At 34.9% G+C, this 57671-nt stretch carries 64 protein-coding genes (2 of these 64 cut by a window edge); 33 read left to right on the top strand and 31 right to left on the bottom strand.

What is annotated here, in order from left to right:
- The 5 genes from BUR19_RS06060 to BUR19_RS06040 form a co-directional block, all read right to left on the bottom strand.
- A protein-coding gene (locus tag BUR19_RS06060) for a PD-(D/E)XK nuclease family protein (protein ID WP_074233980.1) crosses the window boundary here: on the bottom strand, positions 1-368 show its start. Its footprint begins 2326 nt before the window's first position; the window shows 368 of its 2694 coding nt (coding positions 1-368); its start codon is at positions 366-368; its stop codon lies beyond the left edge, outside the window.
- A gap of 329 nt (positions 369-697) precedes the next feature.
- Positions 698-1117: a hypothetical protein gene (locus BUR19_RS06055; protein ID WP_074233979.1), complete on the bottom strand. Its 420-nt coding sequence runs from the start codon at positions 1115-1117 to the stop codon at positions 698-700.
- Between the two features lie 14 nt (positions 1118-1131).
- Positions 1132-1767 (bottom strand): 16S rRNA (guanine(527)-N(7))-methyltransferase RsmG, encoded by a 636-nt coding sequence (gene rsmG / locus BUR19_RS06050; protein ID WP_074233978.1) that lies wholly within the window; start codon positions 1765-1767, stop codon positions 1132-1134.
- A gap of 96 nt (positions 1768-1863) precedes the next feature.
- Positions 1864-5700: an Ig-like domain-containing protein gene (locus BUR19_RS06045; RefSeq protein ID WP_074233977.1), complete on the bottom strand. Its 3837-nt coding sequence runs from the start codon at positions 5698-5700 to the stop codon at positions 1864-1866.
- Positions 5701-6028: 328 nt separating this feature from the next.
- A complete protein-coding gene (locus tag BUR19_RS06040; protein ID WP_139297273.1) occupies positions 6029-7273 on the bottom strand; it encodes a LuxR C-terminal-related transcriptional regulator in 1245 nt (414 codons plus the stop codon).
- A gap of 287 nt (positions 7274-7560) precedes the next feature.
- Between BUR19_RS06040 and BUR19_RS06035 the strand changes: the two genes are divergently transcribed.
- Positions 7561-8751: a pyridoxal phosphate-dependent aminotransferase gene (locus BUR19_RS06035; RefSeq protein ID WP_074233975.1), complete on the top strand. Its 1191-nt coding sequence runs from the start codon at positions 7561-7563 to the stop codon at positions 8749-8751.
- Positions 8752-8807: 56 nt separating this feature from the next.
- Here BUR19_RS06035 and BUR19_RS06030 read toward each other — a convergent pair whose 3' ends face one another.
- Together BUR19_RS06030 and BUR19_RS06025 are read right to left on the bottom strand one after the other, a co-directional pair.
- Positions 8808-9668 carry a hypothetical protein gene (locus BUR19_RS06030; RefSeq protein WP_074233974.1) on the bottom strand — a complete coding sequence of 287 codons (861 nt, stop codon included), beginning with the start codon at positions 9666-9668 and terminating at the stop codon, positions 8808-8810.
- Between the two features lie 11 nt (positions 9669-9679).
- Positions 9680-11134 carry an MBOAT family O-acyltransferase gene (locus tag BUR19_RS06025; RefSeq protein ID WP_074233973.1) on the bottom strand — a complete coding sequence of 485 codons (1455 nt, stop codon included), beginning with the start codon at positions 11132-11134 and terminating at the stop codon, positions 9680-9682.
- Between the two features lie 360 nt (positions 11135-11494).
- Here BUR19_RS06025 and BUR19_RS06020 point away from each other — a divergent pair, with 360 nt between their 5' ends.
- From BUR19_RS06020 to BUR19_RS06010, 3 genes are all read left to right on the top strand, one after another.
- Positions 11495-12127, top strand: coding sequence for a peroxiredoxin (locus BUR19_RS06020; RefSeq protein WP_074233972.1), 633 nt, complete (start codon positions 11495-11497; stop codon positions 12125-12127).
- 89 nt (positions 12128-12216) lie between these two features.
- A complete protein-coding gene (locus BUR19_RS06015) occupies positions 12217-12528 on the top strand; it encodes a thioredoxin family protein (protein ID WP_074233971.1) in 312 nt (103 codons plus the stop codon).
- Positions 12529-12582: 54 nt separating this feature from the next.
- Positions 12583-12831: a DUF6952 family protein gene (locus BUR19_RS06010; RefSeq protein ID WP_074233970.1), complete on the top strand. Its 249-nt coding sequence runs from the start codon at positions 12583-12585 to the stop codon at positions 12829-12831.
- A 157-nt stretch (positions 12832-12988) separates the two neighbouring features.
- On the opposite strand, the gene BUR19_RS06005 is transcribed toward BUR19_RS06010, so the two are convergent.
- From BUR19_RS06005 to BUR19_RS05980, 7 genes are all read right to left on the bottom strand, one after another.
- Positions 12989-14734 carry a CocE/NonD family hydrolase gene (locus tag BUR19_RS06005; RefSeq protein WP_074233969.1) on the bottom strand — a complete coding sequence of 582 codons (1746 nt, stop codon included), beginning with the start codon at positions 14732-14734 and terminating at the stop codon, positions 12989-12991.
- A 161-nt stretch (positions 14735-14895) separates the two neighbouring features.
- A complete protein-coding gene (locus tag BUR19_RS06000) occupies positions 14896-15393 on the bottom strand; it encodes a hypothetical protein (protein WP_074233968.1) in 498 nt (165 codons plus the stop codon).
- Positions 15394-15513: 120 nt separating this feature from the next.
- Positions 15514-15933, bottom strand: coding sequence for a CPBP family intramembrane glutamic endopeptidase (locus BUR19_RS05995; protein ID WP_175565873.1), 420 nt, complete (start codon positions 15931-15933; stop codon positions 15514-15516).
- Between the two features lie 66 nt (positions 15934-15999).
- Positions 16000-16221, bottom strand: coding sequence for a hypothetical protein (locus BUR19_RS05990; protein WP_074233966.1), 222 nt, complete (start codon positions 16219-16221; stop codon positions 16000-16002).
- A 68-nt stretch (positions 16222-16289) separates the two neighbouring features.
- Positions 16290-16634: a cyclic nucleotide-binding domain-containing protein gene (locus BUR19_RS19050; RefSeq protein WP_221407770.1), complete on the bottom strand. Its 345-nt coding sequence runs from the start codon at positions 16632-16634 to the stop codon at positions 16290-16292.
- Positions 16631-16870 (bottom strand): hypothetical protein, encoded by a 240-nt coding sequence (locus BUR19_RS19045; protein WP_221407769.1) that lies wholly within the window; start codon positions 16868-16870, stop codon positions 16631-16633. Before BUR19_RS19045 ends, BUR19_RS19050 begins: the two co-directional genes overlap by 4 nt.
- Before the next feature lie 126 nt (positions 16871-16996).
- A complete protein-coding gene (locus BUR19_RS05980; RefSeq protein WP_074233965.1) occupies positions 16997-17827 on the bottom strand; it encodes a GLPGLI family protein in 831 nt (276 codons plus the stop codon).
- A 162-nt stretch (positions 17828-17989) separates the two neighbouring features.
- Here BUR19_RS05980 and BUR19_RS05975 point away from each other — a divergent pair, with 162 nt between their 5' ends.
- From BUR19_RS05975 to BUR19_RS05950, 7 genes are all read left to right on the top strand, one after another.
- Complete coding sequence (locus BUR19_RS05975; protein ID WP_074233964.1) at positions 17990-18586, top strand: TetR/AcrR family transcriptional regulator; 597 nt, start codon at positions 17990-17992, stop codon at positions 18584-18586.
- A gap of 65 nt (positions 18587-18651) precedes the next feature.
- Complete coding sequence (lpdA, locus tag BUR19_RS05970; protein ID WP_074233963.1) at positions 18652-20055, top strand: dihydrolipoyl dehydrogenase; 1404 nt, start codon at positions 18652-18654, stop codon at positions 20053-20055.
- Between the two features lie 29 nt (positions 20056-20084).
- Positions 20085-20519, top strand: coding sequence for a GNAT family N-acetyltransferase (locus BUR19_RS05965; RefSeq protein WP_074233962.1), 435 nt, complete (start codon positions 20085-20087; stop codon positions 20517-20519).
- Between the two features lie 51 nt (positions 20520-20570).
- Complete coding sequence (locus BUR19_RS05960) at positions 20571-20888, top strand: VOC family protein (RefSeq protein ID WP_245799029.1); 318 nt, start codon at positions 20571-20573, stop codon at positions 20886-20888.
- On the top strand, positions 20889-21026 hold the full coding sequence (locus tag BUR19_RS19120) for a hypothetical protein (protein WP_245799028.1): 138 nt from the start codon (positions 20889-20891) through the stop codon (positions 21024-21026).
- Positions 21027-21035: 9 nt separating this feature from the next.
- Positions 21036-21857 (top strand): class I SAM-dependent methyltransferase, encoded by an 822-nt coding sequence (locus BUR19_RS05955; RefSeq protein WP_074233961.1) that lies wholly within the window; start codon positions 21036-21038, stop codon positions 21855-21857.
- Between the two features lie 40 nt (positions 21858-21897).
- Positions 21898-22545: a hypothetical protein gene (locus BUR19_RS05950; RefSeq protein WP_074233960.1), complete on the top strand. Its 648-nt coding sequence runs from the start codon at positions 21898-21900 to the stop codon at positions 22543-22545.
- Positions 22546-22555: 10 nt separating this feature from the next.
- On the opposite strand, the gene BUR19_RS05945 is transcribed toward BUR19_RS05950, so the two are convergent.
- The 3 genes from BUR19_RS05945 to BUR19_RS05935 all read right to left on the bottom strand — a co-directional run bounded on the left by BUR19_RS05945 (position 22556) and on the right by BUR19_RS05935 (position 25101).
- Positions 22556-23719, bottom strand: coding sequence for a serine hydrolase domain-containing protein (locus BUR19_RS05945; RefSeq protein WP_074233959.1), 1164 nt, complete (start codon positions 23717-23719; stop codon positions 22556-22558).
- 105 nt (positions 23720-23824) lie between these two features.
- A complete protein-coding gene (locus BUR19_RS05940) occupies positions 23825-24376 on the bottom strand; it encodes a helix-turn-helix domain-containing protein (protein ID WP_074233958.1) in 552 nt (183 codons plus the stop codon).
- Positions 24377-24618: 242 nt separating this feature from the next.
- A complete protein-coding gene (locus tag BUR19_RS05935) occupies positions 24619-25101 on the bottom strand; it encodes a winged helix-turn-helix transcriptional regulator (protein WP_245799027.1) in 483 nt (160 codons plus the stop codon).
- A gap of 27 nt (positions 25102-25128) precedes the next feature.
- Between BUR19_RS05935 and BUR19_RS05930 the strand changes: the two genes are divergently transcribed.
- Together BUR19_RS05930 and BUR19_RS05925 are read left to right on the top strand one after the other, a co-directional pair.
- Positions 25129-25920 (top strand): SDR family oxidoreductase, encoded by a 792-nt coding sequence (locus BUR19_RS05930; RefSeq protein WP_074233957.1) that lies wholly within the window; start codon positions 25129-25131, stop codon positions 25918-25920.
- A gap of 23 nt (positions 25921-25943) precedes the next feature.
- Positions 25944-26261, top strand: a complete 318-nt coding sequence (locus BUR19_RS05925) for a hypothetical protein (protein ID WP_074233956.1) — start codon at positions 25944-25946, stop codon at positions 26259-26261.
- Positions 26262-26875: 614 nt separating this feature from the next.
- Here the strand turns inward: BUR19_RS05925 and BUR19_RS05915 are convergent.
- The 9 genes from BUR19_RS05915 to BUR19_RS05875 all read right to left on the bottom strand — a co-directional run bounded on the left by BUR19_RS05915 (position 26876) and on the right by BUR19_RS05875 (position 33001).
- A complete protein-coding gene (locus tag BUR19_RS05915) occupies positions 26876-27208 on the bottom strand; it encodes a GNAT family N-acetyltransferase (RefSeq protein WP_074233954.1) in 333 nt (110 codons plus the stop codon).
- A gap of 473 nt (positions 27209-27681) precedes the next feature.
- Positions 27682-28578, bottom strand: coding sequence for a pirin family protein (locus BUR19_RS05910; protein WP_245799026.1), 897 nt, complete (start codon positions 28576-28578; stop codon positions 27682-27684).
- 116 nt (positions 28579-28694) lie between these two features.
- Positions 28695-29279 (bottom strand): Crp/Fnr family transcriptional regulator, encoded by a 585-nt coding sequence (locus BUR19_RS05905; protein WP_074233953.1) that lies wholly within the window; start codon positions 29277-29279, stop codon positions 28695-28697.
- Between the two features lie 9 nt (positions 29280-29288).
- Positions 29289-29600 carry a hypothetical protein gene (locus tag BUR19_RS05900; protein WP_074233952.1) on the bottom strand — a complete coding sequence of 104 codons (312 nt, stop codon included), beginning with the start codon at positions 29598-29600 and terminating at the stop codon, positions 29289-29291.
- A gap of 9 nt (positions 29601-29609) precedes the next feature.
- The gene (locus BUR19_RS05895; RefSeq protein WP_074233951.1) at positions 29610-29957 is read right to left on the bottom strand and encodes a cupin domain-containing protein; all 348 of its coding nucleotides are present in this window, start codon (positions 29955-29957) and stop codon (positions 29610-29612) included.
- 127 nt (positions 29958-30084) lie between these two features.
- A complete protein-coding gene (locus BUR19_RS05890; protein ID WP_074233950.1) occupies positions 30085-30705 on the bottom strand; it encodes an alpha/beta hydrolase in 621 nt (206 codons plus the stop codon).
- A gap of 2 nt (positions 30706-30707) precedes the next feature.
- Positions 30708-31661 (bottom strand): VOC family protein, encoded by a 954-nt coding sequence (locus BUR19_RS05885; protein ID WP_074233949.1) that lies wholly within the window; start codon positions 31659-31661, stop codon positions 30708-30710.
- 55 nt (positions 31662-31716) lie between these two features.
- Positions 31717-32013, bottom strand: coding sequence for a GNAT family N-acetyltransferase (locus tag BUR19_RS05880; protein ID WP_074233948.1), 297 nt, complete (start codon positions 32011-32013; stop codon positions 31717-31719).
- Positions 32014-32068: 55 nt separating this feature from the next.
- Positions 32069-33001, bottom strand: coding sequence for a ring-cleaving dioxygenase (locus tag BUR19_RS05875; RefSeq protein WP_074233947.1), 933 nt, complete (start codon positions 32999-33001; stop codon positions 32069-32071).
- Positions 33002-33221: 220 nt separating this feature from the next.
- On the opposite strand from BUR19_RS05875, the gene BUR19_RS05870 reads away from it, so the two are divergent.
- The 13 genes from BUR19_RS05870 (at position 33222) to BUR19_RS05810 (ending at position 44890) form a co-directional block, all read left to right on the top strand.
- On the top strand, positions 33222-33695 hold the full coding sequence (locus tag BUR19_RS05870) for a Dps family protein (protein ID WP_074233946.1): 474 nt from the start codon (positions 33222-33224) through the stop codon (positions 33693-33695).
- 153 nt (positions 33696-33848) lie between these two features.
- On the top strand, positions 33849-34544 hold the full coding sequence (locus BUR19_RS05865; RefSeq protein ID WP_074233945.1) for a LytR/AlgR family response regulator transcription factor: 696 nt from the start codon (positions 33849-33851) through the stop codon (positions 34542-34544).
- A 358-nt stretch (positions 34545-34902) separates the two neighbouring features.
- Positions 34903-37116, top strand: coding sequence for a hybrid sensor histidine kinase/response regulator (locus tag BUR19_RS05860; RefSeq protein WP_074233944.1), 2214 nt, complete (start codon positions 34903-34905; stop codon positions 37114-37116).
- A gap of 22 nt (positions 37117-37138) precedes the next feature.
- A complete protein-coding gene (locus BUR19_RS05855) occupies positions 37139-37687 on the top strand; it encodes an antibiotic biosynthesis monooxygenase (protein WP_074233943.1) in 549 nt (182 codons plus the stop codon).
- Positions 37688-37996: 309 nt separating this feature from the next.
- Positions 37997-38554, top strand: a complete 558-nt coding sequence (locus BUR19_RS05850; RefSeq protein ID WP_074233942.1) for a hypothetical protein — start codon at positions 37997-37999, stop codon at positions 38552-38554.
- A 52-nt stretch (positions 38555-38606) separates the two neighbouring features.
- Entirely contained in the window at positions 38607-39050 is a 444-nt protein-coding gene (locus BUR19_RS05845) for a lipocalin-like domain-containing protein (protein ID WP_074233941.1), read from the top strand.
- A gap of 28 nt (positions 39051-39078) precedes the next feature.
- Positions 39079-40047 carry an NAD(P)H-quinone oxidoreductase gene (locus BUR19_RS05840; protein WP_074233940.1) on the top strand — a complete coding sequence of 323 codons (969 nt, stop codon included), beginning with the start codon at positions 39079-39081 and terminating at the stop codon, positions 40045-40047.
- A gap of 266 nt (positions 40048-40313) precedes the next feature.
- Positions 40314-41360, top strand: coding sequence for a cupin domain-containing protein (locus BUR19_RS05835; protein WP_074233939.1), 1047 nt, complete (start codon positions 40314-40316; stop codon positions 41358-41360).
- A 26-nt stretch (positions 41361-41386) separates the two neighbouring features.
- Positions 41387-42121, top strand: coding sequence for a M17 family peptidase N-terminal domain-containing protein (locus BUR19_RS05830; RefSeq protein ID WP_074233938.1), 735 nt, complete (start codon positions 41387-41389; stop codon positions 42119-42121).
- 25 nt (positions 42122-42146) lie between these two features.
- On the top strand, positions 42147-42851 hold the full coding sequence (locus tag BUR19_RS05825) for a YoaK family protein (protein WP_074233937.1): 705 nt from the start codon (positions 42147-42149) through the stop codon (positions 42849-42851).
- 4 nt (positions 42852-42855) lie between these two features.
- Entirely contained in the window at positions 42856-43317 is a 462-nt protein-coding gene (locus BUR19_RS05820; protein ID WP_074233936.1) for a redoxin domain-containing protein, read from the top strand.
- Between the two features lie 3 nt (positions 43318-43320).
- A complete protein-coding gene (locus BUR19_RS05815) occupies positions 43321-43836 on the top strand; it encodes a DsbA family protein (protein ID WP_074233935.1) in 516 nt (171 codons plus the stop codon).
- 232 nt (positions 43837-44068) lie between these two features.
- A complete protein-coding gene (locus tag BUR19_RS05810) occupies positions 44069-44890 on the top strand; it encodes an alpha/beta fold hydrolase (protein WP_074233934.1) in 822 nt (273 codons plus the stop codon).
- A 351-nt stretch (positions 44891-45241) separates the two neighbouring features.
- On the opposite strand, the gene BUR19_RS05805 is transcribed toward BUR19_RS05810, so the two are convergent.
- Together BUR19_RS05805 and BUR19_RS05800 are read right to left on the bottom strand one after the other, a co-directional pair.
- Complete coding sequence (locus BUR19_RS05805) at positions 45242-45631, bottom strand: hypothetical protein (protein WP_074233933.1); 390 nt, start codon at positions 45629-45631, stop codon at positions 45242-45244.
- 84 nt (positions 45632-45715) lie between these two features.
- Positions 45716-46519 (bottom strand): Cof-type HAD-IIB family hydrolase, encoded by an 804-nt coding sequence (locus BUR19_RS05800; RefSeq protein ID WP_074233932.1) that lies wholly within the window; start codon positions 46517-46519, stop codon positions 45716-45718.
- 328 nt (positions 46520-46847) lie between these two features.
- On the opposite strand from BUR19_RS05800, the gene BUR19_RS05795 reads away from it, so the two are divergent.
- From BUR19_RS05795 to BUR19_RS05780, 4 genes are all read left to right on the top strand, one after another.
- The gene (locus BUR19_RS05795) at positions 46848-47198 is read left to right on the top strand and encodes a hypothetical protein (RefSeq protein ID WP_074233931.1); all 351 of its coding nucleotides are present in this window, start codon (positions 46848-46850) and stop codon (positions 47196-47198) included.
- A 395-nt stretch (positions 47199-47593) separates the two neighbouring features.
- Positions 47594-49135 carry a sensor histidine kinase gene (locus BUR19_RS05790; protein ID WP_074235569.1) on the top strand — a complete coding sequence of 514 codons (1542 nt, stop codon included), beginning with the start codon at positions 47594-47596 and terminating at the stop codon, positions 49133-49135.
- Positions 49125-49487 (top strand): response regulator, encoded by a 363-nt coding sequence (locus BUR19_RS05785; protein WP_175565871.1) that lies wholly within the window; start codon positions 49125-49127, stop codon positions 49485-49487. Before BUR19_RS05790 ends, BUR19_RS05785 begins: the two co-directional genes overlap by 11 nt.
- Before the next feature lie 21 nt (positions 49488-49508).
- Entirely contained in the window at positions 49509-50936 is a 1428-nt protein-coding gene (locus tag BUR19_RS05780) for an SDR family oxidoreductase (protein WP_074233929.1), read from the top strand.
- A 206-nt stretch (positions 50937-51142) separates the two neighbouring features.
- Here BUR19_RS05780 and BUR19_RS05775 read toward each other — a convergent pair whose 3' ends face one another.
- The gene (locus tag BUR19_RS05775; protein WP_074233928.1) at positions 51143-51640 is read right to left on the bottom strand and encodes an SRPBCC family protein; all 498 of its coding nucleotides are present in this window, start codon (positions 51638-51640) and stop codon (positions 51143-51145) included.
- 239 nt (positions 51641-51879) lie between these two features.
- Here BUR19_RS05775 and BUR19_RS05770 point away from each other — a divergent pair, with 239 nt between their 5' ends.
- The 3 genes from BUR19_RS05770 to BUR19_RS05760 all read left to right on the top strand — a co-directional run bounded on the left by BUR19_RS05770 (position 51880) and on the right by BUR19_RS05760 (position 55175).
- Complete coding sequence (locus BUR19_RS05770) at positions 51880-53004, top strand: helix-turn-helix domain-containing protein (RefSeq protein WP_074233927.1); 1125 nt, start codon at positions 51880-51882, stop codon at positions 53002-53004.
- A gap of 159 nt (positions 53005-53163) precedes the next feature.
- Entirely contained in the window at positions 53164-54099 is a 936-nt protein-coding gene (locus BUR19_RS05765; RefSeq protein WP_083600648.1) for an alpha/beta fold hydrolase, read from the top strand.
- 29 nt (positions 54100-54128) lie between these two features.
- Positions 54129-55175, top strand: coding sequence for a serine hydrolase domain-containing protein (locus tag BUR19_RS05760; protein WP_074233925.1), 1047 nt, complete (start codon positions 54129-54131; stop codon positions 55173-55175).
- A gap of 218 nt (positions 55176-55393) precedes the next feature.
- Here the strand turns inward: BUR19_RS05760 and BUR19_RS05755 are convergent, their stop codons facing one another.
- Both BUR19_RS05755 and BUR19_RS05750 read right to left on the bottom strand, forming a co-directional pair.
- On the bottom strand, positions 55394-57121 hold the full coding sequence (locus BUR19_RS05755) for an ATP-binding protein (protein ID WP_074233924.1): 1728 nt from the start codon (positions 57119-57121) through the stop codon (positions 55394-55396).
- Positions 57121-57671 carry the 3' portion of a histidine kinase gene (locus BUR19_RS05750; protein WP_074233923.1) on the bottom strand. Its footprint extends 571 nt past the window's final position, so only the last 551 of its 1122 coding nucleotides appear in the window; its start codon lies beyond the right edge, outside the window — the gene reads right to left on this strand; the stop codon is at positions 57121-57123. Before BUR19_RS05750 ends, BUR19_RS05755 begins: the two co-directional genes overlap by 1 nt.

Below are 57671 nucleotides of genomic sequence, written 5' to 3'. Positions count from 1 at the left end.
TCTTCGTCCAGCATCCAGAGCAGGATTTTTTGGTCGTCGTCTGAAAATTTCATCATATCATCCCAATCTTTCTGCAAAGTCGGAAACCATTTCAGAAAACCTGAAAAATCTTCTGAAGAATCAATTTTATTATAAATACGGAATGCAAATAACCAAAGTGCAATGCCTTTGATTTCTGCATTTTCTGAAAGTTCTGCGATAAGTTCGTCTATTGTAACGAAATTAGGTAAAAGTCCTTCGTATTGTTTTTGTTTCAGGATTCTTTTGATAAAAACCATTGGTCTTTTTCCAGGCAGAACAATGTCCAACTCGGAAATGTCCTGATGATTTTCTAATAATTCTGAAATGATCTTCTGAAGAAACTGCATAAAAAAGCCTTTAAAAACTTAAAGGCTCAATTTAATTATTTTTTTGATGAATACGTTGGATTTTAACGTAAAGTCCGCAAAGTTTTTTTTGAAATTATTGAAAATATTTTAAGGTTCACAAAGACGCTTCGCTCATCAAAGAATGATAAGATTTGTTGTTAATTTCTTTTTGATTTCAAAACTTTATTTGGGTGACAAATGCCTTAGCCCCGATTGCAACGGCATCCTTTTTTGTTATTGCGATGGCTGAATGATTCAACAGACTGCTTCACTTCGTTCGCAATGACAAAAAAGATATAGTGGAAAGCGGGATTAAGCTCCTGAAAAAATTACTCTACAACCACTTTTTTCTCAAGAAACGTGTTGGTTCCGGTGGTATCTTTTCCTGTCCAGAACTTGAACGTGTAAATTCCTGTTTTTACAGGTTTGAAGTTGATTCGGCTGCCATCTACATAGGTTCCGTCGCCACAAATCTCATTGGTTTTATAAGCAAAATTGGCGATTGTGCGGACAGAATCGTTGGTGTAATTGTAATCGTAACTGTAAATGCCTTCACACGTTTTTTTGAACGTAGAATATGCGAGAATCTCCTGTGTAACACCTAACGACATCGTATCCATCGGGATTTTCACACTGTCTATCTTGGTTGGGAAAACTTCTTCAATCTGGCTATAATCGTCATTGTCCTTGCAGGAAACTACCAATGCTGAAAACGCTGTTAAAACTGATAAAATAATGACTTTCTTCATAATCGTTTCTTATTTTAGTTATTGAAATTGCCTTTTGAGAGATAAACTACTTTTTTTGTATCAAAAAACTCGCCATCGAAATAATTTTTCAAATTGAAAATTTCGCATTTCAATCCTGCCAATTCTTCTGCCAATTCGCCACCTTTTAAATAGAGAACTCCGTTGTGTTTTGGATTGAATTGGTCTTTTTCAAATTTTCCTCTCAACCAAGTCAGGAAAACTGGCATTTGAGTCACTGCTCTGCTGACTACGAAATGGAATTTCTCTTTCAGCTGCTCTGCTCTCATATGATGAGCTGTAACATTTTTCAGACCAAGACTTTCCGCCACCCCTTTTACCACGGTAATTTTTTTTCCGATGCTATCTACTAAAGTGAATTGAACATTCGGGAACAAAATTGCCAATGGAATTCCTGGAAATCCACCACCAGTTCCGATATCCAGAACTTTGGTTCCATCTGCAAACTCCATCACTTTTGCAATTCCTAAAGAATGTAGAATATGTTTCTCATAAAGACTATCTGTGTCTTTTCTGGAAATGACGTTGATTTTCTCATTCCAATCTTTGTACAAAACTTCTAGTTCTGCAAATTGATTTTTTTGTTCGCTGGTAATATTGGGGAAATATTGTAAAATTAATTCTAAAGACATAAGGCGAAATTATGAAAAGATTTGTTAATATTAATTATAAATAAAAAACCATCAAAATTAATCTGATGGTTCTTTAAATTTCAAAGTTTTAAGTGTTTATTTTAAAACTTTTTTGGTCATCGTTGTATTTCTAGAATTCACTTTTATAATGTACATCCCTTCTGCAAGGTTTGTCTTATTAATTAAAACTTCTTTCTTTGCATTTTTTGTGTTATATAATAATCTTCCAACAGAATCGTAAAGACTTACTTCTTCTATATTATCATCCGACTTCACGATGAAATTCTGAGTATCTTTTGAAATGATGATTCCTTTTTTAGCTGTATTATCTGTTCCTAATGTTTCCAAAGATTTGTAGACCACTTCAAATCTATCTTCATATTGTCCAGCATTGGTATTGAAAACGTATCCGTTATCTGTAATGTTGATGACTTTATTCAGATATTTGTCTTTCAAATAAACTGCTTGATTTGAATTGAAAATCCCATCTCTGTCTGTTAATGCAATCGTATAATTTCCAGATACAGAGGCTTTGAAACCTATTTTTGCAACATCTTCTGTACTGAAGTTAGAATCTTTTGCCTGGATTGCTAACTTGTGGCTGTCTAATACACTCCAGAAAGAATCATTTCCGATTGCTAAAAGATCTGCATCATAATCGCTGTCAAAACCATTGGTTGCATTATTGATATATCCAATTAAAATCTCGTTGTTAATATCTGTTGGCGATTTGAACTCTAACCAAAATCTATTTTTCTGAACAGTGGTTTTATTGTAGTAATTGGCAATATCAGAATTTCTCATCGAGTTTTTGAATACCAACGGTTGGTTTTTACCAGCTGGCTTTGCCTGAATGATAAATCCTTGACCTACAGAAATATTACCATTTGGTTTTCCGTTATTCGATCCGTAATATGTTGCGGATGTTCCTCCAACTACTGTAGCAATCGCATAATTGTTACCATTATAATTACTACTTTGCTGAGATAATATCTGACCATCATTATTGGTCCAGAAATATCCAATACCATAAATCTTAGAGCTGTTTTCTGCAAAGAACTCATCAAAACTAATATTAGAAGGATAAGGATTTCCAACCATATTGTAACCGTGTTGTGCATTGGTATATTTCAAATTATAAGTTGCTACATCTCCGTTTTGAGGTGTTCCTACAAATTCGAATTTAGAAGTTGGAGAAGTTACCGTTACAGTTTCCGGGAAACTATTTTTTCCTCTAATCGCATATCCTCTTGCTGGCTGAAATACAGATGAAGAATTCAGTGTAATATCGTTAGCAATAGTTGTTACGAAATAGTCATTAGCTTCATTATAGACATAAAATCTGTTCCAAGGTGTTCCAGTTCCTGTTGTTGAAGCTTGGTTGTAACCATCTGAAAACTGGTAAAGATTCTGACCTATTACAGGTGTTGACCAATAATTATATCCCATTTTTGGAATAATCGCTGATTTTTTAACAGTTACATTTCCTGTATTTGAAGCATTACCTACTTGTAAAAGATTAGCATCGTGCTCTACAGTAAATGAGTTAGTTGCAGTATTATTATTTGCAATCTGACCATTAACCGTGATAAATCCTCCTGTTTTAACCGTCAATGTTCCTCCAGCGTTGATTGTTAAATTTTGACTTTCAAAGTTTCCGTAAACTGTTGTATCGTAATTGGTATCAATAACAGCATTTTTGGTTGCTGTTGGTACACCGTTACTCCAATGCGGGTTGGAGGCATTTTGCCAGATTGTATCGTTAGATGCAAATATATAATTGTAGTATATACCTCCAATCTCAGGACCTGAACCACCAGGAAGATATTGGAAAACATACTGCATATAACTTGTATTATAGAAATATAATCTGATATACAGTTTCTCGTTAGGTCCAACTTTCAATCCATCAGCAAAATTAGAAGTATTCAAAGTATATGCGCTTGTAACTGTGCCAGTTTTAAGCACTGAATAATCAGAAAAATCCGCATTTTTAGAATATCTCAATTCATAAGTAGCACCATTTGTACCTTTAGCAACATAGCTGAATGTTTTTGGTTCAATTGTTTTATTTGGACTCACATTATCCAAAATAAACTGTGCATATCTATTTGTATTGATAGTTGTAGAATTACCATTACTTTCCAGATAATAAGCCTTTGGATTAGTTTCTCCACCGACTGCCACTGTCATTCCGCCAGTTGTCGTCATTGTTGTAGAATTGATGAACGACTGAAAAGCAGTAGCTGTAAAGTTATTCTGATCCCAACGTACAAGCGGAGAAGTTGTATTTACATTGTTATTAATACTTACTGTTGCTGTGTTTGAAACACCATACTCATTGGTAATATAATATGAGAAAGAATCAGCTCCAACATAATCTTTTGATGGGATATAATTGATACTTCTATCTGCATTAAGCGATGTTGTACCGTGAGATGGCTGTGTATATGTTAATTTACTGATTTTGTTACTATAATCATCATTAATTAATACGTTGATATCGATATCATTGTTAACGATGTTAGTTACAGAATCGTCATAAGCAATAGGAGCAGTTGAACTGAATTCCACATTTCCGATAAATGCAGGACCAACATTGTCTCCGTTTTTCAACAGAATTTGGAAAGCATTCCAAGTATTATAAACGTAAACTCTCAGATATAAAACCTGTCCGTCTGTTGCAATTGGTTTTGAGAAATTTTTTAAAGATATTTCTTTTAAAGTATTTGTAACAGTAGTTTCCGGTAATACATTGAATGCTGTTGTAAAGCTGCTGTTAAGAGAATAATCGATTTTGATTTTTGCGTCTCCACCTTGTGTTAAACAAAGGAAGTTAAACTCAGAAAGATTCAGCTTATATCCATTTTTCGGACTGATCGTAAATTGAATATACTTTGATTTATCAATAGTTTCAACGTTTTTGTCTGGCCAACCATTGGTTTGAAAAGCATTGTATCCATTCAGACTGATATTTTGAACATATGACTGAGTCACCGTAGAAGTCATATTACCAACTACAACCTGCGAATTATAAACGCTTGGTGTATAATTAGAATTATTCCATCTGGTTAAAGCTGTATCAACGTTGTTGGCAACTGTAATACTAACAGTAGCTTCATTGGATAAACCAGTAGTATTGCTGATTTTATATTTGAAAGTATCTGTTCCTGTATAACCTGTTGTTGGTTTATAAGTTACATTGGTAGTTCCATTCACAGTTATTGTTCCGTGTGCTGGCTGTTGCGTTATTGTAATTCCATTAATAGTTGTAGTAGAAACATCATTACTTAAAATATCCAGTACCGCTTCATTATTTTTATAAGCAGTATAGCTGTCGTTATTAGCTGTTGGAACCGTTGGAGTATCTACAGAAACAGTTCCTGTAAAATTAGGTCCGGTTCCTGTTCCTCCGTTTGGAGTATAAGATAAATGGAAATTATTATAAGTATCGTAAATATAAAAACGTACGTAAAGTGTTTTCCCAGAAGCCAACAAAAGATTATTAAAACTCTGTGAGATAGTCTGCCAGCTAGCACCATTTACTGTTCTTGACAACAGAGTTTGTGGATTAGAAAAATCTGAATTCGTAGAATATCTAATCTCAAATTTTGATGTTCCACCTTGATTTCTGAATGTCAGATTTAAATTTCCTAAATTAATTTTATAATTATTGCTAGGATTTATAGTAAATTGAATATATTTACTAGTATCAATTGTACTGGAAGATGGTAATCCTGATATCAAGAAAAATGTGTCACTCCAAGAAGTTGGAGCTACGGATACCCCACCAGCAGTTGTTATGTTTTGTGCAATAACATTGCTTCCTGTTGTTGGCGTAAGATCATTTTTGGTCCATCTTACTAGTTCCGTTTGTGCGAAAAAGAAATTCGCAAAGAATAGTACAAAGAATAAAGTGTAGTGTTTTTTCATCGTTCTTAAGTGGTTTTTAGAGCGTGCAAAATTAAATTACAGATTCAAAATAAATATTAACATATGGTAAGAAATTTTCAAGTCGAATTTTAGCTGATTTTAGTTAAATCTCATGCTAAAAAGGATAACTTCTTCCATAGTTATGTACAATCCTCATTTGTGTGTTTACTAAACTGGTTGCAATATTATTGATAATAATACAGAATCTAAATTTTTTAGCGCTAAACCCTTATGAATAAAGCAAAAACTATCCCTTGGGATAGTCTTTGTATGGGCAATGTAGTAGGTGTTTTTACCTAGATGTAGGGGTAATGTAGTAGATGGAAAATTAATTATTTCTTAACTTCTGGAAGAAATCCTTGCGATCTTTGATATCCAAAATGGTGTAAATATTTTTAGTATGATACTTTACAGTATTTTCACTTATAAATAATTTTTCTGCGATTTCTTTATTTGATAAGCCATCCGCAAGATGGATTAAAAGTTCTTTTTGACGATCTGTTAACTCATCCGAACTTAAGAAAAAATATCTTTTTGAGTCCTGTAGGTTTTCTGAATTTTGAGAATAAGAATCAAGTTCCTGTTTCATCTGTTCCAACTCATATCTCATCAACAATTTGTCTCTTTTGATCTTTCTATTCTTTTTATAAAAATAGATCACAGCCAGAACAGCAATTAAGATGATAATACTCAAAATAATGGTTCTTTTCCAGATATCAGATTGCTCTTTTATTAATTGCTCTTTTTCTGTATAAGCTTTATCAACAATATGCATTTCAGAAATCTTGACTTCCTGATTCTCCAGTCTGCGGAGTGAATCAAGTTCCGAGCCAATCAGGTACGCTTTTCCAAAAAGATTATTTTCTTTATAGATCTTTTCCATTTCGGAAGCAGTGAAGATTTTGTATTTCAAGATATTACAGCTATCCGAAGTTTGCATGCTTACATCATAAATTTCTTCTGCTTTAGCAATGTTTTTTTTCTTGCTGTACAGATTCATCAGTTTTGCATAGACAATTGGAAGATTGCAAGAGTTGGCTGCCTGCATAATTTTCAGAGCCTCATAATATTTTTTTTCCGCTTCGTTATATTGTTTTTTGATCAGGAACAGATAACCTTCCTGCATTAGGATGTAAGAATTATCTTCAGGGTAAGAATTGAGGTATTTTTTAGCTGCAATTCTCTTCATCACTTCCTCAGACTTATCATATTGATTATTATCAAAATACACAAACGCGTACTCGTAATCAAGCTTCATGCGTAAAAGATTATCTTCCGGCAATTGTTCGGCAATTACACTCGATTTGTTAAGATAGTCTATGCACATCATATAATCGTTAACACTTCGATAGGTTGTAGCCATAAGAAACAGGATGTTTGCCTCCTCTTCCTTTGTCAGGTCTCCGGATAATAAAATATCAGAAAGTTTCTTTTGCGAAATTTGATGTTTTCCTTCTCTATTATTCTTAATGATTTCTTCCTCAATGGAATTGAGGTTGAGGTCTTTAGCAGAGAAAAATATAGAGAATAGTATAAAAAAGCCTAAGAAATACCTTGTAAAATTAAAATTCATCAGTGTCTTGTGTGTATTAATCAACCGTTTTTAGTCTCAATCGAAACGACAAACAATCTTTTAAAGATAATTGCAAAAATAATTAATTATATCTATTTTTTCTCAAAAAATATTTTATTTTTTTACGTATTTATATATTTGCTTTATTTTTTAAAAAATTATTCTAATCTGAAACTTATAAAGTGGTAGAAATTATGAATTAAAGCCGCAAATTTTTAACAAACCATTCAGCTTATAGATTTAAATCAATTATATTTGTCTCTAAATCTAATTTATAAAATAGTTTCATGAGTAAAATTTCGGATAGACTGAACAGACTGAGTTATTCTCAGACTTTCGTGATGAGCAACAAAGCACGCGATATGAAGGCGGCAGGAATTGATGTAATAAGTTTGACTTTGGGAGAACCAGACTTTGATGTTCCTCAAAAAATTAAACAAGCAGCCTTTGATGCTATTAATGAAAATTACAGCCACTACTCGCCTGTTCCCGGATTTTTAGAATTAAGACAAGCTATTTCCGCAAAACTTAAAAGAGATAATAATCTTAACTATAAGCCTTCTCAAATTTGTGTAGCAAATGGCGCAAAACAATCTATAATCAATGTTTTGTCAGCTATTGTGAATGATGGTGATGAAGTTATCCTTCCTGCTCCTTATTGGGTAAGTTATGACGAGATGGTAAAATTGGTTGGTGGAACTTCTGTGTTCATTGAAACTTCTATTGATACAGAATTTAAAATTACAGCTGAACAATTAGAAAAAGCAATCACACCAAAAACCAAAGCTTTGCTTTACAGTTCACCTTGTAATCCTTCGGGAAGTTTCTATACAAGAGAAGAATTGGAAGCCATTGCCAATGTTGTAGCAAAATATCCGCACGTGACTATTATTTCTGATGAGATTTACGAATTCATCAATTATGAAGGTGAACACGTTTCTATTGCAAGTTTCCCTCAGGTTTATGAGCAAACTGCAGTAATCAATGGAATGAGCAAAGCTTTTGCTATGACAGGATGGAGAATCGGTTATTCTGCTTGTCCAGAGTGGTTGGCGAGTGCTTGTGACAAAGTTCAAGGTCAAATGACAAGTGGCGCGAATACTGTGGCTCAAAGAGCTTCTATCACAGCTTTACAAATGGATCCGTCGGAGTTGCAATATATGATTTCGGAATTCCATAAAAGACGTGACTTGGTTTTTGATTTGATGAAAGATATCAAAGGCTTCAAATGTAATCTTCCAAAAAGTGCATTCTACTTCTTCCCAGACATTTCCTATTTCATCGGAAAGAATCTGAATGGTACTGAAATTAAAGACGCAGATGATTTTGCTATGTTTTTATTAGAAAATGCACATGTGGGTTGCGTTGGCGGTGTAAGTTTCGGAAGTCCGGAATGTATCCGTTTTTCTTACGCAGCTTCAGAAGCAGAATTGAGAGAAGCAATGAGAAGAATCAAAGATTGTGTAGAGCAGTTTTAGACTTATCTCAAAAACATTTAATAAATCAAACATCACTTTCTTAAGTGGTGTTTTTTTTATTTTAATAAGGTTTTTATAAATTCTTTGCCACCTTCAGTATTCAGATGATCCTGATCCCCAAAGTATTTTTCTTGATTTTTGTAAATTGATTTGTAATCAATAACTTTCAACCCGTTCGACAAAAAGAGTTTATCAGCACCATAATTCTTATCACGTAGTAGCTTTAGATATGAATTAGAAAGTGGAAATTTTATCCCAATGAGCTCTATATTATTAGTTTTACATAGAAAAATAATTTCTAAAAGTATTTTTTCTAATGCTTTACTTTTATTTTTCGAAGGGAATTGTCCATTTATTCTTTCTTTAGCTCTTTTGTTTTTTTCAGTTTCATTTAATTCATTCCAAACAAAATTACTCCCTGTATCATCCTTTAGATTCAAAATTTTTTCAATCTTAGTATCCAAATAAATTTTTAATAAAGGATTTATTTTTAATTGGAAAATTGGAAAATAATATTTTAAGTATTTTTCTTTGAAGTAATTCAAATTCATTGAAGAAGTGTAAATAATACTCTTGTCTGAATTATTATTCTGATCTCTATATGGACTTAATGAATGATCATCAACACTTAGGTAAATTGTTTTAACTTGATAATTGTTTTCAACAAGATAAGAGATTTTTCTCTTCATATCAAAATAGGAATCACTATTGGCAGAAAAATTATAAACCTTATAATATTCAGAATTTTTCTCAATAGGCATCCCATGGGAATCTGCCATTATAAACGATTTAAAATTTTTGCTTGGAAAATCTTTATAACCTTTATAATAGTTGTCATTTGCAAAAATAAATAAACCTATATTAAAAAGTAAAATGATTGTCAAAAAAATAAAAATATTATGAATAAACTTTTTCATGTAAAATATTTTTAAAATTGAAAATAGATGAATTCCACTGTCTCACCGAAATTACCGTAAAAATAAATTGACAGTAAAACTAATATATAGATGATCCATCGCAATGTTTTCGATTTTATAATTTTAAGTCTTTCCAAAGCGTATTTATTTTCTCTCCCCCGCCATTCAGTTATTATAAAAATAATTAATAAAACTATTATAGTTTTTGAATTCTCAATTCCATCAAATTTTGGAATATCAAAAACTGATAACGAAAAAATTCCCAAGATATAGTTGACGGCCTGTCCAAGATTTTCTGAACGGAAAAATATCCAAGCAAAAACTGTTAAACCAAATGTTAAAATCATTTGAATAAACTCTTTTATTGTGGGTAATAATCTTCCTTCAGCAACAGTTTTTATATTATTTCTGTTGGTTTTCATAATAATAGATGGCATAATAAATAAAGCGTTCAAAAAGCCCCAAACAATAAATGTCCAATTGGCACCGTGCCAAAATCCACTTATAATAAATATGATTAATGTATTGCGAATTCGCATCCAATCTCCCCCTTTGCTTCCTCCCAAAGGAATATATATGTAATCTTTGAACCAAGATGATAGTGAGATATGCCAACGTCTCCAGAATTCTGCAATATCTCTTGAAAAATATGGAAAAGCAAAATTCTGTAATAGTTCTATCCCAAATAAACGTGCTGTTCCTAATGCAATATCCGAATAACCGGAAAAATCTCCATAAATCTGAAAAGTAAAAAATATAGCTCCTAAAATTAAGGAACTTCCATTCATATCTGCATAATTGTTGAAAATCTCATTAGCATAAATAGCACAATTATCTGCAATAACAATCTTTTTAAATAATCCCCAGAGTATTTGCCGTAAGCCATCTATGGCTTGGAAATAATCAAAACTTCTTTGTTTTTTTATTTGGGGAAGTAGATGTGTAGCACGTTCAATTGGACCTGCAACCAACAACGGAAAAAAACTTACAAATACTGCATAATTTATAAAACTCTTTTCTGCCTTAATTCTATTTTTATAAATATCAATTATATAAGAAAGTCCGTGAAATGTATAAAATGAAATTCCTACTGGCAATATTATATTAATCATCAAGGGACTTACAGTCCATCCCAAATTTGACATAATGTCAGCAAAAGATTCTGCGAAAAAGTTATAATATTTAAAGATACCAAGGAAACCAAGATTTATAATAACACTCAACCAAAACCATCTTTTTTTCTGTTTTTGATTTTCAGAAGTCTGCATTTTAAGTCCTGTTAAATAATCTAGCAATGTAGAAAACAGTAAAAGAAACAGAAAACGCCAATCCCAACAAGCATAGAAGAAATAGCTGGAAATAAGCAATAATTTATTTTGAATTTTCAGATTTCTTTTAGTGAAAAACCAGTAAAGTATAAATACAATAGGTAAAAAAATTGCAAAATTAATTGAATTAAAAAGCATTATGGGTTTAAATTAGTTTCAATTTTAAGCAAGGTAATTTTAGCAATGCTTTATCTAATGCGAAAATATAAAAATTAAAAAACAATTTAAATTTTATTCTTATTTGAAAAATTATAGATATCTGATTTTGCTCATTCAAAAAGTTAATTATCTGTTTGAAATTTGATAGAGAATTGTAAATCAGAATGCTTTATTTATTATCTAAATTAAAATTTTTGGTATCGAAAACATATAATAACACTGTTAGTTTTGACGCTTTCAGTTCAATAGATTTTATAAATCAAAAATAAATTTATCATTCACAAAATCTTTGTAATTTCGCACTATCAAATTTTAAACAACAATTTAAACTTAAATATTATGTCATTAGTAGGTAAATTATTCCCAAATGTTGCGATTGATGCAATGAGCGAAATGGGTGACGATCTTAAGATCAATGTTTTTGAAGAAGCTTTAAACAATCAGCAAAAAGTTATTTTGTTCTGGTATCCAAAAGATTTCACTTTTGTTTGCCCTACAGAATTGCACGCGTTTCAGGAAGCTTTACCAGAATTTCAAAAAAGAAATACAATCGTAATTGGTGCTTCTTGTGACACAAACGAGGTTCACTTCGCTTGGTTGAACACGCCAAAAGACAATGGTGGAATCGAAGGTGTAACTTATCCAATCCTTGCTGATACGCACAGACAATTGGCAAACATCCTTGGGATTGTAGACCAAGATTTGGATTACGATGAAGAAGGAAACGAGGTTTACACAGGTTCCAACGTAACTTACAGAGCAACTTATTTGATTGACGAGACTGGAAAAGTTTTCCACGAATCTGTAAACGATATGCCTCTTGGAAGAAACGTGAAAGAATATCTTCGTCTAATTGATGCTTATGCTCACGTTCAAAAGCATGGAGAAGTTTGTCCTGCAAACTGGGAAGAAGGTAAAGAAGCGATGAACGCTAACAGAACTGGCGTAGCAGAATACTTCAGCAAGAATTAATATAACAATATAAAAGAATGTAACAGTTTAACAATGAACCGAATAATTGGTCAATTGATATACTGTTACATTGCTAAATTTTTAAAATTATGTACATAGAACTTACTGGAGATACATTACAGCAAATCATTCAGGAGAATGACAAAGTAATGGTTCAATACGGCGCGACTTGGTGTGGGAACTGCAGAATTATGAAGCCAAAGTTCAAAAAACTGGCTGCGGAAAACGAAGATATCCCTTTCTATTATGTGGATGCAGAAAAGTTGCCTGAAAGTAGAAAATTAGCAACAGTTGATAATCTACCGACTTTTGCAGCGTTTGAAGGTGGTACTTTGAAAAATCAGGTTCAGACCAATCAGGCTGAAAGTCTTAACAATCTTTTCAGCGAATTAAAAGATTAAAAATTAAGAAATTTCTTAATCTCTAAATCTTATAGAATTTCTAAATTTATTAAAATGAAATTACCAATCATAAGGCAGTTTTATCAGAATCAAACACCAGAAAATCTGGAGACGACTTTGGAAGTTTTAGAAAGCTTCTGCGAGTTCCGAAATGTTTCTGAAGAAGATATGAATGTTGCCGGCGAACTCATTACGAACATTTGCGGAGCCTTAGAAGTTCACGCTAATGTCAATAACGGAATGAGCGAAAAGGACGCATTGAATTCATTTGCTCAAAAAGTTATGGGTTCTATCGACAAATAAAAGTTAACTTTTATATAATTAAAAAGGCCTTAGAAATTTCTAAGGCCTTTTTAATTATATAAAACTAATATTAGCCTATTAATAGAATAATACGAAAAAAATCTATTTTTTTTCTTTATACAAGTAAATTTTCTCAATCAACTTACAGTATGTTTTCTCATTTCAAAACAGGAATCTCAACAAAACTATCGTTAAACCACTGGATGATCAAAGGTTCTTTTGCATCGGCAATGGTTTCGGTGGTTACTAATTTTCCGCTTCCGTAGTTCAGTTCTGAAAAAGCGTTTTTATTGACATTCAGTACAATGACTAGCTGGCTTCCTTTCTGCAGTTGTTTACTAACTAGATGTGTATTTTCAAATGTGACGGTTTCTTTTTTGCCAGGGGTCAGCAATTGTCTTTTAGTAATGTCTTTGGCATAGCTTGCACGACCGATATAGTAGGAAATATGAAAATATTTTCCTTCGGGAGTGAGTTCGTAAAGAGTTAGTCCAAGATCTACGTCTTTTTTGTTAATGCTCAGTTTTATATTTCCGAGAAATGATCCGTTCACCAACATAGCATCCAAAGGTTCACTTATAAAAACATAACCGTTACCAGCTAAACTTTCCCTAATAATGGGATCGGGATAATAATCATTATTGCTAATTGTACGGTCTGCAAAATCTACTTTTTGAACCAAATATTTATTGGGTTCGGGTTTATTTGGGCTCAACAAATACTCCTTCTCACTGACTTTAGAAGAACTTAGATAAAATTTCAAGTAACTGTTATGCATAGCCTCCAGTGAAGCTGCACTTCGCCATTCATCTGTTCCCATAACCTGATAATTGATTTTATCTTTCAGAAAAGCTGGTTTTCCAGCACCTTTCAAAATATAATCCAGCCATTGATAGGTGTAATCTTTGATCGGGAACAAAGCATTTTTACTCACTGCATATCCGTTAATCACTTCCTGCCCTCCCATCTGTGTTCCAAAATGACCATAAGGACCGATCACCAGATAAGCTGGTGTCTTAGGGCTGTATTTATTGAGCTCACGCAGATAATAAATTCCTGAATTTTGGGAATCATTATAGTAACCATCAAATGCTAAGACAGGAATATTAATTCTGGCAAAATCTTCCTTATATGGAGCCATATCTTGCCAATAAGAATCAAAGGCAGGATGACTTATCCAACGCTGAAAAAGTCGGTTTGGTGTTCCATCAATACTATCCATTTTATGATAGGCAACTCCGGTTTCCCACCATTTGAACATCATATCCCGGAATCTTTTTCGGTCATCTCCCGTTTTGTTATCCAGATATTTATTGTTTCCTATGTAGAAAGACCATTCATAATTAGGATTGATAAAAATGTTATTTTCCATAGGAAGTCCCATTCCTGGGCGGTTGGCAACATAAGGGACAATTGTTTTCAGTGCAGGATGAAGATTTTTAGCTGCCGCCCACTGTGTAAAGCCATTGTAGCTTCCTCCGTACATTCCTATTTTACCATTGCACCACGGCTGTTTGCTGATCCAGTCAATAACATCATAAGCATCTTTTCCATCGGTTTCATAAGGATAGATCTCGGACTGGCTGAAGCGCTTCCCTCTTGTATAAGCCATAACACCAACATACCCTCTGTCTGCAGCTTCTTTAAGCGATTGCATATCGCGTCCTTTATCACGTACATAGATTGTAAACTGTAATACGGCAGGTCGGGAAACATTGTCGTTCTTTTTACGTACAACCATTACAGAAATCTCCGCTTCATCTCTTGTCCGGATCATCACGCTATCCTGAATGCTGTATATGCCTTCCTTATCCTGTTGGCTGGCCCATAATGTTTGTTGAGCCTGGGCTAATGGCGCAAGCAGAAAATTCAATAGAATGAGAATTACTTTATGTACTTTCATAAAGCTATTTAAACAATTATAATTAATAATGTTCTTTATAAACATATGGAATGAATTTTATAATTAAGACAATCGTCACTTCAGGATTATTACATTTTTGATTTTTTATGATCTTATAATATCGGTTTGAGTGTGTACGTATTTGCTTGATCTAAATTCAGTTACTTTTTATTTATTAATTCAATTGTATAATTTAATTCCACATCTTGCTTACTAATCCAATTTTCGAATGTAATTGCTGTTTCGTGATCTGGTATTGTGCCGTGGCCGAAGTTTTTATTCAGGTCAACTGCGTTGGTGTAAAGATAAGCCTTATATTTTTCCGGCAGCTCAATTCCAGTGTGGAGGCACCCGATCTTAGCAAATAAAGGTTTCAGCTTCCTATAATATTGCAGCTGGGTCAAAGAATCCTGAATGCTCTGTCGAGTGGAATCAATCAAAAATCCAAATTCTTCCTTATCCGTATATCTGTAGAATCCGGGATGTTTTTTGCTGATTTCATCCATTAATCCCGATGTCCATTGACGTAAACTATCTACCGGATATTTCTGGTCAGATTCCTTTGTCTGCCCAAAGAAGTTTAGCGTTGAACTTATCCATATTATAATTATTAATACCGGTTTAATAATGTAATTTCCTTGTTTTGATAGATGTATCATTGTTTATCTATTAATTAATTGTAAAATCCTCTTATTTTTCGGTTGATATTTACTTATAAATGTGTCGTTATTAAAACAGAAGTATTTATTTCCCTGTCTTTTCGAGAGAATTATAGAAAATCATAAATATATAATCCAAATCACCAATAAGATGACAATTAAGATCAATTCCGTCTGATGAAGACCATTTCTGAAAAAATTATTCCGCGAATGAAATCCGGCTACAGCCAGTAATGAATAGGTATTATTATATACTTTGCCGATTCCCCACGTACCTAAAAACAAGACACCAAGAAAAATCATATTGGAATCTGTGAATTCAAAATTCAGATGCCAGATAAACCATAAAACAGTGATAATGATGATGCTTTGAAGTTTCGGCAGATTTTTCAATTGTTCCTGTAAAAATCCACGCCAACCGATCTCTTCCAATAAACCATACACCAAAACTGTGAAAAGAAGCATAAAAGGAAATTGTCCCTGTTGAATATAGCTGACTTTTCCAATGAGAACGACCGGAACAATGCAGAAAACAAACAAAGGCAGAAATAAGTTTCGGTAATTTCCTTTCAGGGAAAACTTTAAGGGAACATTAAACAATTTAAACTAAACAAAAGCACCGATAGCGGGGCCAATCCCTCGGAGTGAAATTTTTATAAATTCGTTGTCGGTAAAATCAAACAGATGGGTTTTCACCGCCAAAAAGCGAAACAGAATGGCAATAGCATAAAAAACGACAATGCTCCCAAGTCGTTTTCTTTCTTTCTTTCTTTCTTTCTTTCTTTCTTTCTTTCTTTCTTTCTTTCTTTCTTTCTTTCTTTCTTTCATGTTTTTTTGAATTAGATCATCCAAAATTAATTATATGAAATATAAATCCACTTGACGATGGGTAAGTTTTACTTCCCGGTAACTCTTTTTATGAGGCGGATAAGACTTTCCGCAGTTAATCCCAGGTAAGAAGCGATAATTTTGAGAGGTGTACGCTGGAAAATTTCAGGACGCTGATTGATGAGGTTGAGATAACATTCCTCCGGACTCAGTGTCAGAAGATTGATCTGATCCTGTTGTTTTCGCAGGAACAATATTTCGGGGATTGCTTTACCAATCCTTAATCCTGTCTCATTCCGGGAATAGAGTTCATTGAGGTCTGGATAGCTGATCGACCATAATATACATTCTTCTAATGCTTGTGTTTTAATGCCTGAAGGTTGCTGTTTGAGGAAAGAAAAATAATCGCTCATAAAACTGTTTTCATACAACAAGTTGATGCAGATGTCTTTTTTCCGTTCCAAACGAATAAACCTACAGAACCTTTGGCTACAATATTCAAATATTTTTCTACGCCCTGATAGCCTTTTATGACCTCATTTTTCTGAAATTCTCTGACCATTATTTTTTCCGAAAAGCGCTCCCAGATATTGGTTTCAGCGTTATAGAATGGAGAAAAAACCTTTTGAATTTCTTGTGGTGTGGGCATTGATAAAATTTACTTAGTTAAACATTTCAAACAATTTATGGATCATTTCATGTATTAGCGAGATCAGCATTTCATCATAATTACAAATCTCATTAATAAAATTATAAAAAGATGATTATCAAGTAATTAATTATATCTTATGGCTTTATCAACTTCAATAGGATTATTATATTTTCTTATAATGGTCTGCAGGTTCTTTACCTGGGCATTCAGTTCTTCGATATTGCTGATCTGTTTACCTCCTATATTAATATTCAGATTAGAGCTATTTTTCAAATTGGTTCTTTCAAAAGAAAAAGGATCGTTGTAAAAATCCATCAATAATTTTTTCTTTTGTTTTTCATTGATAACAACAGCCTTATTTCCAAAATTCGATTCCAGAAAATCATCTGTTGCAAAATTTTCTGAAAAGTTCTGATTTTTAACAAGCTTATAGATAAAGTTGCTCTTATCATCCTGAATTTCAAAAATTAAACCCGGTAACCCACGAAATTTATAAGGTCCTTCATTAAAAGGAATATCCTTATTGAACCAAGCAATCCAATGCCGTCCTCCAAAATAAGCTGTCGCCTTCTGAAGATTATAATCATTATATTTTTTGGTTTCATTTTCAATTTTCCAATTGATGATATCAGTCGTTTTATAAGAATAATAGCCGAATTTGATATTAATGAAATTTTCGTTTTCATAATAACCGTTATTTCTTTTGACAATCTGACCGGTCATATCAACATGCTTATTATCCATGTTGCCAAATTTTTTATTTAAAGAATCCGCGATCAAAAGATTTCTTCCATAGAATTTGGTTTCGTTTTTATTGATATCCAGTATCATATAAAATTTCTGATGCTCATTTTCAGTAGAGTCCATTTTTAATTGTAATTCATAAATATACCTATGTGTTTGAGCCTGAAAATGACTTCCGATAAATAAGCAAAATAATATTATTGTTTTCATACTACTGGATATTTCAAATCAAATATAATTATTTATAGAACGTAGAATAAAGAAAAAAATTCATTTGCACGTCCAAACTTGTAACCTGTTTATTTATTCAATAAAAAAAGACCGATTGTTCTATTTTTTATTTAACTTTGTCACGGATAAGAATTATTGCTAATGAAAACTCAAAAATCCGAAAATACCAAGCAGCTGATCATCGAAAAAACTTCGACCGTTTTTAACGTGAAAGGTTACGCAGGTACATCCATAAATGATGTAATGAGCGCCACCGGACTTTCAAAAGGTTGTATCTATGGTAATTTTGAGAATAAGGATGAGATTGCTTTAAGCGTATTCGACTACAATTTTGGCAAGGTAACACAGCATATGAAAGAACGTATTTTAGCAACTGAAAATTCTATCGAAAGATTGCTGGTTTATCCCCACACGTACAAAAACTATTTCAGATATCCGTATTTACATGCAGGCTGCCCAATTTTAAATACTGCTACTGAAGCTGATGATACTCATCCGGCACTCCAGAAACGTGTACAAAAAGTCCTGGACTTTTGGAAAACATCTATCGAAAATCAAATCAAACGCGGGATAAATAGAAATGAAATAAAAGCAGATACCAATCCGACCGAAATTGCAGTAGTAATGATCTCGATGATCGAAGGTGCGTTTATGCAGGCAAAGGTCAACAACCATATGAAAGAGCTTAATATAGCGATGTCTTTTTTAGAGAAAATGATCAGAAATTTGAAAGCATAATTTTTTTGCTTGTAAAAAGACCGATCGGTTTATTTTTTTGACAATTAAAATATTTAAACAATACAATGGAAACATTTGATATTACCGTAATAGGGTCAGGTCCCGGCGGATATGTAGCTGCTATCAGAAGCGCTCAGTTAGGATATAAAACGGCCATTATTGAAAAGTATAATACTTTGGGCGGCACTTGTACCAATGTAGGTTGCATTCCTACCAAAGCGTTGCTGGACAGCACCCATCATTATTCAGATGCACTCAGCAGTTTCGAGGCACACGGCATTGAATATTCGAATCTCAGGTTGAATGTTGAACAGCTTTTTAAGCGAAAAAGCGAAGTAGTGACCAAAAACACACAAGGTCTGGATTTCCTGATGAGAAAAAATAAGATTACGGTTTTCCACGGCTCAGGTTCTTTTGTTAATAATGAAACTTTGAAAATTGTACACGATGATCATACTGAAACTGTTATTAATTCAGATAAGTTTATTATTGCTACAGGATCGAAACCGTCCACAATTCCGGGCATTACTATCGACAAAAAGAGGATCATCACTTCTACCGAAGCTTTGGAATTGAAGGAAAAGCCAGAGAGCATCATAATTATTGGCGGCGGCGTAATCGGTGTGGAAATGGCTTCCATATTCAACAGGATCGGAACCAAAGTAACTATCTTAGAATACGCTGATAATCTTATTGCTACGATGGATAGTGAATTAGGAAAAGCCTTATCGAAGATATTAACTAAAGAAGGTGTGGAAATCAAACTTCAGCAAGCCGTTTACAAAGCTGAAAATCTTGGCAACACCGCTAAGGTGTATTTCAAAAATAAGCAAGGAGAAGAACAAGAGCTAACCGCTGATTATATTCTGGTGGCTGTCGGCAGAAAACCTTACGTAGCCGGTCTGGGCTTGGAAAATACTACTGTGGAATTGAATAGCAATGCTACGGTGAAGGTCAATGAATTGCTTCAGACAACAGCTCCAAACATTTATGCGATTGGAGATGTCGTTGGTGGCGCAATGCTGGCTCACAAAGCAGAGGAAGAAGCAGTATTTGTAGTGGAAAGAATCAATGGTCAGAAACCTCATATCAATTATGACCGTATCCCTTCGGTAGTGTACACCTGGCCGGAAGTGGCTTCTGTAGGCGCCACCGAGGAGCAATTAAAGAAACAGGGAGTGGAATATAATATCGGTAAATTTCCGTTTGCCGTGAATGCCCGAGCCCGAGCGGGAATGGAAACGGAAGGTTTTGTAAAGGTTCTTTCCGACCCTAAATATGGCGAACTTTTAGGAGTGCATATTATCGGCGCACGGGCTGCAGATTTGATTGCACAGGCTGTTGTAGGACTGGAATATGAAGTAACCGCGAATGATATGGCTACAATGAGTTATGCCCACCCAACCTATTCCGAGGTAATGAAAGAGGCTTATACAATAGCATCAGGAAAACCATCACTGAATATTTAATATATTTATAGCTATTATTTTTTAGAATTATGTCAACACAAATCAGGCTCGCAACCCTAGAAGATTATCCAAGAATTATGGAAATTTGGGAATCTGCGGTTAAAGCTACTCACGGCTTTCTTGCCGAAGAAGATTTCATTTATTTCAAAGAAGTAATCCCAAAAGATTATCTGCCCAATCTCGAAGTATACCTTTTTATACTGCAAAACCAACCGGTAGCATTTGCATCAGTATCAGAAGGAAGCTTAGAAATGCTGTTTGTTCACAATGACTACCGTGGTAAAGGTTATGGAAAGGGTTTAATTCAATTTATGGATGAGACGAAAGGCATAAAAAAGGTTGACGTCAATGAGCAAAATTATCTGGCCGTTGGATTTTACGAAAATTTAGGGTTCAGAAAAGCAGGAAGATCAGAAAAAGATGGCTCTGGTAAAGATTATCCGATTATTCATATGGTAAGATGAAATTGCCGTCATTATCACAATACTATAATTATTAAAAATAAATTATAAAAAATGATTGAAGGATTATATGAGACACACATTCAAGTAAGCAACTTGGAAAACGCAGTTCAATTCTATACTCAAATATTGGGACTTGAGTTTGCACACTATGATGAAACCAGGCCAATTGCGTTTCTTTGGATCGGAGAAACTAAAGAGGCAATGCTCGGACTTTGGGAACAACAGGTTAATCTCCAGACAAGACATTTTGCATTCAGCTGTTCCAAAGATTTTATTTTAAAAGATGCAAATACATTTTTAGAGAAAAACGGATTAAAAGCCTATAATTTCCTTAAAAATGGCAGCAATGAACCAATGGTTTTTGCATGAATGCCTGCACTTGCCCTTTATTTTAACGATCCAGACGGAAACCAACTGGAGTTTATCCATATTCTGAACGGCAAAAGTCAGCCAGAACTTGGTGTACTCAGCTACGAAGAATGGCAAAAAATCAATTCACCTCAGTAAATAAATAATATGAATTCAGAAGACAACTATTTGGAAATAAACAGGGAATCTTGGAATACCAGAACAGAAGCTCACATCAATTCTGACTTTTATAATCTGGATGCTTTTTTGAAGGGGAAAAGTTCTTTAAAAGATATAGAGCTTAATTTACTTGGAGATTTAACAGGTAAATCTGTATTGCATTTACAATGCCATTTTGGACAGGACAGTATCTCTTTAAGTCGCCTGGGAGCGGACGTAGTCGGCGTTGACCTTTCGGATGTAGCAATAGATCGTGCACGGGAACTGGCAAAACAGAGTAATGTTTCAACAACTTTTATCTGCAGCGATGTTTATGATCTGTCCAATCATCTGGATCGTCAGTTTGATATTGTCTTTACCAGTTATGGGACCATCGGCTGGCTTCCGGATCTGGATCGGTGGGCAAAGATCATTTCGAAATTCCTGAAACCCGGCGGTAGATTTGTTTTTGTAGAATTTCATCCAGTTGTCTGGATGTTTGATTCGACGTTTAAAAAGATTGAATACAGATATTTTAATTCCGGAGCCATTATAGAAACTGAAAAAGGAACTTATGCAGATAAAAATGCGGAATTTGAAGTCAAATCAATTGGCTGGAACCACGGCCTAGCTGAAGTAATAGGTAGTTTGATGCAAAATGGTTTAGAAATAAACTCCATTGAAGAATTTGATTATTCGCCATACAATAATTTCAATAATTCAATTGAATTTGAACCTGGTAAGTTCAGAATTGCTCATCTGGGAGACAAAATCCCTATGGTGTATGCGTTGACAGCCTCAAAAAAGCATCTTGTAGATACGGAACAATAAATCTGATGTTGTCTCTAAATTAAAATTAAGTTCAAATTATATGTTTCTTAGGTTAATAATTCTTTATCTGTTATTTCTTCCACTTGCTATTAATGCTCAAAATAGTACTCAAACAAAGTATGTATTTTTTTTGCATAATAAATTTTTGGAAGAGCATCCGTTAAATGCATCTCATCCTAAATACGGACCAGCGGCATATACAGCTATTTTAGAAAAACTTCAATCCACAAATTCTGTCATATTATCTGAAAAAAGAAAACCCGGCACTGATCCTAAGATGTATGCAAAAAAGATAATCATTAAAATTGACAGCTTACATAGCTATGGAGTTCCTTATGCCCATATTTCAATTGTTGGAACATCTCAAGGAGGTTATATAGCTCAATATATCTCCTATTATGCCAAAAATCCAGATTTGAAATTTGTTTTTATTGGCTCAAGCTTTAAAAATGATTCGATGAATAAAGATCGAAAGTTCAGGCTCTACGGTAAGATTTTATCGATTAATGAAAAAACCGATGTCGGCGCTGAACCATTATCAAGTCAACATAGATTTAAAAATTCTGGTTTAAAATCTTTTAAAGAAATTACCCTCAACACAGGTCTGGAACACGGTTTTCTGTTCAAGGCATTAGATGAGTGGATAATGCCTGCCAAAACATGGATCAATAGTAATAAAAATCTATGATGAATCACTTCTACTTCGGATTCGGATCCAGATGTCCCAGCCATTTTAATGGTGAATAAGTATCCCCGATACAGAGCTTTAAAATCTGTGCATTATTTTTTTCAAAATTCTCACTATTGCTTAGGATGATTACAGCCGTTCCACTTTCCGGAAAAGCAACAGCATAATTCTGATTGGCTTCACCATGACCTGTATGGAAAAAGGCTCTAACAAAAGGTGAATCAAAAATTCCTACTCCCAACCCCCACGCAAGGTTAATAGCATCATTATCTATAGTCATACTATCTTTCAATGGTCCGAACCCCCTCTTACTCTTGACTTTAATTTGCGGTTTAAGCATCTCAAGATAACTTTTACTGGTTATGCCCTTCTTTTTCATCAGGTTGATCATAAAATTGGCATAATCATTGGCAGTAGTAGACATTGATCCGGCCGCTCTGCTGCTTTCTCGCCTTTCAGAACCATATTTTTTGCCATCTTTGAAGTAGGCATTGGAAAAATTGGTTTCAAATCTATCTTCCCAGATCATGCTTGTATATCTCATCCTGAGTGGTTCAAAAACTTCTTCCCTTGCAATATCTTCAAGTTTCTTTCCTGTATATTCCTCTATTATAAATCCCAATAGATTAATCCCTTCATTGGAATAATAGAACTTTTCACCGGGCTTGGCAATGAGATTGACTTTATTACCATACAAGTGCCGAAGAACCGGCAGTCCGGAACTATGACTTAAAAGCATTCTGGGTGTAATCTGATTGAAAGATTCAGGATCGTCTGCCAGGTCTTTCCATTTCGGGTACTCTCCTATCGGTTTTTTAAGATACTTATAAACTGGTTGATCGAGGCTGAATATACCTTTGTCTACAAATCGGATAAAAATATATGCACTCACTGGTTTGGTGAGTGAGGCTGCGTACATTATTGTACTGTCATTCAGCTTCTTTTTGCTTTCAATATCCTTATAACCGAAACTAGATGAATAGACTATTTTGTTGTGGTTGACAATGGCAATCTGCAGACCGGCAATCTTTGCACTATCCACCAAATGTGATAAACGTTGTTGGAGAATCTGAGTATCGATCGTTTTGCCATCAAGGTGTCTGATCTTGATTTTTTTTTGAGCAATTAAAGGTAATATCCAGATTAAGAATAATACGGTGAAAAGTTTTTTCATTAGGAAAATATTTGTGACAAATTTAGCGGCAAATTGCTATAAATCCTCAGGACACTTTCACGACAAGTTTACGCCATTTGTTACTGGAAAAGACTTTCAAGGGGTTTATCGCAAAAATCGATAGGTCAAAGGATAGGAACTTACTCTTTTATTAATGCTTCTGAAAATATTGATGATGCACATGACAAAAGCATAAAAATAGATGATTAGCACCAATGGAAATCCAATAAAAAACACGAAAATCATGAGTACAACTGCCGGTATAAAAAGAAGAGACATTGAGATCTGAAAATTAACTACCAACTTACCTTCCTGGTCGTAAGCCTGGGATTCATCTTTTTTAATGAACCAAAAAATTACTGGAAGAATAATATTGAAAACAGGAAGAAAAAGCCCGATAAGTGCCAACATGTGAAAAACTGGTTTTATTTTATCCAGGCTTTTTATCTCCGTGGTTTGTGGTAACTGTTGATCTATTGTTAACTCTTCAGTGTCTATTTCAAGTGCATCTGCGAGCATCTTCAATGTTGCGGGATGTGCTTCAACCTTTCCGCTTTCGATGCGTTGTATAGTTCTTGCGCTCACGCCAGAAAAATCTGCAAGCTGTTGCTGGCTCAGTCCTTTCTTACGTCTGTAATCTGCTAATTTTGAAGTCATTGTCACACAAAAATATGTAAATTATTGCTTACGAAAAAGAGCTTGCACTTAAGTTTTAGCATTTTTTTACAATCATAATATCAGATACTTGATGCATTAAAATTTGGGTTAAAAACGATTTTGTTCTCGCTGCCGAAAGCGTTGCACAGATAATCAGTTATTTAGTCAATAAGCTTACTAAGATATAATTGTAAAATAGATTTCTTTGATGTCAATTTATTTCTTGAGCTTAAAACATAACTTTATTCTTCCGCATTATTGCCAGATGCCTGATATCTTTTAATAATTAAATCTCTTAATCGCTCTTCGTGTTGATCTCCCCACTGTCCCAAAGCACCGACAACAGGAATCAAACTTTCACCAAACTCAGTTAAGCTATATTCTACTTTTGGAGGTACAACAGGGTAAATTTTCTTCGTGACCAACTCGTGGTCTTCCAACTCTTTTAGCTGAATATTTAAAACTCTTCGCGATGCATCCGGAATTTTACGCTGCAATTCGCTTGGTCTTTTATTTCCCTGATTGATAAACCAAAGAAGACGGATTTTCCATTTGCCGTACAGCACTTCACCGATCAGGTCAAGACCACAATTCAGATTCGGAATTATTTTTCTCTCATACATAATGTAAAAGTAAGCGTATGTTCCGATTTTTGCAATAGGGGAATAATTTATCCCTATATGAATCGTAATTCCGTACTTGTATGAACTGTTTTTATACCCCAATTTTGTCCTATAAAACAAATCTAAAAAATGGAACAATTTAATTACAACAATGAGTTGTCAGGCAAAATTGCATTGGTAACAGGAGGTACAAAAGGAGCAGGAAAAGCCATTGCAGACAGACTGCTACAAGCTGGCGCAACGGTTATTATTACCGCAAGAAATGCCCCTGAACAAGAAAACAGTAATCTGCATTTCATTTCAGCAGATCTGAGTACAGCAGAAGGCACCCAAAAAGTAATCAGCGAAGTGCTTTCGGACTACGGAAGACTGGATATTCTGGTTAACAACCTCGGGGGATCATCTACTCCGGCAGGCGGGTTTGCCGCGCTTAATGATGAAGATTGGGAATCAACACTACAGGCTAATCTTTTGGCTCCGGTTCGGCTGGACAGGGGATTTTTACCGCAAATGATCGAGCGAAAAGCAGGTGTTATTATTCACATCGCTTCTATCCAAGGTAAACTGCCTCTATATGATTCTACTTTGCCTTACGCAGCTGCAAAAGCAGCACTGAGAAACTACAGCAAAAGCTTATCAAACGAAGTTACTCCTAAAGGTATTCGTGTATTGGCGGTTTCTCCAGGATGGATCAATACAACAGCATCGGAAGCATGGCTGGGCGAAATTGCAAGAAATTCGAACAGTACTGTAGAAGAAGCGCAACAGGGCGTAATGGATGCATTGGGAGGAATTCCTTTCGGAAGACCTGCTGAACCTGCCGAAGTTGCCGAATTTGTAGGCTTTCTGGTTTCACCAAGAGCTAGTTATTTAACAGGAACAGAATATGTAATCGATGGCGGAACAGTACCAACCATTTAATAATCATTAAAAAAATAGAAAATATGAACTTACCAAATGTAATCAGCGAGTTAGTTAAAACACAGAATAATTTTGATAGTGCTGCTTATGCACAATGTTTTGCAGAAACAGCCGTAGTTTTTGATGAAGGCAAAACCCATAACGGAAGAAAAGAAATAGAACAATGGATTGACAAATCCAATAAAGATTATAAAGCCACAATGGAACCGATTGATTATAATGAAAAAGAAAATATTCTATCGGCTAAAACTTCAGGATCATTTCCGGGCAGCCCAATTATTTTGAAATATTATTTTCAATTATCTAATGGACGCATTCAGTCGTTGAAAATAACAAGTTAGTATTTATAGAGGAAATCATAATAAAGCTGAAATATATACTTCAGTTTTTCAAACTCTGCCAAAGTGTATGACAGAAAGGAGGAAGCAAAAAACAACCTCCTAGGATGATCGAGATTCAATAGTGTAACAGACAGATCTTATAATTGGTTTTCCTTATTGGAAAACCAATTTTATATACCAACGGGATAAAATTAATTCGCTATCAATTTTAATGACTAAAAGTTATAGATGGATTATTTTGGGCCATATGCATGTTGTGCCTATCACTGTAAGCCTCCCCGAAGTTTGAACAGAATTACACCCTCATTTTGTTTTGTAAAACCATAAAATCTTTTTCAAGCTGTTGTATTAATTTGAATTTCGCCAAAGTAAAAACGTAATCCTTAGCCTCTGCGAGTGATATATCATATTTAAGTTCGATTGTGGGAAATTCAATTGGAAAAGCAGAGAGCAGCCTGTCATAATATTTATCTAACAACTTAGCATCCGGCATCTCGAAATTTATCCTAAGTTGAAAGATCAAATAAATTCATTATTTTTAATTTTAGAATATCAATTACAACAGAATATCTTCTAACTTAATATTCTTTCTAATGTCCTAATAATCTTATAATTTATTTCCACCAGTAATAATAGTTGTGTAACCCATCATATTCAAATCCACAACGAGGATATAGTTTATTTCCTATATCGTTTGTTTTTTCGGTTTCAAGCATTAATCCACAAGCTTCTGTTTCATCACACCATTGTTTAGCACGTTCTATAAAAGCCACTGAGAATCCTTTTCCTCTGTAATCAGGATGTACAAACAGATCACTCAAAAGCCACTGTTTTGCTAGCTTAACATAATGGTACAATTTGTATAACTGTAAAATCCGATAAAGATTGAAGAGTTCTGCAGCTGCATCCAAATTTTCGAGATTTGCTTTTTTAATTGTAAAATTCATTTTTATTTGATTTTGCTTAATGTTGCAAATTTATATTACAAAAGGACTATCCTTATAATCCAGTTTCAACATAGATAGTAGTCCATATGATTCCTTTTGACCGAATTGTAATTATTGAAAAAAAACTAAAAATCCCAATCTACAGACAAATCGCAGTGAGTATTACCAACGCGATTAGAAATGGAATTTTAATGCTGGAGCTCACTTGCCAGGAAGCAGCTTAGGATGTCGTTATCTATGTATTCGAAAACACAGGCAACTTATAGTTGAGCTTCTACAGAAGAGAATCCCAACCATCGATCGAAATTCCATCCACAGAACCCAAATTTTTGATGTCCCATTTGTTGTCGGAATTGAAGAGTTTGCAATTGCCGTTTGAGAAAAAGTTAAAGTTGAGAAAACTAATCCTGTAATTAAGAATGATTTGTTTAAGGTATTTTTTACTATATTATTCATAATAATCTAAACTATAGTTACATCATCATCGGAACTTCCATCAACAAAATCTCCGTATTTTCTGAAGTCGATTTGATCTTCAAATCTGAAATATCCCAAACTCCAAAACCATCTCTCGTTTCCACTTTCTGTCCTTCGATTTCTGCGCTTCCTTTTAAAATAAAAGCATATACACCGTTCCCTTTTTTCCTGATTTTATAGTTGATTTCAACATTATTTTCGAAGTTTCCTAAGTGAAACCACGCATCCTGATGAATCCAAACACCTTCGTCATCCGCATTCGGAGAAAGAATCTGCTGGAATTGATTCTGCCCTTTTGATTTTTCTAAAGTAATCTGGTCATATCGTGGAGTCACATTTCTTTTGTTTGGATACACCCAAATTTGTAGAAACTTCACCAAACTGTCATTATTTTTATTGAATTCGCTGTGCATAATTCCGGTTCCTGCACTCATCACCTGAATGTCTCCACTCTTAATAATCGCCGAATTTCCCATACTGTCTTTGTGCTCCAAATCTCCTTCCAACGGAATGCTGATGATTTCCATATTGTCGTGCGGATGCGTTCCGAAACCTCTTCCCGCCTCTACTTTATCGTCATTCAAAACTCTGAGAACACCAAAATGCATTCTCTCCGGATTATGATAATTCGCAAAACTAAACGTATGATTGCTGACCAACCAGCCGTGGTCGGCTTTCCCTCTGGAATCCGCTTTGTGAATCACAGAATTGTCTTTAATTTTTGAATCGGTGTTTGGTAAATGATTGTATCCAATCGGTTCCAGTGGCTCGATTTCGTCAATCTCATTTTTCATTGTATTTCCCAATGAAGCAGTTGCTACAAACATTCCTGTTCCGAGTAATCCTTTCTTTAAAAAATCTTTTCTGTCCATATCTGTTAGTTGTTTATTCATTATTGATATGACAAATTTATGGCGATGGAAATTGCTGCGCATTTAACTAGTTTAATAAATTTGATTTGAGCAAAAAAAAATGCCAAATAATTTCATATTTGACATTTTTAGTTTTATTATTTTCCTTTATTCGCAAGGCGTTTTCGGATTGTACTCACAAATTCCTTTGAAACTCCGAGATAAGAAGCGATGTAATATTGCGCAACGCGCTGTGGAATCGTAGGATATACTTTTATAAATTCCAGATATCGGTCTGATGCGCTTTTGGAAATGGTATTCACCAGACGGTTTTGAAGGGTAAACAGATTTCGCTGAACCAACATTCTGAAAACCCTTTCGAATTTCGGGATTTCCTGCAACAGCTTTTCTTTGGTGGTCGGGTTCAGCATAAAAATCTCTGAATCTTCAATCGTTTCAATATACAAATTCGAAGGTTTCTGTTCCTGAAAAGACGCTATATCACTAATCCACCAATCTTCGATGGCAAACAAAATCGTGACCTCAAAACCATTATCATCAAGGTAGTAAGCCCTCAGACAGCCTTTGTGAATGAAGCCTTCAAATTGGCAAACTTCACCTTCCCGCAACAAAATTGTTTTCTTGGGAATGGTTTCACAAACCAATAAATCGGTGAATATTTTCTCTTCTTCGCTGCTCAGGCTGATAAAACGCGTAACGTTCTTGATGATATTTTCAAACATAAATTAAGTTTACGGCTGCAAATTAGGGAAAAGTGCGTAAACTTCGTTCTTCAAAAGCCCACTTCCGCCGCCGTAATGGTCAATCACCTTCACATTTTTGTCCAGATTTTCGCAAAAAACTTTGATATCGTTTTCAAATTTTTCTTCTAAGCCAGAACTTAACAAAACAATATCAACCTGATTTTCTTTAATATAATCATAGCAGACCGTTTCATCGCTCTTGATTTCTGCCTTCCAGCCTACATTATTTTCGATAATTCTTTTCAAGGTATCAAGAATTTCCTGATTTTTCCCAATCACTAAAAAGTTTAAAGTTTTCATTTTTTTAATTTATAAATGGATGAACAATGATGTTCGCATTTTCTTTTTGAGGTTCTTGGTTTTGTGACCTTTTCCAGAAATATCTTCAACCAAAAGAATTTCTCCGGTTTGAAATTGTCTGATTTCACCAAGCGAAGTTTTAATCTCAACACCGCCATCCAACAAAACAATATATTGCTTTTGCGGAGCGTGATGAAAATCGTAATCATAATCAGCAGAAACCTTTCTGAATTGAAGTTTCTTAACATTAATATCTTCTGACAAAAATCCGATTTCACCTTGATTGATTAACGGAATTTCGATGTCTTCGAAGTGAGATTCGCCGTTTTCATCGCTGAATATTCTTGTGATTTTCATTGCTTTTAAGTTTTGGCTAAAGCCAATTGAATTATTTCAATTAATTAAACGGGCTAAAGCCCGTTTCTATTGAATATAAAATTGTGTTTATTTGTGAAAATATTCGTGACCTTTTGTGTTCAAAGAATTATTTAAAAACAATTGAATTCGCCAATTTAATTTCTTCCTGATTGATTGAATGTCCGAAATTGGCATAAACTTTTTCCGTAACATCAGCATTCATTTCCTTTAAAATATTGGCTGTCGCATAGACTCTTTCAACAGGAACGTGGAAATCCGGATTGCTTGTTCCCAGGAAAATCGGAGTCTGTGCGAAATCACCTTTGTAATTTTCACGATTGATTTTTTCACCAATCACACCACCGATAATGGCCACTGCTCCACCAAATCTTTGAGCATTTCTCGCTAAAAATTCCAAAGTCAAACACGCACCTTGAGAAAATCCGAAAAAGTAAATATTCTCAGCTTTAATGCCTGCATCCAAAGCCGTTTTTACGGTTTTTCCAACAGTTTCAATGGCTGAGGACAACCAAGGTTCATTTTGCTCAACCGGAGCGATGAAGGATAACGGATACCAACTTCCATTAGTTGCCTGTGGCGCGAGCAAAGCATAATCTTCTACATTCAAATGTTGGGATAAGCTCAGAATATCCTGAGCGCTTCCGCCTCTGCCGTGAATCATTATTAAAACTTTTTCTGCTTCATTCAATGATTTTCCGCCTGTTTTTATATCTAAAGTGTGACTCATTTTTATCTAAATTTTTCTGTAGGATAATTAATTTTTGGAAGAATATCAATTAAGTGTCCTCTGTTTTCTTCAAACTGTTCCGGCAGCATCAAATCTTCACCAAGAGAAGCCAATTCTTCATCAATGTCAAAGCCAGATCCTGAAGTGGCGATTTCAAACAAAACACCACCCGGCTCTTTGAAATAAATGGAAGTAAAATATTTTCTATCTTTAACTTCCGTATGCTGCAAACCGAATTGATTCAGTCTTTCAATCATCTCCAATTGTGACTGCGCATCGGGAGTCGCAAAAGCAACGTGATGAACCGTTCCTCTTCCTGCCAAACCTTTAAGAGAATTGGGAGCGCAAAGCAAATCGACATATTTTCCGGGTTTATCTTCCGTTCCAAATCTGAATCTGTCAGAGCTTTCAGCAATTAATTGATGGTCCATTTGAGTAGTCAAAAGCGCAGCAGTTCTTTCATAAGCATCAACCCAAATCTCGACGTGATGAAAACCTTTGATGGCAAAATCCCGCGGAATCAATCCGTTATCATACCCTTTTCTGTCATCTTTTTCATTGAAAACCAACTCCAAACCTAGTCCGTCAAAATCTTCCAGATAAATAAAGACTTCACCTGAAAACCTTTGCTGTGACTGTTTGTAAGGAATATTAAATTTATCCAGACGTTCCAGCCAGTAATCAAAAGCCGCCATCGAAATGGAAAAAGCCGTTGTGTTAAGCATTCCTTTGCCGTGTCTTCCGTTTGCCAAACCTTTTCCGTAAGGAAAAGTCGTTATAATCGTTCCAGGTGTTCCGAATTCGTCCCCGAAATAAAAATGATATACTTCAGAATTATCGAAATTGACGGTTTTCTTAATTAATCGAAGTCCCAAAACTCCGGTGTAAAAATCTATATTTTCCTGTGCATCGCCTGTGATAGCGGTGACGTGGTGAAGTCCTGTGATAAGTGACATTGTAGTTGATGGTATTTGGTTGATTGTTGATGGTTTGGTGTTTGGTCTTCAGATTTTATGCTTCTTCTTTAAACCAAACATCATTGTATTCTTCGGGATTGCGTTTGAATTGTGCGTGAACATACGGACACAGCGGTACAATTTTTAAATCGTTTTCTCTGGCGTAAGAAACCAATTGATTTAATAATAATTTGGCAAAACCTTTTCCGGCATATTCTTCATCAACTTCTGTATGATAAACCGTTAATTTATCTTTGATGACCGAAATATCCATTTTCCCTGCTTTTTTATCGTCTGAGAAAAGCTGAATTTCGCCTCTCACATTTCCTAAAATTACTTCTGTTCTTTCCATTGTAATATTTTTTCTTTTTGCTAAATTAGGTTGTTAAATAGAAAAAAGTGATGACTTATGATAACTTCGGTAATACCTCTTCGATTCTTGCACGTAAAGGTTCGTGTTGTTTTGGAAGTTTTAAATTGATTCCTAATTCATTCAAAGGTTCATCAACCGTGAAGCCAGGATTATCTGTTGCGATTTCAAATAAAACGCCACCCGGTTCACGGAAATACAATGAATAGAAATAATCTCTGTCGATTTTCGGCGTGATATTCAATCCTGCAGACAAAACTTTTTCACGGAATTCCATTAAAACTTTATCATCTTTCACTCGGAAAGCAACGTGATGATTGGTTCCTGCTGCATTTCTTCCAGCCTGAATTTTATCGTTTTCAATAATGTCAACAAGGTTTGCCGTTTCGATGGCATCAGTTGCAAAACGATATCTTTCATCTTCCTCTTTTTGTAAATTGTATCCAAAAATATCGGTTAAAACTTTGATTGTCGGATCAGCTTTTTTCAAAGTCAAAGTGATATTATGAAAACCTTTCAAAGCATTTTCATCTTTAATATCATCGGTTGTCCATACTTTTCTGTCATCACGTCTTGAAGATTCGATGAACTGTAGCTGAAGTCCGTCTGGGTCTTTGAATGAAATCAGTTTTTCACCAAAAATTTCGCCTTCTTCAAAGTTTACATTAAACTGCTGAAATCTGTTTTTCCAGAATTCCAAACTTCCTTTTGGAACTGAATAACCGATGTGTGTTGCCAAGCCAGAACCATTTGTTCCCTTACCAATTCCTTCCCAAGGAAAGAATGTTAAAATTGTTCCAGGAGTTCCTTCCTCGTTACCGAAATAAAAATGATAAGTTCCCGGATCGTCAAAGTTAACGGTTTTCTTTACCAATCTTACGCCTAAAACCTGAGTATAAAAATCTAAATTTCTTTTTGCGTTGTCTGCAATTGCTGTAATGTGGTGCAGTCCTAATATTCTATTTTCCATTTTGTTGATTGTTTAATTTTGATATGACAAATTTATGGTGGTTAGAAATCCTGCACATTTAACTAGTTTAATAAATTCATTTTTTGTTTAAAATATTAATGAAACTTAGTTTAGCCCACTCAACGACTCATTTTGCCTATTTAACGAAAAACCTCTTAATTCCAAGACATTCCGACCGAACTTTACATCATCAAAAAAGAACAACTTAAATCTTAAAATTATGAAAACAAACATCGGACTTACAGAGCAAAACACAGAAGCTGTTGCAGAACAATTGGCAAAACTTTTAGCTGACGAAACTGTACTTTACATCAAAACCAGAAATGCACACTGGAACGTCACCGGCGACAACTTCCACGCCAACCATATTTTCTTCGAAGAACAGTACAAACAGTTGGACGAATTGATTGACAGCGTTGCAGAACGTCTAAGAAAAATCGGTCATTACGCACCTGCAACTATGAAAGCTTATTTAGAATTGACGCATCTCACAGAATACAGCGACAGAACCAATGACGGTTTGGGTTATATGAAAGATTTATTAAAAGACCACGAAAGCATCATCGATTTTCTAAGAGGAAATGTGACGCCTTTTGCCGAAAAATACAAAGATTACGGTTCCAGCGACTTCATCACAAGCCTGATAGAAACACACGAAGAAATGGCCTGGATGATTCGTTCTTACTTCAGATAAAAACGTTGCCACGAATACACTAATTTACATTAAAAGAATATATTATTCGTGTATTCGTGGCATTCAAAACTTTCGCAATAGAATCAAAAAAATTAAGCAAAAAAATCTTAGTAGTTTTAATTATATTTGTGTCAACCATAATAAACTATCCCTATGAAAGCCCTGATTGTTGATGACAACGATATCGCAAGAACCACACTCGCACACTTGGCAAAGCAGATTCCCAATCTTACAATTGTCAGTGAATATTCCAACGCGATTGAAGCTTACAATCATTTGCAGAACAATCAGGTAGATTTGATATTTTTGGATATCGAAATGCCGGAAATGACCGGAATCGAACTCACTAAAAACCTTTCTGGGAAAGACATTATCATTATTTTCACCTCATCCAATAAAGATTACGCACTTGAAGCTTTCGAACTGAATATCGCAGATTACATCCTGAAACCCGTGATGCCTGCGAGATTTTTACAGGCAGTCAGCAAAGCTCAGGCAATTCTCGAAAGCAGAAAAGAAGATGTGGAAGTCACCAAAGATGAATTCCTATTCGTGAGAGATTCTAATATCACAAGGCGTTTGAAGCTCGATGATATTTTTTATGCGGAAGCAATGGGCGATTATGTAAAATTCTACACAAGAGAAAAAATGTTCGCCATCCACGGCAAGATGAAAACGGCCGAAGAACGTTTGCCAAAAGATGATTTTATCCGTGTTCATAGGTCTTATATTGTTTCTGTTGGCAAGATAGACACGCTTCAGGACGGCGGAATTATGATCAACGGAAAATTCATTCCCGTTGCAGATGCATACCGAAAAGCGCTTAATACAAGAATGAATGTCTTTTAAAATTAAGATATTTATTTGGGCAGCTTAATCCGCCTTCCGCTCCCAATCTTTTTTGCAGACGATTTCAATCTAAATAGAACTTGAGAACAAGCAAAAAAGGATTTCCGCTCAAGTCGGGCTGCAGATTCAGTGTAAAAGAAACATTAACATAAAAACAGTGTTTTGTCATTCCGTAGGAATCTAAATTATTCTTTTAAATACTTTGTTGAGATTCCTACGGAAATCGCAGATTCGACGAAGTCAATGACAAACTTAATATTTTAATCTTTGCTGAGTTTACGCCTTTGCGAGCAAAAATATTTTCAATAATAGTAAAAAATCTTTGCGGACTTTGCGTTAAAAACAAAGAAAAACATTTATGAAAAAAATATCTTCAGTAATGGGAAACAGACGGTTCAGTTATTTCATCATCCTCACATTTATTGCGGGTTCTCTCCTATTGATAGCGGTTCAAATCAATTCGGCTAAAAATACCAAAGAACTCATTCAAAATAACAACCGACTTCTCAACGAATTGCGTTCCAGCAACCATTTACGTGAAATCGACCGTGATATTTTGGGCGTTGAAAGCAGAATCCGAGCTTCCATTGCGACCAACGACACGACGCATCTCGAAGGAATCGACCAAAAAATAAATCAGATAGAAAACTTTCTCGATTCCCTTTCCAAAGACAATTCAGACGACGTTGAAGAAAAGCTGATTCACAGATTGAGCGTTCTCGCAATGGAAAAGAAAACGACGAAGGATAAATTGCTGCTCCGTTATCACACCCTTGGAAATATGGATGACAACACTTCCATTGCTAATCCAAGAGCTCGAAAAATCTCGAACGAAATCACTTCCATCACTGCAAAAATCTACGAAAGCAGAAAACTTCATATGGTTGACCTCAGCAAAGAAACGGAAGCAATGGGACAAAAAGCGAGATTGTATGACATTTCTCTATTGATTCTTTTGATTTTGAGCGGTTCCATTGTTGGTTATCATATTCTTCGCCAATTTAAACGTCAGCGATTATTGATTCAGGAATTGGATGTTGCAGAGAAAAAAGCATCGGTCGCCGCACAAACAAAAGAAAATTTCCTCGCTAATATGAGCCACGAAATCAGAACGCCTTTGAGCGGGATTTTGGGCTTTACCAACCTTTTGCAGAAAAGACCTTTGGATGAAACTTCGAAAGAATTTGTCTCATCCATTCAACGTTCGGGAGAAAATCTGATGGCGATTATCAATGATATTTTAGACTTATCAAAAATCGAAGCCGGAATGATGCGCATTACCAAAGGCATATTCAGCATCAATGGATTGGTAAATTCGGTTGAAACATTTTTCGTAGAAAGAGCCAAAGAAAAAAGATTGACGATTTCCAGCAAAATTGACACTTCGATTCCTGACACTTTGAATGGCGACGCCACGAGACTCACGCAAATTCTTGTCAACCTCATCGGAAATGCCATTAAATTTACGCATCAGGGAAACATTAATATCGAAATTTACAATAAACAACAGAGCGAAAATGAAGTCGTTGTCGGCTTTAAAGTTTCTGACACCGGAATCGGAATTGATAAAGAAAAACTTCTTGAAGTCTTTGAAAGATTTAATCAGGGTGAAGATTCTACGACCCGAAATTACGGCGGAACCGGTCTTGGTTTATCAATTGTGAAAAGTCTGATTCAGTTGCAGAATGGCGATATCGAAGTCATCAGCGAACAGGGAAAAGGCACGACTTTCCATTTTTATATTCCTTATGCGATTGCGAAAGAACAGCTTAATGTAGTTCCGAAAGTTGACACCGATTATTTTAAAGATAAAACAAACACGCCTTTGAAGGTTCTAATCGTTGATGATAACGCTATCAATCAAAGTCTGATGAAACATCTCCTTTCACAATGGAACATTGATTTTGAAACTGCAAACAACGGTCTGGAAGCGGTAGAATTTCTCAGAAATAACGACTGTGATTTGGTTCTGATGGACATCCAAATGCCACAAATGGACGGTTATGTTGCCACGCAAACCATCCGTGAAGAACTGAAACTGAACACGCCCATCATCGCAATGACCGCACACGCTTTGGCAGGCGAACGCGAAAGATGTATGAGCCGTGGAATGAACGAATACATTTCTAAACCTATTACAGAGGAAGAGTTATTCAAATTAATTTCCAATTTCGGATTAAAAGAAAACGAAAAAACGGAAACTAAAGCTGAAGAAATCGTTTCTAATTACGAGTTCATCGACCTTACTTATTTGAAGTCTATCAGCAATGGCGACAAAGATTTTGAAAGAACCGTGACACAACAGTTTTTAGATAAAGTCCCAACTCATTTGCAGGAACTGAAACTGGCTTATGAAAATAAAGATTTTAAATTGCTGAAATTGAGAGCGCACGATTTAAAATCAAGTGTGGCAATAATGGGTTTGCTTCCTTTGTTAGAGGAAAAATTAGATATTTTAGAATTAACAACCGAAGAAAATCCAGCATCGCAACTGGCTTTGGAAGAGGTAAAAGATGTTTTACTGAAATCTTTTTTTGAAGCTAAATTATTTATGAAATCCATCGGTAACTAAATTAATTAAAACCAATTTTATTATGGAAAATCAAGGGGTATCTGTTGTTATTTCACATCATATTCTAGATGGAAAACAAGAGGAATATGAAAATTGGTTAACTGAAATCGTTCCTTTAACCAAGCATTCAAAAGGTTTTATCGATTGGCAAATTATAAGACCTATTCCCGATTTAACGTTTGTTTACACCGTGATTATCAGATTTGATACCATTGAAAATCTAAAAAAATGGATGGAATCTGACACCAGAAAAAAACACATCGAAAAAGCTAATTCATTGTTCCGAAAAAATGATAAGTATAAAATAAAATCAGGTCTTGATTTCCTTTTTGAAACTGAAAATCAAACCAAAGTTCCCGTCCGATGGAAACAATTTTTAGTAACCTGGTCAGCCATTTATCCTCTGTCATTATTGGTTCCGTTGGTAGTTTTACCCTTTTTAAGACTCTTAAAAATCCCTGCGAATCATTATTCAGACGGACTTTTGATTTCAGGCTGTATTGTTTTTCTGATGGTTTTTGCTGTAATGCCGAATTATACAAAACTGATTAGAAGATGGCTTTTTAAATAATATCAATCAACATCAATTTAATACCTAAGAATCACTGTGCATTACAGTGATTCTTTTGTTTATAATAAAGGTACTTTTCACTTTTGTCATTCCGCAGGAATCTAGATATTATTTTAAATACTTTGCTGAGATTCCTACGGAAAAACAAACTTTGAGTTTAATTACTTCATTGTCTTTATTCAATAAATCATAACACTTACTCAACGACAGTTTCCGCCTGTTCATCGAACACCAATTGATTTTGAAATTTGTTGAATGTAGCTTTACACCATCAAATTAACATATACAAACAATTAAACTTTAAACATTATGGAAATCCTTCAAACACCAGAAAACGCATTGTCTCACTCTACAGTTACAGCGATTATCAATGCCCCAATCGAAAAAATAAACATCGCAGATTGGCTACTCAATCTTCCCGATGCCGAATATCAAAGATGCTCAACGCAGCACATCGGAGCGGCTATTTCTACCACTTTTGACGGCGAACCGGTTTCTTTGAACGTAGAAACTATCGGAGATGCTTTGATGATTCAGCATTATGTAGCGGTAGAACACCGTCCGGATTACTGCAGAATGTTGTCGATTTCAGATTCAATTACCAAAGGTGGTCGTACCAAAGTTCAGGTTTTATGGGAACTGAAAGCCACAAAAATCGATGATAACACAACATTGTACACTAACGAAATTCACGCAACCGCAACACCTGAAATGTTCGAATATCTAAAAGAACACAACGTGAATCTTGCTGATGCAGCCGCTTCCAGACAAGCTGCTTCCGACGCTCACAACCACGAAGAAACGCCCAACTTTGCAAAAAGCATCGAAAACAAAGCATTGACAGGTAAATACAATCAGCCTTTCTAATTCAAAAAACATAATGAGCGTATTTCGGTACGCTCATTTAATTTTAAAAGTTATGGAAACACTTTTTGAAAAACTTGTAGGAACTTGGACTTTGGTAGAACTTAATGAAGTTCCTGTCAACGGCGGAGAAATTACCCATCCGATGGGCGAAAATCCGAAAGGACTGATTATTTACAATCCAGATGGTTATATGTCGGCACAAATTATGGATACGCACCGTGAAAACTTTCATCAGGAACATTGGACCAATGCCACGCCGGAAGAATATACACAGGAAGGCTCGACCTATCTTGCGTATTCGGGACCGTTCAAAACGGACGATGAAAAACAGTTGGTGAGCCACACGATGTACGTCTCACTTTTTCCCAACTGGACGGGGCAAATGCAGAATAGAATCGTTATCTTTAAAGATGGTTTTCTGCATCTTGAAAGTGAGAAACCATTCATAAGCAATTCACTATTGGTGACTCATCAACTTACCTGGAAAAGAGTTTGAAAGAATCTGATATTAAAATTTAAAAAAAATGAAAGCAATCGTTATTACAAAACCTGGAGCTCCTGATGTATTGGAATTACAGGAATACCCTACTCCCGAAATATCCGGAGACGAAGTCTTAATCGAAGTGAAAGCCGCGGGAATCAACCGTCCGGATGTATTCCAGCGTGAAGGTAATTATCCTGCTCCTGAAGGTGTTGTTGCAGACATTTCAGGATTGGAAGTTGCCGGAACCATTGTAAAATGCGGACCTGATGTCGTAGATTTCACCGTTGGAGAAAGAGTTTGTGCACTTCTTGCAGGCGGCGGTTACGCAGAATATGTTGCTGTGAGAGAAGGTCAATGTTTACCCATTCCGGGAGATTTAAGTTTTGCTGAGGCGGCGAGCTTACCGGAAACGGTTTTTACAGTTTGGTCTAATGTTTTTCAGAGAGGCAAATTAAAATCGGGAGAAACCTTTTTACTTCACGGTGGAAACAGTGGAATTGGAATCACGGGAATTCAGATTGCTCACGCTTTGGGTTCAAAAGTAATTGTCACTGTTGGTTCTAATGAAAAAGGACAAAATTGTCTTGAACTCGGCGCAGATTCTTACATTAATTATAAAACACAGAATTTTGAAACTGAACTTCAAGATGAAGGTGTCGACGTCATTCTGGATATGATTGGCGGTGATTATTTGGCCAAAAACATCAATATTTTAAAGCCTGAAGGCAGATTGGTTTACATCAATGCGGTAAGTGGAAGTCGTGTCGATTTAGATATTTGGAAAGTAATGACAAAGCGTTTGACCATTACAGGAAGTACTTTGAGAAGCAGGGAATATGCGTTTAAAAAACAATTGGCTAAGGAAATCCAAAAGAATGTCTGGCCTTTAATTGAATCTAAAAAATTCAAACCTTTTATTTTCAAAACATTTCCTTTCTCGGAAGCTGCGGAAGCACACCGATTGCTTGAAGAAGGTTCTCATACAGGAAAGATTATTCTTGTGAGATAAAAAAATACATACATTTAATAATAATTTGACCCAAATTTTAATCCTTCTCAATCCAAATTGTGAAGGATTTTTTATTATTAAATCAAATCGAAAGTCTTTTATCTATCGTTTATTTTCTGTACTCTTAAGAGACCAACTACTCCTTTCAAATTCTCACCGACTCATTTTGCCCATTCACCGAAAATCACCTCAAAAACGTCTCATTCCGAAGTAGCTTTACAATAGAAATAAAGACAAACACTAATTAATCACAAAAACTTATCATTATGAATACTCCATCATTAAGTTTCAAATACGAATTAGAGAAAAAAGAACCACGCACGAATGACGGTGGAACTACAAGAGGTGCTTCTGTAAAAGATTTTCCTGCTTCTATCGGCATTGCAGGAGTTTCTATGAGACTGCAACCTGGAAGTATGAGAGAATTACACTGGCACGCCAATGCTGCTGAATGGGCTTACGTGATTTCGGGAACAGTTCGTACCACGATTATTCATCCGGATGGACACAGTTACACAGACAATTTTGAACCGGGTGACGTTTGGTATTTTCCAAAAGGTTATGGCCACTCTATTCAGGCGACAGGAACGGAAGAATGTCATTTCATTTTGATTTTCGATAATGGTAATTTTTCTGAAGACCACACGTTCAGCGTGACGGATTTTGTTTCGTCTGTGCCACCTGAAATTGTCGCTCAGAATTTAGGATTAACTTTAGAAGAAGTGGCGGCTTTGCCTCAGAAAGAAGCGTACTTCGCAGCAGGAATTGTTCCGGATGAAATGTCTTTCGTTGCTGAAGCTCGTCCGAATGAATCTGATATTGAATTAACGAGTTTTCACCGTTATCCTTTGCATTCTCAACAACCGAGAATTGTTCCGGGCGGAGGTTTGCAAAGATTGGTTACAAGTAAAGAATTTCCCATCAGCAGTACAATGTCCGGTTCTATTTTAGAATTGCAACCGGGAGCTTTGAGAGAAATGCACTGGCATCCAAATGCGGACGAATGGCAATATTTTATTTCAGGACAGGCGGAAATGTCGGTTTTTTTAGCGGAATCTACTTGTGTTACGGAGCAGTTCAGTGCAGGCGATGTAGGTTACGTTCCAATGGGAGCCGGACATTACATCAAAAATACAGGCGATACGGTTTGTAGAATTCTGATTGGTTTCAACAGTGGAAAATATGAATCGATTGACTTAAGCGAATGGCTTGCCGGAAATCCGAAAGATGTCGTTGTAACGAATTTCGGTTTGAAGGAAGGCGAAATTGAGAAATTCCCAGCTGAGAAAGTTTTCATTCAGCCTGAGAAATAATATTTAATCTAATAAATCCTAAGATTATGAAACTTTTAAACATCAAAAAAGCAGTACAAATTGGCTTATTTGCAGCAATAATTTCTGCAACACCACAAATATATTTCGCACAAACTGCAGTACAGACAACACCCGCAAACACCTCTAAAATCTGGGGAAAAGTGGACGAAATCGCCATCGAAGGAATGGTACAAGGGCCATCAACAGAGATCACACCTTTACAGATTGCCTGCGTTTTTGAATATACAGAAGGTGATATTTTTAATTCGCCACCGGCATTGCCAGAAGCCGTCAACGGAATGGTTCATCTTGATAAAAGCCTGAATGGCATCATCACAGAACTCAGAAAATCCGGAAAATTTGCTGGACATTCCCTGGAAACATTACTGATTACGCCTCCTTCAGGAACCATAGGTGCAAAGAAATTATTGCTTATCGGTTTAGGCGATCGGAATAAATTCACACCCGAACTGATGCAGCAAATTGCCAGTGTCGGAATGGAAGAAGCCCTAAGACTGGGCGTTACAAAATATGCATTTGCCACCGACCTGAAAGATGCTGGAATAGATTCTCCAACTGCTGAAGTTGCCGGATACGGCATAACTGGAGCTATTAACGCTTACAGAACTCAGGTTTATTTGAAAAGTAAAAAGATGTCTGCATTTAAGCCGATTGAGAAAATAACATTACTTGCGGGACCAGCATTTTTTACAACTGCAGGAGAAGGAATTACGAAAGCAATTTCAGCTTTTAATAAATAAACTATTCTCAATTAAGTTTTCAAAAATGAAAAAGCTAATCATTTCTTCTACAAGCATTATTAATTTATCTGAGTCCATCAGAACACAAGAGAGATTGGCGATATTTTTAGCTTTGATTGCCGGATATATTGATGCAACAGGATTGATTCAATGGAAAACGTACGTTTCTTTTATGAGTGGAAATACCACTTCATTGGGAGCGGCCATTTCAACGGGTAAATCTGGAATCATTACCACATCAATTACAGTCATAAGTTGTTTTCTATTAGGAATTTACACCGGAACCTGCCTTTCATTATGGAAGAGAATTAAGAACCAAATATTAACATTTTATATAGTTTCCGGAATTCTCATTTTCTATTCAATTATTGCTTATTTTTATAATATCAATAATTTGTCATCCATTGCAATTGTCGGATTTTCGATGGGAATGATGAACACGATTGTGACTTCAGTAGGAAACCAAAAGGTGAATACGGATTTCGTGACAGGAACTCTGAACAGTCTGGCAAGGAACACCGCAATGCTGACGATGACGAAAGATATAGCAGAAAAAAAGGAATATCAATCCAACGCCGTTCATCTTTTGCTTTTGTGGATAGGCTTTTTATCCGGTGCGTTTATCGCTCCTTTCCTACTCGACTATTTTGGAAAATGGACTTTGATGATTCCTGCATTATTACTGATGATTTACGGATTATTGATTTCAAAAATTAACACTAAAAACTAATATTATGTTACAGAAAAACGATGTTGCCCCAGATTTCACTTTGTATGCAACGCCAGACCAGAAAATTACACTCTCAGAATTCAAAGGAAAGAATGTTATCCTCGCCTTTTATCCCGCAGACTGGAGTCCGGTTTGCAGCGACCAGATGGCTTTGTACAATGAAACTTTGAAGTTTTTTAAGAAATACGATGCAGAGATTTTTGGAATTTCTGTCGACAGCAAATGGTGTCATCTGGCATTTTCAGAATCCAGAAATTTACATTTTCCTTTACTCGCAGATTTCGAAGCTAAAGGAGAAATTGCTAAAAAATACGGCGTTTATGACGAGGAAGAAGGCGAATGTAAAAGAGCACTTTTCGTTATCAACAAAGATGGCATCATTGAGTGGAGTTATCTGTCACCAACGGCCATCAATCCAGGCGCAGACGGAATTTTAGACGCTTTAGAAACCCTTAACACAAAATAAATTATGTCATTAAAACCAAACGTCAGCCAAGCTGACCACGCACAAGGCAACTTAGAAGCCGACCTTGTTATTGTAGAATACGGCGATTATCAATGTCCATATTGTGGCGCTGCTTATCCGGTTCTGAAAGAATTGATGAAAGAATTTGGAAGTCAAATCAAATTTGTTTTCAGAAACTTTCCACTTTCGGAAATGCATCAGTATGCAAGACCGGCAGCCATCGCAGCAGAAGCAGCCCATCTTCAGGGGAAATTCTGGGAAATGCACGATGCGATTTATGAAAATCAAAGAGATTTGAATGAAAACTTACTGATGAAGCTGGCGGAAAAATTAAAACTGAACATTCCTCAATTTGAAAAGGATTTGGAAAGTACTGAATTGGCAGAAAAAGTGGATTCAGATTTTGAAAGCGGGATTATGAGCGGCGTGAACGGAACACCTTCTTTTTTTGTGAATGGGAAGAAATTCGATGGTGGCGCAGAAGACCTTTTGGAATTGGTAAGGGAAAACGTGAACTAATACCGAATCTGCAGCCCGACTTGAACGGAGCTCATTTTTTTGCTGGGGATTTAGCTTGGAAAAAAATAGCGGGAGTGGAAGGCGGAAATAGCTGCCCAAAATAAAAATTATCAAAAATGTAAGATATTAAACTAGATTAACGAGAAACGATGCGAACCATCCTACATTTGCTAAAGAATTAAGACAACAAAATATTAAAATAAATTAATCACAACATTAAAAAAATTAAATTATGAGCACACTAAAATTAAAAGACGGAACAGAGATTTTTTACAAAGACCAAGGCGAAGGACCAGTTTTGATGTTTCACCACGGATGGCCATTGTCATCAGACGATTGGGATGCGCAGGTTATTTTCTTCTTGCAAAGAGGTTACAGAGTGGTGACGCACGACAGAAGAGGTCACGGCCGCTCCAGTCAGGATATTTACAACCACACGATTGAGCAATATGCTTCTGACGCAGCGGAATTGGTAGAATTCTTAGATTTGAAAGATGTAGTTCATATCGGTCACTCAACAGGTGGTGGTGAAGTAATCAGATACGTGAATAAATATGCTAACGGAAGAGCTAAAAAAGCAGTTTTAATCAGTGCAGTTCCGCCAATTATGGTGGCGAGTGATGAAAATCCTGATGGTGTTCCGATGTCAGTTTTTGATGGTATCAGAGAACAGACTTTGAACAACAGACAACAGTTTTATATTGATTTGACTTTCCCTTTCTACGGCTACAACAGAGAAGGTGCAGATGTGAAAGAAGGTGTGCAGAGAAACTGGTGGAGACAAGGAATGATGGGTGGAATTGTCGCTCACTATGACGGCATCAAAGCATTTTCTGAGACTGATTTCAGAGATGATTTGAAGAATGTTGATATTCCGGTTTTGGTACTTCACGGTGAAGATGACCAGATTGTACCTTACCAGAATGCGGCTTTGAAATCAATCAAATTATTGAAAAACGGAACGATAAAAACGTATCCTGGTTTCCCTCACGGAATGCCGACTACGGAAGCAGCTACCATTAATAAAGATCTTTTGGAGTTTATTGAAAGTTAATTTAAAGTATAGAAAGCAAAAGTGAATCGATTGATTCACTTTTTTTATTTAATAGTTAAGCTTTCTACTTTTCTACTAACACTTTTATAATGGTATTCTAATGAATATTTTTGATAAGATCCTGTTAACCTAAATAACTCAATTTTAATCTTAAATGGAACTGTTCTTTATTTTTTCAGTTCGTGTAATTACAATTAATTTTTGCAGGTAGATCTTTATAGAGATGTTAGATACTTTTTCTTATCCGACAGCCATTTATTCTAATAATCAATTTTGCTAATTATAAAACGGTATCCATTTAAAAAAAACTGACTACAAAAAAGCATTAAAAAACCTTTGGTGAAATCGTAACTAAGCAAAACTAGATAAAGCCTGGCTTACTATATTTTTATATGGTCTTTTGGTAGGAAGATCTGAACCTTTTAATGCGAAGAATATATTCTGGAGTTCGTGAACATAGCGAATAGGTTCTGCACCAGCCAAGACCTGGTTTCCCCAGCGTACTATATAAGCATTGTTTCGGGACGTCAGCACTGAGAATTCATATATATTTTCATAATAGTAACCAAAGTGTTCTTTGGAAAAATCAAACTTATTAAACCATTCGTCATTCAACTCAACCGGTTTATAGTCGGTACTGCCATTCATTATACTTTGGATAATATTGATATCCACTTGTTCATTGTTTCCTGTAGTCATATTGGAAACCAGATTTCCTATTCTTAATTCTTTAGCTTTCATAGCCACTTGCTTAACAAGTTCTATGCCTATCAATACTTATTCAATTATTTTGAATAGTTTTTGTTTGATGATCTTATTTGGTTGCTAGTCTAAAAGTCCAAAATATTTCAAAGCTTTTTCAACACCGTCGTTGTCAACATCATCAGTTACATAATCGGCTGCCTGCTTGACATTATCACCGGCATTGCCCATTGCAACTCCAGTTTTGACATATCTCAGCATAGAAATATCGTTGCCTCCATCACCAAATGCCATCGTTTGAGAGATATCAATATTGAAATATTCACAGAATTTTTTAACACCTTTCTGTTTGCTGATTCCTCCTGGATTGACATCGGCGAACAAATCTGTCCATCTTGATGATAAGGAATTGGGCATTACTTTCTCCATAAAAGTTTCTTCATCTTGAGGATCAATAAAAACATTCACTTGTAATACATTATCTATATCAGCATTGTTCTTATCATACAGTGGCGGTATCTTAAGGTTGAGATTTGTATAAAGCTCCAAAACTTTGGGCGCTGCATGGCTGATCTGTACTTTATCTTCATACATAAGGGAGAAGCCCACATTGGTTTGTTCCGAATAATTAATCAGATTTTGGATATCTTCCGGGTGAATTGCCTGTTTGGACATAACCTTGCCATCAACAGTCATACAGTAACCTCCATTAAATGTTAGGAAACCGTCAAACTCAATGGCTTTAACATGATCAAGATCATTAATAGAACGTCCAGTTGCTACGATAACCTTGATATCTTGCTCTCGAAGTTTCTTTATAGCTTTCTGTGTTGACTCTGGGATTGTTTTGCTTTTTAAACTGACTAAAGTGCCGTCTATATCAAAAAAGACAGCTTTGATCGTATTGTTTTTTTTATCTGTATTCATAAATTGTACAACTGCATTCTTTCTTCAAATATACGAACTACCAATTGTTATTTTAATTCTTGTGATAAATCATCTTCTTAATAAAGTCTCTTTTTCTAAATTTGAAATTCAATTTTTTTCTTTATAAAAAAATATTTACCTTGTGAAGATAAATCTTATTTTAATAGAAAGGCGTATAGGCTTTAGTCATTCAATTTAAACGAGTTTATGATTCAAATCATCATTGATAAAAAATATTTAACAGTTAAAAATTTATTTTAAATTTCATTTTTATTCTGCCTTATGGTATGAATTTCTGATATTCATTATTATATTTGCAAAATCACTTATGAAATTTACATTAGAAATCACTAAGCCTGAAAGCGGATCAAATCTCGGCTTTAAAACGATATATTTTAACGCGTTTAAGATCAATATTATTGAGAGATATAGTGGAAAGACTACATCCAAATTCTATCATATTGTTATTAAACTCAGAACAATTGAGGACGAGATTATCAATACTAAGGATGGCGCCGGAAGAATAAAGCTTAAGGAATCTGATTACCAAGCCTATGGTCAATTGGCAAGAGCTTTAACATCCTATGAGTACCGAAACAAGCTGGTCGACCGAAAGAAAATAGATGATGACTTTATCAACTTTATTCTGAGCAGAATGGTTGGTCATTATCAGCTTTAATTAAGATTAAATTGTTCATTACAATGTAAATGATTTGTTACTAATACGGCACCAGAACAATTTGTAGCTCAGTTTAATCATTAATATTAACAATTTTTATTTGTTAATGTGCTTATGATTAGATCTACACTTATTATTTTACTTAAAATTTTTAATAAGACTGCAATGCAGTCTTTTTTTTATATAATGTCATAGTTTCATTAGTAATCTCACAAGCTATTTTAACATCAGATGCTTTTGTTTGATAACAACCATCATATTGTTCTGTTAATTTGATACAATATAACAGTCCAAAAAATTTCTAGGCATGATTTTAGATTAGACCAATCTAATTATAAAATTCAGTATTGAAATTTTAATTCAATTTATAATAAATCATCATAAAATTGAAAACTGTGAACCAATCAAATCATATTAACCGAAATGAAAGCCTGGATTATGAAATCTACTTGCAGGCACTTAATTCTTCTAATTCCGGAATTATTATTACGGATAATGCTATTCTAGACAACCCTATTATCTATTGCAATAAGGCCTTTGAAAATATTACAGGTTACAGCCATAACGAAATCATAGGTCACAACTGCCGGTTTTTACAGGCACAGGATCGCTCGCAACCACAGAGACAACAGCTTAAAGAAGCGATTGAAAATGGTTACGAATGCAGAGTAGAAATCAGAAATTACAAAAAAGATGGTACCTTGTTCTGGAACGAATTATTTGTTTCGCCAGTAAAAAACAATGCCGGAGAAATCACGCACTTCATTGGTGTACAAAATGATATCTCGGAACGTAAGAACGCTGAAATAGAGCTTATAGAAGAAAAAGCCTCCACAGAAAAAAAAATAGTGGCAAGAACGAAAGAGCTTCAGGATAGTGAAGCGTTTCTTTCCAGTATTATTCAGACGGTGCGCGAAAGTCTATTGGTTTTGGATTCTAACTATCGTGTTCTGAGTGCCAACAAACACTTTCTTTCATCTTTTAAAGTAACAGAAGCCAACACAGTTGGTAAGATATTATTTGAACTAGGAAATCATCAATGGGATATTGAAGCTTTAAAACAATTATTGACCAAAATTCTTCCGACAAACAATCCTGTTATTGATTTTGAAGTCTCCCATGATTTTCCATATATCGGTAGAAAAGTAATGCTGGTCAACGCTTATCGTGTTGAGTTCGAAGGTCAGTTCAAAGACCGAATACTGATAGCGATTGAAGATATCACAGACCAAAAAGAGATTGAACAGAGAAAGGATGATTTTTTATCGGTTGCCAGTCACGAGTTAAAAACGCCATTAACCAGCATCAAAGGCCTGATACAAATTTTACAGCGTGTAAAGCCTGAAAATTCTTCGGAGAAATTTAACACTATTTTAGATAAGATTGCAAACCAGACAGACCGTCTTAATTTGCTAATCAACCAGCTCCTGGATACCTCTAAAATTCAGTCTGGTCATATAGAATTGCACAAAGAACCTTTTGAAATTGATAAATTATTAAATGATGCGGTCAGCAATTTTAATTATGCAGGTTCCAATCATCAGATCAATCTTAGGGGAAAAACCAATGCGGTTATTCTTGGCGATGATTTGCAGATCACCCAGGTAATTAACAATCTATTGTCTAATGCTATCAAATATTCGCCCGAAGATAAGGTGATTGATGTCCAGTCCGACAAAGTTTCAAATTATGTAAAGGTGTCGGTCACAGATTATGGTATTGGAATCAGTCATAATGATCAAGCGAAAATATTTGACCGTTTTTATCGTGCACAGGATATTCAGCAGAAGTTCGCAGGATTAGGAATTGGTTTATACATCTGCCAGCAGATTATTACTGCACACGACGGTACATTATGGGTTGAAAGCGAAGAAGGCCGCGGCGCAACTTTTAATTTCACACTTCCAATTATGAAAATATATGATAATGAAGAATAAAGTAATAATGGTCTGCGATGATGACCAAGGAATTTTGGATGTTGTTGAGTTGATGCTTGAGATCGAAGGTTATCACGTTATCAAAGTAATTGACAGTACAACGTTGCAGGAAAAACTGCAGAATAGCCGTCCTGATCTATTATTATTGGATCTGTGGATGCCGATTATCTCGGGTGAGCAGATTCTAAAATCTTTAAGATCAAGTTCAGATTTTAATGACTTACCTGTTATCATTTTTTCAGCAAGTATGGATGGTGCTGAAATTGCTGAAAGAGCTAATGCCAATGCTTTTCTTTCAAAACCATTTGATATGGTACAGCTGGCAAGTGTAGTTGAGGAAGTTATTAATTAACCTAATGCATAATTAATATTTATGAGGATTTTTTTAACAGGCGCTACAGGATATATCGGAAAAAGATTATTAATACAACTGCTTAATAACGGAAATCATGTGATTTGCTCCGTAAGAGATAAAAAACGTTTTGATTTATCGCCATATCAAACCTTCAAAGATCAGATAAGTGTAGTCGAAAATGATTTTAATGACGATTCTACTTTAGAAAACATACCACAAGATATCGACATTGCATTTTATCTGATACATTCCATGTCATCCAATGCAGATTTTAGTAAAGCTGAAAAAATCAGTGCCAGAAATTTTGCAAAGTCTGTTGAAAAAACCAATTGCAAACAAGTCATTTATCTCACAGGTATTGTTAATGAAAAAGATTTATCAAAACATCTGCAGTCACGCAAAGATGTAGAAGAGGAATTGAAGTCTGATGTGTATGCACTTACAGTTCTAAGGGCTGGAATTATTATCGGCTCCGGATCTGCCTCATTTGAGATTATCAGAGATCTAGTTGAGAAACTTCCCGTGATGGTTGCTCCCAAATGGCTCAAAACATTGTGTCAGCCAATCGCCATCCGAAATGTCATCGAGTTTTTAACAGGTGTGATGGGCAAAAAATCAACTTACAATAAGCATTTTGACATTGCCGGACCAGATGTCCTATCTTACAAACAAATGCTAAAGATTTATGCAGATGAGCGCGGTCTTAAAAGAACCATTATTTCAGTTCCAGTGCTAAGTCCAAGATTATCGTCTTATTGGCTTTACTTCATAACTTCGACATCTTATGTATTAGCTAAAAATCTTGTTGATAGTATGAAGATTAATGTAGTTGCAGAAAAGAACAGTCTGGCAGAAGAACTAGGTTTGCAGCTCCTCACTTACCGGGAAAGTCTAAGATTGAGTTTTGATAAAATAGAACAGAATGATGTTCTGTCAACTTGGTATGATTCTTTTGGCAATTACCGTTATTCCAAAGATGTCTGGAACTTTTTGGAGATACCTAAAATGGGCGTTTTCAAAGATCGGCAATCTGTAAGAATTAAAAATGAGAAAAAGACACTGGACAAAATATTTGGCATTGGAGGGAAGAACGGTTGGTACCACGCCAATTTTCTATGGAGTCTTCGCGGAAGTATTGATAAACTTTTTGGCGGTGTAGGACTTAAGAGAGGGAGAAAGAATAGTAGTAATTTGGGAGCTGGTGATTCTCTGGATTTTTGGAGGGTTTTATACGCAAGCAGAGAAGAGAAGAAATTACTTCTGTTTGCTGAGATGAAGGTGCCTGGTGAAGCATGGCTGGAATTTAAAATCGTAAATGATATATTGATACAGGAAGCAACTTTTAGACCGCTTGGACTTTGGGGACGACTTTATTGGTATGCTGTTCTACCGTTTCATGGTTATATCTTTAAAGGGATGATTAAAAGATTAGCTGATGAAAAATAAGTTGTTTGTATTCTTAATGATGATGCTCTGCCCTATTTATGTTACGATTGCGATCTTAAGCCTGCAACCATTATCACTTCTTGACTTCATTTGACATTACTATTAACTTACTTATTCTGGCTTATATTACATTCCATTATTCTGATGATTTGCCTTTCAAAATTTTCCAGGCATAAATCCCAATGATTGTCTGATTTTTCGAGACTCTACAAATTGACAATCGCTAGACCCTGATTAACTGAGAATTTTTGATTAAATAATCCTTCTATAACAGTTCGTCTGTTATTAAAAATATACTCTAGTTTGTCCCTAACAATCAAATGATTGACAATTTTCCCTAAGAAACCATACTTCATTTCATATTTTAAAAGGTCTTTCATCATTACACCTTCTTCATTCTTCTTAAATTCGTGGTAATGAAGCCACATCTTGTAAGGTCCTTCCAATTGGTAATCAACAAAACACTTTTTATTCTCCAACGATCGGACTTCTGACTTCCAACGGATTGGAATTCCAAATAGCGGCTTCAACCTGTAATCAATCTGCATTCCGTTATAAATAATACCATTACTAACTTCTGTAAGAACAGTAAAATCCATTTCCTGTGGTGCAATAATCGGTAAATTATTGGGCGACGTAAAAAAATCCCAGGCTTCATCAAGACTGCAATAGAGTTGTTGCTCGCGGTACAATTCGTAGATCATAGTTATATTTAATAATTGATGATTTCAAGTTGTGTACCAATTTCATAGATTTTTGTAAGATGATTTTTGATATAATTAAATGATCTGGTATAGTCCTTATATATCAAGTCTAACACTCAATTTCTTTTTTGAATCCTAGAAGACTATTTTATTTTTTTTCATAAACTATCGAGACAAAAAATAATAAAATACAATCCTTTTTCTTTACCACTTATACCCTATTTTTGTAAAAAGATCAAATGGACAAACTCAATTTTCTGGAAGTTATTGCTGCGATTGCCGTTGTTATATCGCTGCTGCTTGCCGTATTTTTATTAACGGTAAAAACAGAAAGAAAACTGGAAAATAGATTGTTTGCAGCGTTTCTTATCATTAATGCCATTGATATTAGCGGACTTTTCATGCACCTTTTTACAGATAGTTACAATCTGAAGGGTTTCAAAATATCTGCTTACTTATTGGTAATGCCTCTTTTCTATCTGTACGTTAATGCTGTTTGTTATTCAGATTTTGCCTTAAAAAGAAAACATTTACTGCATCTTATTCCGTTTATTGTGGCCAATTTAATTTTAGTTCCACGACTTTTTCTGGCAGAAGGTGTTGCTAAAGAGTCGTTCTTTAAAGATATGTGGCATTCCCCTGAAATGTTTTTTTATCAGGCAATCGCAGAACTGCAGTATTTCTTTTATATTGTTGGTGTATTTCTTATCCTAAAAAAATACAAGAAGATTTACCTTGAAAATTATACCAATCCAAATACTTTATTGTACAAATGGTTGTCTCAACTTACAATAATCTTTCTATTCATCCACTTATGTATTATTATAAAAAACCTCGTAAGATACTCGCAGGATAGAGACCTGTTTATTTGGTTAAATATTGTTGCGGGAACGGTGTTTTTACTCACCGCCTGTTGGTTTATACTAAAAGCATTAAATCATCCTGAACTTTTCCGCAGAATCGATTCTACCTTACAACCGACAGAAAATTTTGTTGAAACTCTGGAAACTGAAAATAAAACCAACGAAACAAAAAATTTTCAGATTGAACAGCTTAAAAAATTTATGATTGAAAAAGAACCGTTCTTAGAGCCTTCTTTAACGATTCAGGAGTTGGCAAATCAGGTGGAAATTCCTGTTCGTGAGTTGTCTGTTTTAATTAATCATCACATCAATCAGCACTTTTTTGATTTTGTGAATGAATATCGCATTAAAAAAGCAATGACCATTCTAAAAGACCCCACAAAAAAAGAGTTAACAATTTTAGAAATCTTATATGAAGTTGGTTTCAATTCAAAATCTTCTTTCCATACCTCTTTCAAAAAATACACGAATCAAACACCAACAGAATTCAGAAACAATTGATAATTAGATAATTGTAAATACTCGAACTCCAAGTTGTAGATAATCGGACTCATTTTATTGTTTAAAATGAGTCCGACTTTTTTTACACGGACTTTTTTCAAAATTCTCTACAGCATATTTGTACCAACATATTTAAAGTCAAATTAAAACTTAGAAATAATGAAAAAAATAAGTCTTTTTGCTTTTTTACTAATGTCTGTATTTTGTTTATCACAATTACAAGCCGTAAAAATGGACACCCTCTTAACTGTAGAAATTGGCGGAATAAAACAAGCCATAGAAATTAAAACAGACGATGTTAACAAGCCTATTCTTCTATTTTTATCAGGCGGTCCAGGAAGTTCAATGATGAAAAATGCAGATTCTTTCACCAATATTTTAAAGAATAAATTTACGATTGTTCAATGGGACCAAAGAGATGCGGGAAAAACATTGGAATTAAATCCTTCACCCATTCAACCTTCAGTAGAACTTATGGGAAAGGATACTTATGAAGTTATTAATTTCCTGCTCAAAAAACTCAATCAGAAAAAGCTTTATCTGTTAGGCAGTTCTTGGGGAAATGCTTTAGGTTTTTATATTGTTAAAAATCATCCCGAATTATTACACGCTTATTTTGCTGTCAATCCGGTAATCAGCCAGCTAGCAAGTGAGAAAGAATTGCTTAAAACGTTAAAAATTCATTTTGAAGACAACCTTGCTGCTATGGAAGAATTGTCACAAGTACATTTTCCTTTTACCAATGATGAATCTATGTTTTACTTAAGAAAGTGGCTTTTTTACAAAGATGGAAAACAATATGTAACAAATGATGATTTCAAAAAAGGCTTTCTTCAGTGGTCAAAAACCTGGTCACCTGCCTGGAATGAAGTTATGAAAATTGATTTACCAAAAACTTTAAAGAAAGTCGATTGTCGAATTTATTTCTTTGTCGGTAAAAATGATATTCAAACATTAACTTCCATTACAGAAGAATATTATCAGCAAGTGAAAGCGCCTAAGAAAGATTTATTTTTATTTGAAAACTCGGGACATCAAATTCATAAAGATGAATCTGAAAAGTTTCAAAATACAATCATTAAGACATTAGATTAATATATTCCATTAAGTTTTAAATTATTACAATGAAGTATTTAGCCATTATTTTATTTTTTACATTAATTGGTTGTAAAAGTACTCAGCAAATCAATCAACAGAATATTGAAAATGCAATTACAAAAAATGCGCTTCAATTATTGGAGGACAAAAGATTTCATTCTGTTTCTGTTGCCGTGCTTAAAGATGGAAAATCTACCATCAAACATTTTGGAGAATTAACGATTGGAAAAGGCAACAAACCAAATGATTCTACATTGTATGAATTGGCTTCAGTCACTAAAACTTTTACAGGTTATGTAGCTGCAAAAGCTGTCCTTGATAAAAAAATAAATTTAGATGATGATATTAGAATCTACATTGATGAGTCTTATCCTAATTTACAATTTAAAGGTGAACCCATAACAATCAAACATCTCATCACACATACAAGTGGATTTCCTAATATGCCTCTAAAAAGTGAAAATAAAAAGGCATTTTTTGAAGGGTTGAAACTCATCAAAATTGAAACGAAGCCCGGAGAAGTCTATTCTTATTCCAACACAGCTCCAGAGTTAACCGCATATATTCTTGAAAAAGTGTATAAAAAACCTTTTGAGGAATTGGTCATTGAATTTGTTTTGAAACCCAATAAAATGAGCCAGACCAAGTTTATACTCAATGCAAATGACAAAACAAGATTGGTAAAAGGCTACAACGATAAAAATGAGTTAATGCCTAATTTCAATAGAACTTTATGGGGCGGAATTTCGGGATTGCATTCTACGGCTCCAGATTTGGTTAAATATATGAAACTGCAACTTGACCAGTCAAATCCTATTGTAAACGAATCTCATAAAAAATTACATAAAGAAGGTTCTGATTTTTGGGAAGGTTATCATTGGTACATCATAGAAAATGATAACAATTTAATTTACCGGCATCACGGCGGTATCTACGGAATGCAGAATTGGTTTGTGATTTATCCTAAACAAAATATAGGGATATCCATATTGACAAATACGAGCTTTAATGAAATGGGGGAGATTTTAGAAAAAGTAGTTGATAGCTTGTATGATGATATTAATGTGAATTAGAAAATACACAAACAGCAAGCAAAATCGACGATTTAATGCTTAGTTGAAATTTATTGAATACTATTTAAACCTTTAAAAACATTCTTATAATAAATTGTTTTGATAAAATTCTATTAAGTTCACATAGCAGGAATATTTTTATATAAATCTTCTTACAAATGTTTCGATATTCTTAAAATACCAATACAAAAGACCATTGAATTAATTCAGTGGTTTTTTCATATATTCTTTAGAAAAAACGAAAACAAACTCCCCACACCCAGCTCACTTTCAACCGAAATTTGTCCTCCTTGAGCCTCAATAAACTGCTTACTGATACTTAATCCCAATCCAGTTCCTTCTTTTTTTGTACCTGGAATTCTGAAATATCGATCGAAAATTTTATCCAGGTATTGTTCTTCTATTCCACGACCATAATCCCGAACAGAAAATTTGACCTTGTCATTTTCATTCCTAACATCTATCTCAACTTCTGAGTTTTCATAAGAATAACGGATGGCATTTGACAAAAGATTATTGAGAACCCAAGACGTTTTTTCTTCATCAGCAAAAATATTAGTCAAGCCATCTTCTACTTTAATTTTGATATTAATCTGCTTTTGCTCGGCAGCAGATTTATTAGCATTTACAGCATAATCAATGATATCGTGAATATTGGTAAATTTTGAATCGATTTTTATAGATCCACTTTCTACCTGCGTAATATTAAGCAACTCGCCAGTGATTTTTAATAGTCGGTTGGAGTCTTCTTTGATTCCGTTCACCAGATTTTTCTGTTCAACATTCAGGTTTCCGATTCTTTCATTTTCTAATAGTTGAAGCCCCATTTGGATGGAAGAAATTGGGGTTTTGAATTCGTGCGAAACCGTTCCTAAAAAATTGGTTTTAGCCAAATCCAATTCTTTGAATGGTGTAATATTTCGAAGCATAATCACCTGACCAATGAAATGACTTTCCTTCTCGCCAGTCGGAATCACATTAATGTCGATGATTTCTTTTTCAAAATAACTTTCTTTTCCGTCCGCATAGATTTTCATCGGTTCTTTGTCAGAATTGTTATTTGCCGGATGAATCATATCCTTAATCAAATCTCGTACTAAATCATTGTTCACCGCCACATCCTGAATCAGTTTCCCGACAAAATTTTCCTGTCTTAGGCCTGTGATTTTCAAAGCTTCATCATTCACGAAAAGCACTTTTTTATTTTCATCGATGCCAATCACCGGATCGTGCATATTATCAATTAGAGTCTCGATGCGTTTTTTTCCTCTGATGATTTTATCCAGTTTACTTTCAGAGTATTCCTGAAGCTTTTCAGCCATTGTATTGAAGGATTTTGCCAATTCTCCAAACTCGCTTCTGCTTTCAAAATGAACGCGTTCTTTATAATTTTGATTTGCTATTTGCCTAATACTTTCAGTGAGTGTCTTGATTGGATTTGCAATGTTGGAAGGCAGATTTACCAACAAAATGAAGGCAATGATGAAACATAACATTCCAGTCACAGATATCACCATTATTGCATTTTTCGCCGTAGAATCTGCAATACTGCTTTTATGTTCGATAGCACTCATATTGAGTTGCATCAATTCAGCAATATCTTTTCTTATTGATGATTGAAGAGTCGTATTTCTTGAATCTTTTTTTAAAGCCTGAAAATGAATCGCAACATTATCTGTAGCTTCTTTCTCTCCCGGTTCAGTCACATTTTTTTGTTGATTTTTCAAATGTTTTTCAAACACATTGAAAGCGAGTGGATCCGTGTTGATTTCTTCCAGAGCCAGAAGCATATTACGGGAATACTCCAGAGTATTATAATTGGCTTTCAGAATATTACTTGTGTCTTTTTTCAGTTGATTGATGTACCAGCCACTCAGGACAGACAGCACCAAAATCATCATAAAAAGAAGACCAACACCGATGTTTAATTTTGTTTTAATTTTCATTATGAAAGAATGACTAAATCTATATTTTCTTTTGACAATCTGTTAAGTAAAGAATTGAAAGTATCAGTAGCAACAATTATTTTCCAAAGATTAAGATGCGGTTTTCCGATACACACTGTTGTGATCTTCCGTTCTTCGCATTGTTCCATTATAGTGTGAGCGATATTTGTACCTTCAACCTTTATAATTTCCGCTCCTAATTCCGTTGCTAATTTAAAATTATTAATCAAATGCCTTTGCTTGTCCAACGCTATTTTATCTGCACTTTCTCTAGGAATCTGAACATAAAGCAAACACCATTGGCTGTTATAATAATTGGCTAATCTCGCCGCTTTCCTAATGACATTTTTCGCTGTTTTTTCGTTGGAACTAATGCAAGCCAAAAATTTTTCTTTCCTGATATTTTTGATGGATGAGATTTCGGTTTCCACCTTCCGCTGAACTTGGGAAGCCACTTCTTTCAAAGCCAATTCACGCAGTTGAAGGATATTTTCACTTTTGAAAAAATTATTAAGTGCCGAATTGATTTTAGCTTGGTCATAGATTTTCC

Source organism: Epilithonimonas zeae, assembly GCF_900141765.1.
In the GTDB taxonomy this organism is placed as follows: domain Bacteria; phylum Bacteroidota; class Bacteroidia; order Flavobacteriales; family Weeksellaceae; genus Epilithonimonas; species Epilithonimonas zeae.
The sequence above is the reverse complement of the archived record's forward strand: the minus strand, read 5'-3'. Positions and strand labels throughout refer to the sequence as shown.

What these genes read in the sequence shown, in the direction of transcription:
- BUR19_RS19045 (WP_221407769.1), bottom strand. Translation starts at nt 16,870, where the DNA reads ATGCCCACACCACAAGAAATTCAAAAGGTTTTTTCTCCATTCTATAAC.
- BUR19_RS05780 (WP_074233929.1), top strand. Translation starts at nt 49,509, where the DNA reads ATGAGGATTTTTTTAACAGGCGCTACAGGATATATCGGAAAAAGATTA.
- BUR19_RS05775 (WP_074233928.1), bottom strand. Translation starts at nt 51,640, where the DNA reads ATGATCTACGAATTGTACCGCGAGCAACAACTCTATTGCAGTCTTGAT.
- rsmG (WP_074233978.1), bottom strand. Translation starts at nt 1,767, where the DNA reads ATGTCTTTAGAATTAATTTTACAATATTTCCCCAATATTACCAGCGAA.
- BUR19_RS06040 (WP_139297273.1), bottom strand. Translation starts at nt 7,273, where the DNA reads ATGAATTTTAATTTTACAAGGTATTTCTTAGGCTTTTTTATACTATTC.
- BUR19_RS05905 (WP_074233953.1), bottom strand. Translation starts at nt 29,279, where the DNA reads ATGTTTGAAAATATCATCAAGAACGTTACGCGTTTTATCAGCCTGAGC.
- BUR19_RS05880 (WP_074233948.1), bottom strand. Translation starts at nt 32,013, where the DNA reads ATGGAAAGAACAGAAGTAATTTTAGGAAATGTGAGAGGCGAAATTCAG.
- BUR19_RS05915 (WP_074233954.1), bottom strand. Translation starts at nt 27,208, where the DNA reads ATGAATTTTACAATTAAAAAAGCAAATCTCGAAAATTTGGATGCAGCT.
- BUR19_RS05815 (WP_074233935.1), top strand. Translation starts at nt 43,321, where the DNA reads ATGTCATTAAAACCAAACGTCAGCCAAGCTGACCACGCACAAGGCAAC.
- BUR19_RS06025 (WP_074233973.1), bottom strand. Translation starts at nt 11,134, where the DNA reads ATGCTTTTTAATTCAATTAATTTTGCAATTTTTTTACCTATTGTATTT.
- BUR19_RS05835 (WP_074233939.1), top strand. Translation starts at nt 40,314, where the DNA reads ATGAATACTCCATCATTAAGTTTCAAATACGAATTAGAGAAAAAAGAA.
- BUR19_RS06010 (WP_074233970.1), top strand. Translation starts at nt 12,583, where the DNA reads ATGAAATTACCAATCATAAGGCAGTTTTATCAGAATCAAACACCAGAA.
- BUR19_RS05930 (WP_074233957.1), top strand. Translation starts at nt 25,129, where the DNA reads ATGGAACAATTTAATTACAACAATGAGTTGTCAGGCAAAATTGCATTG.
- BUR19_RS05885 (WP_074233949.1), bottom strand. Translation starts at nt 31,661, where the DNA reads ATGTCACTTATCACAGGACTTCACCACGTCACCGCTATCACAGGCGAT.
- BUR19_RS05770 (WP_074233927.1), top strand. Translation starts at nt 51,880, where the DNA reads ATGGACAAACTCAATTTTCTGGAAGTTATTGCTGCGATTGCCGTTGTT.
- BUR19_RS06020 (WP_074233972.1), top strand. Translation starts at nt 11,495, where the DNA reads ATGTCATTAGTAGGTAAATTATTCCCAAATGTTGCGATTGATGCAATG.
- BUR19_RS05855 (WP_074233943.1), top strand. Translation starts at nt 37,139, where the DNA reads ATGGAAAATCAAGGGGTATCTGTTGTTATTTCACATCATATTCTAGAT.
- BUR19_RS05820 (WP_074233936.1), top strand. Translation starts at nt 42,856, where the DNA reads ATGTTACAGAAAAACGATGTTGCCCCAGATTTCACTTTGTATGCAACG.
- BUR19_RS05795 (WP_074233931.1), top strand. Translation starts at nt 46,848, where the DNA reads ATGAAATTTACATTAGAAATCACTAAGCCTGAAAGCGGATCAAATCTC.
- BUR19_RS05895 (WP_074233951.1), bottom strand. Translation starts at nt 29,957, where the DNA reads ATGAAAATCACAAGAATATTCAGCGATGAAAACGGCGAATCTCACTTC.
- BUR19_RS06000 (WP_074233968.1), bottom strand. Translation starts at nt 15,393, where the DNA reads ATGATACATCTATCAAAACAAGGAAATTACATTATTAAACCGGTATTA.
- BUR19_RS05850 (WP_074233942.1), top strand. Translation starts at nt 37,997, where the DNA reads ATGGAAATCCTTCAAACACCAGAAAACGCATTGTCTCACTCTACAGTT.
- BUR19_RS05860 (WP_074233944.1), top strand. Translation starts at nt 34,903, where the DNA reads ATGAAAAAAATATCTTCAGTAATGGGAAACAGACGGTTCAGTTATTTC.
- BUR19_RS05825 (WP_074233937.1), top strand. Translation starts at nt 42,147, where the DNA reads ATGAAAAAGCTAATCATTTCTTCTACAAGCATTATTAATTTATCTGAG.
- BUR19_RS05760 (WP_074233925.1), top strand. Translation starts at nt 54,129, where the DNA reads ATGAAGTATTTAGCCATTATTTTATTTTTTACATTAATTGGTTGTAAA.
- BUR19_RS06030 (WP_074233974.1), bottom strand. Translation starts at nt 9,668, where the DNA reads ATGAAAAAGTTTATTCATAATATTTTTATTTTTTTGACAATCATTTTA.
- BUR19_RS05960 (WP_245799029.1), top strand. Translation starts at nt 20,571, where the DNA reads ATGATTGAAGGATTATATGAGACACACATTCAAGTAAGCAACTTGGAA.
- BUR19_RS05965 (WP_074233962.1), top strand. Translation starts at nt 20,085, where the DNA reads ATGTCAACACAAATCAGGCTCGCAACCCTAGAAGATTATCCAAGAATT.
- BUR19_RS05810 (WP_074233934.1), top strand. Translation starts at nt 44,069, where the DNA reads ATGAGCACACTAAAATTAAAAGACGGAACAGAGATTTTTTACAAAGAC.
- BUR19_RS05870 (WP_074233946.1), top strand. Translation starts at nt 33,222, where the DNA reads ATGAAAACAAACATCGGACTTACAGAGCAAAACACAGAAGCTGTTGCA.
- BUR19_RS06015 (WP_074233971.1), top strand. Translation starts at nt 12,217, where the DNA reads ATGTACATAGAACTTACTGGAGATACATTACAGCAAATCATTCAGGAG.
- BUR19_RS05830 (WP_074233938.1), top strand. Translation starts at nt 41,387, where the DNA reads ATGAAACTTTTAAACATCAAAAAAGCAGTACAAATTGGCTTATTTGCA.
- BUR19_RS06035 (WP_074233975.1), top strand. Translation starts at nt 7,561, where the DNA reads ATGAGTAAAATTTCGGATAGACTGAACAGACTGAGTTATTCTCAGACT.
- BUR19_RS06055 (WP_074233979.1), bottom strand. Translation starts at nt 1,117, where the DNA reads ATGAAGAAAGTCATTATTTTATCAGTTTTAACAGCGTTTTCAGCATTG.
- BUR19_RS05785 (WP_175565871.1), top strand. Translation starts at nt 49,125, where the DNA reads ATGAAGAATAAAGTAATAATGGTCTGCGATGATGACCAAGGAATTTTG.
- BUR19_RS19050 (WP_221407770.1), bottom strand. Translation starts at nt 16,634, where the DNA reads ATGAGCGATTATTTTTCTTTCCTCAAACAGCAACCTTCAGGCATTAAA.
- BUR19_RS05940 (WP_074233958.1), bottom strand. Translation starts at nt 24,376, where the DNA reads ATGACTTCAAAATTAGCAGATTACAGACGTAAGAAAGGACTGAGCCAG.
- BUR19_RS05980 (WP_074233965.1), bottom strand. Translation starts at nt 17,827, where the DNA reads ATGAAAACAATAATATTATTTTGCTTATTTATCGGAAGTCATTTTCAG.
- BUR19_RS05805 (WP_074233933.1), bottom strand. Translation starts at nt 45,631, where the DNA reads ATGAAAGCTAAAGAATTAAGAATAGGAAATCTGGTTTCCAATATGACT.
- BUR19_RS05755 (WP_074233924.1), bottom strand. Translation starts at nt 57,121, where the DNA reads ATGAAAATTAAAACAAAATTAAACATCGGTGTTGGTCTTCTTTTTATG.
- BUR19_RS05875 (WP_074233947.1), bottom strand. Translation starts at nt 33,001, where the DNA reads ATGGAAAATAGAATATTAGGACTGCACCACATTACAGCAATTGCAGAC.
- BUR19_RS05925 (WP_074233956.1), top strand. Translation starts at nt 25,944, where the DNA reads ATGAACTTACCAAATGTAATCAGCGAGTTAGTTAAAACACAGAATAAT.
- BUR19_RS05900 (WP_074233952.1), bottom strand. Translation starts at nt 29,600, where the DNA reads ATGAAAACTTTAAACTTTTTAGTGATTGGGAAAAATCAGGAAATTCTT.
- BUR19_RS05890 (WP_074233950.1), bottom strand. Translation starts at nt 30,705, where the DNA reads ATGAGTCACACTTTAGATATAAAAACAGGCGGAAAATCATTGAATGAA.
- BUR19_RS05990 (WP_074233966.1), bottom strand. Translation starts at nt 16,221, where the DNA reads ATGAAAGAAAGAAAGAAAGAAAGAAAGAAAGAAAGAAAGAAAGAAAGA.
- BUR19_RS05765 (WP_083600648.1), top strand. Translation starts at nt 53,164, where the DNA reads ATGAAAAAAATAAGTCTTTTTGCTTTTTTACTAATGTCTGTATTTTGT.
- BUR19_RS05800 (WP_074233932.1), bottom strand. Translation starts at nt 46,519, where the DNA reads ATGAATACAGATAAAAAAAACAATACGATCAAAGCTGTCTTTTTTGAT.
- BUR19_RS19120 (WP_245799028.1), top strand. Translation starts at nt 20,889, where the DNA reads ATGCCTGCACTTGCCCTTTATTTTAACGATCCAGACGGAAACCAACTG.
- lpdA (WP_074233963.1), top strand. Translation starts at nt 18,652, where the DNA reads ATGGAAACATTTGATATTACCGTAATAGGGTCAGGTCCCGGCGGATAT.
- BUR19_RS05840 (WP_074233940.1), top strand. Translation starts at nt 39,079, where the DNA reads ATGAAAGCAATCGTTATTACAAAACCTGGAGCTCCTGATGTATTGGAA.
- BUR19_RS05845 (WP_074233941.1), top strand. Translation starts at nt 38,607, where the DNA reads ATGGAAACACTTTTTGAAAAACTTGTAGGAACTTGGACTTTGGTAGAA.
- BUR19_RS05910 (WP_245799026.1), bottom strand. Translation starts at nt 28,578, where the DNA reads ATGAATAAACAACTAACAGATATGGACAGAAAAGATTTTTTAAAGAAA.
- BUR19_RS05950 (WP_074233960.1), top strand. Translation starts at nt 21,898, where the DNA reads ATGTTTCTTAGGTTAATAATTCTTTATCTGTTATTTCTTCCACTTGCT.
- BUR19_RS05975 (WP_074233964.1), top strand. Translation starts at nt 17,990, where the DNA reads ATGAAAACTCAAAAATCCGAAAATACCAAGCAGCTGATCATCGAAAAA.
- BUR19_RS05955 (WP_074233961.1), top strand. Translation starts at nt 21,036, where the DNA reads ATGAATTCAGAAGACAACTATTTGGAAATAAACAGGGAATCTTGGAAT.
- BUR19_RS05865 (WP_074233945.1), top strand. Translation starts at nt 33,849, where the DNA reads ATGAAAGCCCTGATTGTTGATGACAACGATATCGCAAGAACCACACTC.
- BUR19_RS06045 (WP_074233977.1), bottom strand. Translation starts at nt 5,700, where the DNA reads ATGAAAAAACACTACACTTTATTCTTTGTACTATTCTTTGCGAATTTC.
- BUR19_RS05945 (WP_074233959.1), bottom strand. Translation starts at nt 23,719, where the DNA reads ATGAAAAAACTTTTCACCGTATTATTCTTAATCTGGATATTACCTTTA.
- BUR19_RS06005 (WP_074233969.1), bottom strand. Translation starts at nt 14,734, where the DNA reads ATGAAAGTACATAAAGTAATTCTCATTCTATTGAATTTTCTGCTTGCG.